General features: G+C 50.7%; 41 protein-coding genes and 5 tRNA genes (2 of these 46 only partly in view). 29 read left to right on the top strand and 17 right to left on the bottom strand.

Translation table 11 applies throughout. The features are described from left to right. The 5 genes from B153_RS0115110 to denD all read right to left on the bottom strand — a co-directional run. Nucleotides 1–285 carry the 5' portion of a GNAT family N-acetyltransferase gene (locus tag B153_RS0115110; protein ID WP_020597568.1) on the bottom strand. Its footprint begins 222 nt before the window's first position, so 285 of the gene's 507 nt are visible here — the first part of the coding sequence; its start codon is at nucleotides 283–285; its stop codon lies beyond the left edge, outside the window. Continuing rightward, on the bottom strand, nucleotides 278–670 hold the full coding sequence (locus tag B153_RS0115105; protein WP_020597567.1) for a hypothetical protein: 393 nt from the start codon (nucleotides 668–670) through the stop codon (nucleotides 278–280). The genes B153_RS0115110 and B153_RS0115105 overlap by 8 nt, the downstream gene beginning before the upstream one ends. Continuing rightward, nucleotides 667–1,062 carry a hypothetical protein gene (locus tag B153_RS0115100; protein WP_020597566.1) on the bottom strand — a complete coding sequence of 132 codons (396 nt, stop codon included), beginning with the start codon at nucleotides 1,060–1,062 and terminating at the stop codon, nucleotides 667–669. The genes B153_RS0115105 and B153_RS0115100 overlap by 4 nt, the downstream gene beginning before the upstream one ends. Further along, complete coding sequence (locus tag B153_RS0115095) at nucleotides 1,059–1,841, bottom strand: SDR family NAD(P)-dependent oxidoreductase (RefSeq protein ID WP_020597565.1); 783 nt, start codon at nucleotides 1,839–1,841, stop codon at nucleotides 1,059–1,061. The genes B153_RS0115100 and B153_RS0115095 overlap by 4 nt, the downstream gene beginning before the upstream one ends. A gap of 111 nt (nucleotides 1,842–1,952) precedes the next feature. Next, nucleotides 1,953–2,900 carry a D-erythronate dehydrogenase gene (gene denD, locus B153_RS0115090; RefSeq protein WP_020597564.1) on the bottom strand — a complete coding sequence of 316 codons (948 nt, stop codon included), beginning with the start codon at nucleotides 2,898–2,900 and terminating at the stop codon, nucleotides 1,953–1,955. Between the two features lie 108 nt (nucleotides 2,901–3,008). Between denD and B153_RS0115085 the strand changes: the two genes are divergently transcribed. The 3 genes from B153_RS0115085 (at nucleotide 3,009) to B153_RS0115070 (ending at nucleotide 6,589) form a co-directional block, all read left to right on the top strand. Beyond that, complete coding sequence (locus B153_RS0115085; RefSeq protein ID WP_020597563.1) at nucleotides 3,009–4,424, top strand: four-carbon acid sugar kinase family protein; 1,416 nt, start codon at nucleotides 3,009–3,011, stop codon at nucleotides 4,422–4,424. A 164-nt stretch (nucleotides 4,425–4,588) separates the two neighbouring features. Then, complete coding sequence (locus B153_RS0115080; protein WP_157634709.1) at nucleotides 4,589–4,846, top strand: hypothetical protein; 258 nt, start codon at nucleotides 4,589–4,591, stop codon at nucleotides 4,844–4,846. A gap of 354 nt (nucleotides 4,847–5,200) precedes the next feature. After that, nucleotides 5,201–6,589, top strand: coding sequence for an FAD-binding oxidoreductase (locus tag B153_RS0115070; protein ID WP_020597560.1), 1,389 nt, complete (start codon nucleotides 5,201–5,203; stop codon nucleotides 6,587–6,589). Nucleotides 6,590–6,603: 14 nt separating this feature from the next. On the opposite strand, the gene B153_RS0115065 is transcribed toward B153_RS0115070, so the two are convergent. From B153_RS0115065 to B153_RS0115055, 3 genes are read right to left on the bottom strand one after another with little or no spacing between them, the layout of a single operon-like run. Beyond that, nucleotides 6,604–7,797 (bottom strand): n-acyl-d-glucosamine 2-epimerase, encoded by a 1,194-nt coding sequence (locus B153_RS0115065; RefSeq protein WP_020597559.1) that lies wholly within the window; start codon nucleotides 7,795–7,797, stop codon nucleotides 6,604–6,606. 17 nt (nucleotides 7,798–7,814) lie between these two features. Beyond that, the gene (locus tag B153_RS0115060) at nucleotides 7,815–9,014 is read right to left on the bottom strand and encodes a sialidase family protein (protein ID WP_020597558.1); all 1,200 of its coding nucleotides are present in this window, start codon (nucleotides 9,012–9,014) and stop codon (nucleotides 7,815–7,817) included. Between the two features lie 11 nt (nucleotides 9,015–9,025). Then, nucleotides 9,026–9,730 (bottom strand): FadR/GntR family transcriptional regulator, encoded by a 705-nt coding sequence (locus B153_RS0115055; protein ID WP_020597557.1) that lies wholly within the window; start codon nucleotides 9,728–9,730, stop codon nucleotides 9,026–9,028. A gap of 165 nt (nucleotides 9,731–9,895) precedes the next feature. Between B153_RS0115055 and B153_RS0115050 the strand changes: the two genes are divergently transcribed. From B153_RS0115050 to B153_RS0115025, 6 genes are all read left to right on the top strand, one after another. After that, nucleotides 9,896–13,240 (top strand): SusC/RagA family TonB-linked outer membrane protein, encoded by a 3,345-nt coding sequence (locus tag B153_RS0115050; RefSeq protein ID WP_020597556.1) that lies wholly within the window; start codon nucleotides 9,896–9,898, stop codon nucleotides 13,238–13,240. A 36-nt stretch (nucleotides 13,241–13,276) separates the two neighbouring features. Then, a complete protein-coding gene (locus B153_RS0115045) occupies nucleotides 13,277–14,800 on the top strand; it encodes a RagB/SusD family nutrient uptake outer membrane protein (protein WP_020597555.1) in 1,524 nt (507 codons plus the stop codon). A 90-nt stretch (nucleotides 14,801–14,890) separates the two neighbouring features. Next, nucleotides 14,891–15,823, top strand: a complete 933-nt coding sequence (locus tag B153_RS0115040; RefSeq protein WP_020597554.1) for a dihydrodipicolinate synthase family protein — start codon at nucleotides 14,891–14,893, stop codon at nucleotides 15,821–15,823. Nucleotides 15,824–15,857: 34 nt separating this feature from the next. Beyond that, nucleotides 15,858–16,973, top strand: a complete 1,116-nt coding sequence (locus B153_RS0115035) for a Kelch repeat-containing protein (protein WP_157634708.1) — start codon at nucleotides 15,858–15,860, stop codon at nucleotides 16,971–16,973. Nucleotides 16,974–16,977: 4 nt separating this feature from the next. Next, nucleotides 16,978–18,261, top strand: coding sequence for an MFS transporter (locus tag B153_RS0115030; protein ID WP_020597552.1), 1,284 nt, complete (start codon nucleotides 16,978–16,980; stop codon nucleotides 18,259–18,261). A gap of 24 nt (nucleotides 18,262–18,285) precedes the next feature. Further along, entirely contained in the window at nucleotides 18,286–20,307 is a 2,022-nt protein-coding gene (locus B153_RS0115025; protein ID WP_040761470.1) for a family 20 glycosylhydrolase, read from the top strand. Nucleotides 20,308–20,411: 104 nt separating this feature from the next. On the opposite strand, the gene B153_RS0115020 is transcribed toward B153_RS0115025, so the two are convergent. Further along, complete coding sequence (locus B153_RS0115020) at nucleotides 20,412–22,058, bottom strand: glycoside hydrolase family 32 protein (RefSeq protein ID WP_020597550.1); 1,647 nt, start codon at nucleotides 22,056–22,058, stop codon at nucleotides 20,412–20,414. A gap of 96 nt (nucleotides 22,059–22,154) precedes the next feature. On the opposite strand from B153_RS0115020, the gene B153_RS0115015 reads away from it, so the two are divergent. The 7 genes from B153_RS0115015 to B153_RS0114985 all read left to right on the top strand — a co-directional run bounded on the left by B153_RS0115015 (nucleotide 22,155) and on the right by B153_RS0114985 (nucleotide 30,021). Beyond that, nucleotides 22,155–22,721, top strand: a complete 567-nt coding sequence (locus B153_RS0115015; protein WP_020597549.1) for a DJ-1/PfpI family protein — start codon at nucleotides 22,155–22,157, stop codon at nucleotides 22,719–22,721. A 148-nt stretch (nucleotides 22,722–22,869) separates the two neighbouring features. Beyond that, nucleotides 22,870–24,066: a sensor histidine kinase gene (locus tag B153_RS0115010; RefSeq protein ID WP_020597548.1), complete on the top strand. Its 1,197-nt coding sequence runs from the start codon at nucleotides 22,870–22,872 to the stop codon at nucleotides 24,064–24,066. Beyond that, nucleotides 24,066–24,770, top strand: a complete 705-nt coding sequence (locus B153_RS0115005) for a LytR/AlgR family response regulator transcription factor (RefSeq protein WP_020597547.1) — start codon at nucleotides 24,066–24,068, stop codon at nucleotides 24,768–24,770. Before B153_RS0115010 ends, B153_RS0115005 begins: the two co-directional genes overlap by 1 nt. 24 nt (nucleotides 24,771–24,794) lie before the next feature. Continuing rightward, complete coding sequence (locus tag B153_RS37670) at nucleotides 24,795–25,106, top strand: hypothetical protein (protein WP_157634707.1); 312 nt, start codon at nucleotides 24,795–24,797, stop codon at nucleotides 25,104–25,106. Between the two features lie 52 nt (nucleotides 25,107–25,158). Continuing rightward, nucleotides 25,159–26,316 (top strand): DUF3500 domain-containing protein, encoded by a 1,158-nt coding sequence (locus B153_RS0114995; protein ID WP_020597545.1) that lies wholly within the window; start codon nucleotides 25,159–25,161, stop codon nucleotides 26,314–26,316. Nucleotides 26,317–26,520: 204 nt separating this feature from the next. Then, nucleotides 26,521–27,738 carry a HupE/UreJ family protein gene (locus tag B153_RS0114990; protein ID WP_020597544.1) on the top strand — a complete coding sequence of 406 codons (1,218 nt, stop codon included), beginning with the start codon at nucleotides 26,521–26,523 and terminating at the stop codon, nucleotides 27,736–27,738. A 15-nt stretch (nucleotides 27,739–27,753) separates the two neighbouring features. Then, on the top strand, nucleotides 27,754–30,021 hold the full coding sequence (locus B153_RS0114985) for a TonB-dependent receptor (protein WP_020597543.1): 2,268 nt from the start codon (nucleotides 27,754–27,756) through the stop codon (nucleotides 30,019–30,021). Between the two features lie 102 nt (nucleotides 30,022–30,123). Here B153_RS0114985 and B153_RS0114980 read toward each other — a convergent pair whose 3' ends face one another. Continuing rightward, the gene (locus tag B153_RS0114980; RefSeq protein WP_157634706.1) at nucleotides 30,124–30,603 is read right to left on the bottom strand and encodes a hypothetical protein; all 480 of its coding nucleotides are present in this window, start codon (nucleotides 30,601–30,603) and stop codon (nucleotides 30,124–30,126) included. Nucleotides 30,604–30,865: 262 nt separating this feature from the next. Between B153_RS0114980 and B153_RS0114975 the strand changes: the two genes are divergently transcribed. The 11 genes from B153_RS0114975 to B153_RS0114925 all read left to right on the top strand — a co-directional run bounded on the left by B153_RS0114975 (nucleotide 30,866) and on the right by B153_RS0114925 (nucleotide 49,854). Beyond that, the gene (locus B153_RS0114975; protein WP_020597541.1) at nucleotides 30,866–31,288 is read left to right on the top strand and encodes a hypothetical protein; all 423 of its coding nucleotides are present in this window, start codon (nucleotides 30,866–30,868) and stop codon (nucleotides 31,286–31,288) included. 517 nt (nucleotides 31,289–31,805) lie between these two features. After that, a complete protein-coding gene (locus tag B153_RS0114970) occupies nucleotides 31,806–32,399 on the top strand; it encodes an RNA polymerase sigma factor (protein WP_020597540.1) in 594 nt (197 codons plus the stop codon). Between the two features lie 239 nt (nucleotides 32,400–32,638). Next, nucleotides 32,639–33,763, top strand: coding sequence for a FecR family protein (locus B153_RS0114965; protein WP_020597539.1), 1,125 nt, complete (start codon nucleotides 32,639–32,641; stop codon nucleotides 33,761–33,763). Nucleotides 33,764–33,998: 235 nt separating this feature from the next. Beyond that, nucleotides 33,999–37,589, top strand: coding sequence for a TonB-dependent receptor (locus B153_RS0114960; protein ID WP_083928208.1), 3,591 nt, complete (start codon nucleotides 33,999–34,001; stop codon nucleotides 37,587–37,589). A gap of 73 nt (nucleotides 37,590–37,662) precedes the next feature. After that, the gene (locus B153_RS0114955; RefSeq protein ID WP_020597537.1) at nucleotides 37,663–39,414 is read left to right on the top strand and encodes a RagB/SusD family nutrient uptake outer membrane protein; all 1,752 of its coding nucleotides are present in this window, start codon (nucleotides 37,663–37,665) and stop codon (nucleotides 39,412–39,414) included. Nucleotides 39,415–39,819: 405 nt separating this feature from the next. Then, a complete protein-coding gene (locus B153_RS38245) occupies nucleotides 39,820–40,149 on the top strand; it encodes a hypothetical protein (RefSeq protein WP_211221684.1) in 330 nt (109 codons plus the stop codon). Between the two features lie 281 nt (nucleotides 40,150–40,430). Further along, nucleotides 40,431–42,350: a glycoside hydrolase family 97 protein gene (locus tag B153_RS0114945; protein ID WP_020597535.1), complete on the top strand. Its 1,920-nt coding sequence runs from the start codon at nucleotides 40,431–40,433 to the stop codon at nucleotides 42,348–42,350. Between the two features lie 306 nt (nucleotides 42,351–42,656). Beyond that, entirely contained in the window at nucleotides 42,657–44,288 is a 1,632-nt protein-coding gene (locus B153_RS0114940) for an alpha/beta hydrolase family protein (protein ID WP_040761466.1), read from the top strand. Beyond that, nucleotides 44,285–46,654 (top strand): heparinase II/III domain-containing protein, encoded by a 2,370-nt coding sequence (locus B153_RS0114935; RefSeq protein ID WP_020597533.1) that lies wholly within the window; start codon nucleotides 44,285–44,287, stop codon nucleotides 46,652–46,654. The genes B153_RS0114940 and B153_RS0114935 overlap by 4 nt, the downstream gene beginning before the upstream one ends. Before the next feature lie 97 nt (nucleotides 46,655–46,751). Continuing rightward, on the top strand, nucleotides 46,752–48,650 hold the full coding sequence (locus B153_RS35250) for a glycoside hydrolase family 97 protein (protein ID WP_020597532.1): 1,899 nt from the start codon (nucleotides 46,752–46,754) through the stop codon (nucleotides 48,648–48,650). 10 nt (nucleotides 48,651–48,660) lie between these two features. Continuing rightward, entirely contained in the window at nucleotides 48,661–49,854 is a 1,194-nt protein-coding gene (locus B153_RS0114925) for a glycoside hydrolase family 88 protein (RefSeq protein ID WP_020597531.1), read from the top strand. Between the two features lie 252 nt (nucleotides 49,855–50,106). On the opposite strand, the gene B153_RS0114920 is transcribed toward B153_RS0114925, so the two are convergent. From B153_RS0114920 to B153_RS0114905, 5 genes are all read right to left on the bottom strand, one after another. Continuing rightward, nucleotides 50,107–50,177 (bottom strand) — tRNA-Gln (locus B153_RS0114920). A gap of 6 nt (nucleotides 50,178–50,183) precedes the next feature. After that, a tRNA-Trp gene (locus B153_RS0114915) sits at nucleotides 50,184–50,257 on the bottom strand. A gap of 5 nt (nucleotides 50,258–50,262) precedes the next feature. Further along, nucleotides 50,263–50,333: transfer RNA gene (locus B153_RS0114910), tRNA-Cys, on the bottom strand. 13 nt (nucleotides 50,334–50,346) lie between these two features. Further along, nucleotides 50,347–50,428: transfer RNA gene (locus B153_RS37665), tRNA-Tyr, on the bottom strand. Between the two features lie 35 nt (nucleotides 50,429–50,463). After that, nucleotides 50,464–50,535, bottom strand: a tRNA-Pro gene (locus tag B153_RS0114905). A gap of 302 nt (nucleotides 50,536–50,837) precedes the next feature. Between B153_RS0114905 and B153_RS36680 the strand changes: the two genes are divergently transcribed. Continuing rightward, the gene (locus B153_RS36680; RefSeq protein ID WP_020597530.1) at nucleotides 50,838–51,068 is read left to right on the top strand and encodes a hypothetical protein; all 231 of its coding nucleotides are present in this window, start codon (nucleotides 50,838–50,840) and stop codon (nucleotides 51,066–51,068) included. 875 nt (nucleotides 51,069–51,943) lie between these two features. Continuing rightward, nucleotides 51,944–55,300, top strand: a complete 3,357-nt coding sequence (locus B153_RS0114895; RefSeq protein WP_169518482.1) for a tetratricopeptide repeat protein — start codon at nucleotides 51,944–51,946, stop codon at nucleotides 55,298–55,300. A 261-nt stretch (nucleotides 55,301–55,561) separates the two neighbouring features. Here the strand turns inward: B153_RS0114895 and B153_RS0114890 are convergent, their stop codons facing one another. Next, nucleotides 55,562–57,394 carry a helicase HerA domain-containing protein gene (locus tag B153_RS0114890; RefSeq protein ID WP_020597528.1) on the bottom strand — a complete coding sequence of 611 codons (1,833 nt, stop codon included), beginning with the start codon at nucleotides 57,392–57,394 and terminating at the stop codon, nucleotides 55,562–55,564. A 12-nt stretch (nucleotides 57,395–57,406) separates the two neighbouring features. Further along, nucleotides 57,407–57,671, bottom strand: the 3' portion of a protein-coding gene (locus tag B153_RS0114885; protein WP_020597527.1) for a glycosyl hydrolase 108 family protein. It continues 869 nt past the right edge of the window; the window shows 265 of its 1,134 coding nt (coding positions 870–1,134); its start codon lies beyond the right edge, outside the window; the stop codon is at nucleotides 57,407–57,409.

Here is a 57,671-nt window from a genome sequence, read left to right as displayed (position 1 = left end):
AATGGCACCCGTCTCGTCGGGCTCCCCTTTAAATTTGGCTTCGGCCACAAATTGCTGTTTTTCGCGGTCGATGGCCATCCAGAGTGTGTGGTAAAGCGGATCGTTGGTGGGATCTTTCAACCGGGGAATAGTAAAGTGAATGACGATGCTCAGTACGGGTTCAACCAGTTCCCGATAGCCCGTTCGGAGTCCCATAGCTTCTTCCAACTGGTGGGTATCGACTATGTACAGATAGAGTTGCTTAAGCGTAAGCGGAACAATAGTCAGGCGCTGGGTTTCAACCATTTACCTTGTATTTTTCTAAATTAAAGCCAACCAGAGGTCCAACAAAAATATATGCCTTCTGAACTAATCTTCCGTAGAACTCTACATTGTTTTCCTCCCAGCCAGTTTCACTATCGACAGATACACCATATTCGGCTAATTTATCGGTATCGAATAGTAAAATACCCGATAAATTTAAAAGCTCCTGCTTTGTTAAAACGCTTTGTACCTGTTTAACCAAATACTTTAAAGCACTTGGTTGGTCTTTATCAATCCACGTTGACGCCACTAACATATCCCAGGCAATAGCATCCTCGGGTAATACTAAAGCATATAAAGTAAATGGCCCTTTCTCCTCTTCTATAACTTTGCGCAACTGACCTATTTTATTAGCAAGTGCTTTCATAAAATGCTAAGTAACGTTTTCGCGGCACTAATCATTCTGGCGGCAGACAAGATCGTTTCAGTACCTGTTATCGCATAACGCAACTCCGGCTTCCACAGTTTCAAGTCAGACCATTCAGCTAAATAGAGCGTTTTAACTGTATCTTCAACTCCCGATAATCGAAGCAGAATATCAAAATCATGTGTTTTAAAACTGCTTAGTCCCTGAAATTCACCGTTTGTCTCAGGAAAGCCACGCCACTTCAATGTTTTACAGATACGCAGTTTTAAACCAATCTCAACCGCATAGCCACTTAGATAACTAGCTCCATCAAAGCGTTTAGCCTTTAATAAAAGCTCAGCATCTGCTAAACGAGCCGTTGCAATTTTCTTTAGTTCAGCTCTAGGAATCATAATTGCCCTTCACTAACACTCCAGCCACCATCGACAGTCAGAACCTGCCCAGTAGTAAAGACCGAATAATCGGACATAAAATAAACAGCGGCCCCGTCCAGATCGTCGGGCTGGCCGATACGCCCTCCATCCAGAGGTTGCTTTGTTCTGGTGAAAGCCAGTATTGTATCGTCCTGAACGGCGCGTTGCGCCATGGGGGTTTCGACTAGTGCCGGGGCCAGTACATTGACGCGGATATTGTCGTTGGCGTAGTAAGCGGCTACCGATTTCGTAAAGCCAATTACGGCCGATTTCATAGCTGCATACGCATGGGTAGCAAAATAGGTCGGGGAAGGGCTTGACCCCAATACCGAGCCCATGTTCAGAATAGTACCGCCACTACCTTGTGCCCGAAACGCCCGCACAGCCGCCTGATTGGACAGCATGAGCGAGGTTAGGTTCAGGTTGACCGTGTAGTTCCAGCCATCGAGGGTCAGATCATGCAGAGGGCCATCGCCAAACCGCCGACCGCTGCCCCCGGCCACGTGATACAGTCCATCGAAACCGCCGAAAATCTGTTGACAAAGCGCAATGGCTTTGGGTGCGGTTTGCGGATCAGAAGCATCGCCCGACATCGCCAGACCATTTCCATCCAATTGTCTTTCAGCAGCGGTGCAACTTTCGGGATTACGTCCAACCACCACAACCTGTGCGCCTTCGCGTATAAAAGCCAATGAAGCTGATAGCCCCATGCCTGTGGTGCCACCAATGACCACAATCTTTTTAGAATCTAACCACATTCGGATATACTGATGAATTAGACATGCAAGAAACAAAATTGACCGACTATCGCCAATAAGTCCTTAAGATTGTTACTTACCTGCCCGTCATCGGCTGGAGCCCACCTGATTTCATAAGCGATCATTGGCTATAAACTGCCTGATGAAGTCATCGAAATGGGCATCGGCCTGAAATCCCAGCCGCAAGGCCCTTGTGTTATCGACCCGGCCCGGCCAGCTACTGACAATGGCATTGATAGCCGGGTCGGGTTTGAACTGCACTCGGGCAAGTGCGGCTTTACCCGCTATCCGTTCGAGCGAATCCAGCATGTGTTGAACGGTTACGCTAATTCCCGGCAAGTTGACGGTGCGCCAGTCGCCAAACGTTGCCCCATCCAGCATCGCTCCTTTCAGTATATTTTGAATTACCGTATCCGGGCTCGACAACCATAGGGCCAATTCGGCCGATACCGGACAAATAGCCTCTTCACCCTGAATAGGCTCCCGAATGATACTACTGACAAACGAAGAAGCCGCCTGATTGGGCCGACCGGGCCGAACACAGATGGTGGGCAATCGGAGTATCCGGCCATCGACAAAGCCTTTTCGGGTATAATCGTTCACCAGCAATTCGCCGATCGCTTTTTGGGCTCCGTAGGATGATTGTGGTTTTACGGCCACTGCTTCATCCACAATGGCCGGAAGCTGGCCCCCATACACCGCCAGCGAACTGGAAAAAACAAACCGGATAGCCGGGTTTTGACGTCGACAGGCTTCCAGCAGATGCCGGGTAATATCCAGATTGACTTTCCAGCCCAGATCAAAATCTTTCTCAGCATGACTGCTTACGATAGCCGCCAGATGAAATACGATTCCCGTTCTGGCCTGTATGATGTTTTCGGCTGCACCTTCATCGGCCAGGTCTAGCTGCTGGCAAACAATTCGTGCATCGTCAACCGGCTTCGGTGGCAGCACTACATCGATCAGACAGAGTTCGTCAAACGCAATCGAACTGCTCAGAAGAGCTTTTGCCAGACGCTGTCCCAGAAATCCCGCTCCACCTGTTATAATTAGTTGCATAGTGCTATATCCTTTTGATCTATGTAAAGCCGCAATCGAGTTGAAACTCCTGATGAGCCAGTAAACTATCGGCTTCATACGGGTCTTCGAGAACCAATCAGACGACATATGTATCCATCTGTGAATCAGAAACTAGCGCAACTACCCCCCGACTATCCGACCGATATGTTACCAGCCATTCGGGACGCATTCGAAAAACGGCAGCAAACGATTGTTGTGCTCGACGACGACCCTACCGGCACCCAGACCTGCTATGATGTTATTGTCCTGACCTCCTGGCGTGCGGAGCTTATTGCCGAAGAATTGCGAAAGAAACCTGCCATTCTGTATATCCTCACCAATTCCCGCAGTTTACCTGAAAGCGGAGCCGTTGCAATGGCTCAGGAAATTGGGCAAAACCTAAAACAAGCCGTTCGTGAAAGCGGTCGCGACATTGTGGTTATCAGCCGAAGCGATTCTACCCTACGAGGTCATTTTCCGGCCGAAGTAGATGCCGTTGCGCAGTCGTTGGGTATGACTAACGCCATTACGGTGCTGATTCCCGCGTTTATTGAAGGCGGCCGCTATACCATCGATGATGTCCATTATCTGGTCGAAAACCAACAGCTGGTGCCCGTTTCGAATACCCAGTTTGCTCAGGATGTGGTATTTGGCTATACCCATTCGAATCTGAAGCAGTGGGTTGAGGAGAAAACAAATGGCCGAATACAGGCATCGGATGTTCACGCAATCAGTCTTGACGAAATTCGCACAGGTGGCCCAGAGGCTGTCAGCGAAGCACTCATACACTGTGCCGACGGCAACGTTTGCATTGTCAATGCGGCCAGCTATCGTGATCTGGAAGTGGTGGTAATGGGGTTACTACTGGCCGAAACAACAGGCAAACAGTTTCTGTACCGAACGTCGGCTACGTTTGTTCCGATTCGCGCTGGATTAGCATCGAGCAAACCATTCATTCCTGCCAAAGCAACACATCCATCAGCCAATGGCTATCTGGTTATCGTAGGCTCGCACGTTCCCAAAACCACCCAACAGCTAAGCCGGCTCCTGGAGCGGGAAACGTATAAGACCATCGAAGTTGACGTTGCTGCCCTGCTGACCCGTAGCGATTCGTCGTTGCAGGTCAATGAGATAAGCCAGCAAACAGACCAATGGCTCGTAGCCGGAGAAAATGTTGTCCTGTATACCAGTCGTCAGCAACGTGTAGGTGCCAACTCATTAGAGAGTCTGACAATACATTCAGTAGTCTCTGACTTTCTGGTCGATATCCTGCAAAATCTCTCCATCCGCCCGAAGTTCATGGTAGCCAAAGGGGGCATTACATCCAGTGATATGGCATCGAAAGGACTAGCGGCCGAAAAAGCTCTGGTGCTGGGCCCCATCATTCCCGGCGTACCCGTCTGGCAAATGGCCGAAGGCAGTAAATTTCCCGGTATTCGCTATGTTGTTTTCCCAGGCAATGTGGGCGATGAGGCTGCCCTCGAAACCGTTTGCCAGTTGATGGATGCGTCTTATTCTGGCTAATGTATATACTTGTCCTGTTCCTCTCCTGGCAAGCTTTTTTCAGGATTTATTCCCAACAATCGAACGAGTCAATTATTTGAAAAAATGAAAGTGACAATTGCGAAAAATCGCAGTCAAATACAGTACAGAAGTTAAGGTTCTTTATGGCAACAAGTTTTATTGATATGAATTCTCAGGAAACTTTTCTGGCGGTTTTTCAACTCCAGGAAATGCCCGGCGTTGTTGCATTCGACTCAACAGACGATGCTATAGAGTTTCTGGAAACAAGTGTAGCCCTGGGCGACTTATCACCGTTGGGCGTCGTCGAATGGGATGAGAACAAGCACAGCGCTAAAGAAGTGTACTGGCAATATAATACCTCCATTTCACCCGGCATGATCATGGCAACCGCTTTTCAGGGTTACGTGGGCTGCCGAAATTAACCTACCTACCTAACAGATTACCAACCTATAGAAAGCCCTGCGACTCGTTTGCAGGGCTTTTCTGTTTGGTTTATGAGTGTTCTACCCCACCCCAATCCCTCCCCTGAAATTAGGAGAGGGGGCATACGGGAGCCTTGATTGAGTTGCTATCCTACTTTTTACTGACATCGTCAGCCACGTTAACCGTCACATTCGTTACACTTCCCGAATTGGCCGTGGTTCGACCTATCGAATACCCCAGCACTGCGGTCATAGTATGAGTTAAGCAAATCCAGGAATAGTAGTAATGAATCGTCTGTGTGGCCTTTAGGTAAGCAAGCCATTTCCTGATTTTTCACTACAGTCTACCCAATCATGTCCGATATTGTCGAGCTACTGGTTAATACGTTTGGTAAAAGCGGTGTGCTGACCCGTGAAGAAGCCAGTACGCGCGTAGCCAGCCACTGGAAGCAGGCCGGAAGTCTTAACTGCCGGGCGTTACTGTTACCCCAAACAACCCAGGAGGTTTCCCGGATGCTGCAAATCTGCCATGAATTTCACCAACCTATTGTACCACACGGTGGATTGACCAATGTGGTTGGCGGCACCGATACGCATGCCCACGAGATTGCCTTGAGTCTGGAGCGAATGAATCAGGTCGAACAAATCGATGTGGTCAACAAAACCGTAACCGTACAGGCGGGGGTTGTGCTGCAACAGCTACGCGAGCAGGTAGCCATGCAGGGGCAGCTGTTCCCGCTCGATCTGGGGGCTAAAGGCAGTTGTATGATTGGCGGAAATATCGCTTCCAACGCCGGTGGGCTGCAAGCCCTGCGTTATGGGGTCATGCGCAATCTGGTGCTGGGTCTGGAGGTTGTTCTGGCCGATGGCACCATCGTTTCGTCGATGAACAAAATGATGAAAAACAATGCCGGGTACGACCTGAAACAACTTTTCATCGGCTCCGAGGGAACGCTGGGAATTATTACCAGGGCTGTGCTGAAACTGGACGATCTGCCCCGAAGCCGCAACACCGCTTTTATCGCCGTAGACAGTTTTGACAAAGCCAATGCCCTGTTGCTGGCGGCCAAAACCTACCTCAGGAATGAGCTTACCAGTTTCGAATTGCTGTGGCAGGACTATTACCAGTTGATGACGTCGAAGCCTGCCCTGTTCGCACCGCCTTTGCCTCAGGGTTATCCCTTTTATGTGTTGCTGGAATCGCTCGGGCAGGATGCCGACAAAGACAGACACCAGTTCGAAGCCTTTTTAGAACACGCTCTAACGACCGATCTGATCGTTGATGCGGTGATGGCGCAATCGCAAAAAGAGCTGGACTGGTTCTGGGGCATTCGCGAAAACGTAGAGTTTATTTTCACCATTCATCGACCCGTTTTTCTGTTCGACATCAGTCTCGCCATTTCCGAGATGGATGCCTATATCAAAACGATACGATTGGCCCTTCAACGCCTGTGGCCCGACGTATACCTGTACGCATTCGGGCACATGGGCGATGGTAATCTTCACCTATTCATCAGTTGTGGTCAGGACGACCCACCTACCAAACACGCGATAGAAGAGATTCTGTATACCCGGCTCCAGCCGATTGGCGGCTCCATAACCGGCGAACATGGCATTGGCCTGGAGAAGAAATCGTGGCTCTATCTAAGTCGTACGCCCGAAGAAATAGCCTTGATGCGAACGCTCAAAAAAGCGCTGGACCCACGAGGTATTCTCAACCCTGGAAAACTATTACCCGACTAATTCCAACAGGCATTTTATAGATTCTGGAGGTTTTCCAGCACCTGCCAGCACTGATATAAGCCACGGGGAACGTGGTAACAGCCTTTCCATTTGCCGCCTTTCAAAGGAAGCAGTACTTCGCCCCGGCGGTTCAGGTAGCCAAACCACTCGCCATTGATCGGGTCCGGAAAATGCGACCAGGTGTAGGCATGGACCCGTTCGAACCATTCCCAGCAAGCCTGATTGCCCGTTAGCTGATACCCTTTCAACAGACTGATCAGCGTTTCGACATGCACCCACCAGAGCTTCTGATCCCACTCCAGTTGCTGGGGCGGATGGCCACTGGCGTCCATGAAGTATAAAATCCCACCGAAATCCGTATCCCAGGCATAGGTCAGCGTATCGAGCGTAATCTGCACCGCTTTATCCACTAGTGCGCGATCGCCCCGCCGAACGGCCAGATCCATACTAAACCACATGGCTTCAATAGCATGGCCCGGATTGAGCAATCGGCCTTCAAACGAATCGGACATACGTCCGTCGGGCGTAACATTCTCCCGAATCAGTCCTAAGTCTGGATCGAAAAAGACCGTCATTACTTCGTGAATACATTCGTCGATGGTTTGTTCCACCAAAGGCTTATCCAGCAGGGGTTCGATTTCGAGCGCCAGATTGCAAAGGATCATCGGCAGGGCAAAATTCTTCAGCGGACGCGTACCGGATACGGCTTTGTTCCAGGCCCCTTTGGGGTTATCGCGCCGGGCCAGAATCTGCCGGAAGGTCGACTCCGCCAGATGGGCGTATTCATCCCTGCCCGTAGCCAGCGAGAGTTGCCCGAAGGCCATAGTGGCAAAGCAATCGGAAAAAATATTGTACGGCTGTACCAGCGGTTTACCGTCGCGAGTGGTCGAAAAATACCAGCTTCCGTCTTCGGCCCGCCCATGCTTTTGCAAAAAATCGGCTCCAAGTTGAGCCATGCCGAGCCAATCGGCCTTCTGGTCTGGAAATAGGCTACCCACCCGGTTATAGAGCATGGAAAATGTCCAGACTTGCCGGGCTTGCAGCCAGATAAACTTATCGGTATCGTATACCTCCCCGGTGCGATCCAGACAGGTGAAAAAACCGCCGTGTTCCCGGTCGGGCGAAAAACGCTGCCAGAACGGAAGAACATCATTCAGCAGATTGTCGCGGTATAGCGCCGTGTATTGCGCAACGGTTGAGGATGTCATGAACGGAAATCGTGTAGTTACTGGGTCAGCCAATCGTAGGCAAAGTGGGCGTAGATGATCGTTGTGTAATTGTCGCGCTCGTAAAGGACCCCAATCTGACCATCCTGCTGGACAACCAGATCCGAATAGGCCGCTGATCCGGCATAAATCTCCCGACCTGCCGACCAGCTTTTTCCATCGTTCTGGCTGATGCGAACGGTCAGTTTCTCCCGTTTGGTCTGGCTATTCGGATTGGCGAAAATGAGTATGTTTTGGCCACCGTTCCGGTAATTGATCATGCTTCCTTCACAAACCGGGTCGGGCAGATCATTGGCTACGGTTACCTGGCTCCAGGTTTCACCCGCATTCGTTGAGGTCACCAGCAACCGATTCTTCACGTCGCCCGATTGATTCCGGCTATTCATCAGTAGGCTCCCCGTTGAGGTTTCGGCGGCTGTGCTCTCATTGCCACCCGGATAGGTCACCGTGGCCGATAGCTTCCAGGTCTTTCCGTGATCGTCGGAGTAAAAGCCATGTGCCCGATAATCACGAAACTGGGGTTGCGGGGCCCCTTCCGAATGATTGGCCGCTACAAACAACCGCCCTTTATACCGCCCATTCTGAATCTGAAGCGCATGACCCGGTGTGTTGGCATACGAGCGCCAATCTTCCGAAAAGGTATAAGTGGGGTTAACATCGGGTTTGTTCGGGCGATTGACCGATGTTGTAATGTTGACGGGTTCCGACCAGGTTTGTCCGCCATCGGTGCTGGTTTTATACCACACTTCCCGAATGGCCTTCCCGTTTCGCACCTCTTTTTCCGAGGCTGTTCCGGTATTATAGAGCAAAAACAAGCGCCCGTTCCGAAACCGGGAATCGGTCTGGTCGAAAACGGGAGCCGGGTTACCGGCCTGTGCCTGCCCGAAATCGACCACCACGCGCAACGGGCTCCACGTCTGCCCATTATCCCGGCTGGTTCGCAATACAATGTCCACATCGCCATAGTCACCACAGTCGGTTTTGCGCCCTTCTGCAAAAGCAAGCAACTCGCCGGAAGGTGCTTTCACGACAGCCGGAATCCGATAGCAGGTATAGCCATCTTCGCCATTGCGAAAGACAGTGGTTTCATCGACACTCGGTTTACCAGTCGCAGCAGAAACCGATTGAGCGTCGGCCGGTCTGGGCGCGACTGATCCACAGGCCGCAAGGCCCAGGCATACCAGGAAAGGGTAAAGCATAGAAAGATTCGTTAAAACAATCTCTGGAAATGATTCTCGAAATGATTGCGCATGGCATTACGGAAGGTTTCGGGATTGCCGTGTTGAAGTACATCGACCAGCCCCCGATGCGACACAAATTTTTTATGCTGAATGGGCTTTTTCAATAGGCCACTTTCGTGAACGTATTTAAAAATGGGCAGCAGCATCCGCTGAAATCGGCGAAGGGTCTCATTGCCCGTAATGTCGTACAGCTTGCCGTGAAACCGAACTTCCTGGTCGGCATCAAAGACCATTTCCTGTGTATTAATCGGCTCATCGGCTACAATGGCATATAGTTCGTCAATATCGGCCTGGGTAATCCGTTCGAACAGCAGATCGCCCATGCCAATTTCCAGTACCATCCGCAGTTCAAAAATATCGCGGAGCGTCTCGTCATTCAAAATCCCCGGATACATACTTTTTTCAAGCAGGGCCAGTGGGTCAGGGTACGTAATAATAGTCCCGCGTTTCTTTTTGGACTCGATCAAGCCCCGCGTGCGCAGCCGGAGCATAGCCTCCCGAATCACCGTCCGACTGACGCCCAACTGCGTCGCCAGCTCTACTTCTTTCGGAATCGCATCACCCGCTTTCAGACGATGGGTATTGAAATAGTCCAGCAAATCGGCTTCAATCTTATCGACCAGTGTATTGGGTTCATTCGATTTCGACTCGGATTGCATACCCGTGTAATCCATATATTATGTATGATTTATAAAAAGTCAGCCTGTGTAATAAGTCCGACAATATTCGACAAAAAGAATAAGAAATAAAAAATATTCCTGTTTTTTTGATTATTAAGTATAACATAATAATTTTGACCCATCGATTTATTCCTAGTTTCACCCAAAAAGAGTTAATCAATGCGAACTTATCCTATTACAATCAGGCGATATGTAATACTTATTATCGGCCTACTCTTTTGTCTGACTGGCTGGGCACAGACCGTTACCCGAACAGGAACCGTTCGGGACAAACGTACTGGCGAAGGATTGCCCGGTGTCAACCTAACCATCAAAGGCACCAGCCGGGGTACGGTGTCGGACAGCGATGGGCGTTTTTCCCTACCCGCTCAGTCGGGCGATGTATTGGTTGTTTCACAGATTGGGATGGCAACGCAGGAAATCGCCCTGGGTAGCCAGACGACCCTCACTATCGACATGGCCGAAAGCGCCCGTAGTCTCGATGAGGTAGTCGTGGTTGGATACGGTCAGCAGAGCAGACGGACGCTGACGGGCTCAGTGGCCAGTATTGATAATACGGTACTGAAATCGGTTCCGCGCACCAATGCGGCTACGGCCTTGCAGGGTACGGCCCCCGGCTTACGGGTACAGCAAACCTCTGGTCAGCCCGGAGCAACGCCTACCATCGTGCTGCGTGGGGGTACGGATTTCAGCGGTTCCGGTACGCCTTTGTACGTAGTGGATGGGGTAATTGTACCTTCATTATACGGCATCAATGCGCAGGACATCGAAAAAATGGACGTACTGAAAGATGCCGCGTCAACGGCTATTTATGGGGCACGGGCCGCCAACGGGGTTATTCTGGTAACGACGAAGAAAGGCAAAAAGGGCCGCACTTCGGTGACCTATACGTTTAAACATGCCGCCAACTACATCCGCCGGAACCCGCTTCAGTACATGAGCGCCGAAGATTACATAAAATGGAACCGACGGGGTCTTGCCAGCCGCTACGCAGCCGCTCAGGCCGACAACAATACGGCCGAGATGAACAATACCCGCAACCAACTGACGGGCGCCTGGGGCTGGGGACTGAACTCAGGCTGGACGGCTCCCGACGGGAAATATTCGACCCAGCAACTAACCAACACCAACCGGGGCCTACTCAACGATCCGCAATACCACCTGCTGGTCGATCAGAATCCCTTTAACCCGGCGCAGATGGACAGTATTCTGTATCGATCGACTACCCAGCGCCAACTGGAAGACCTGATTTTACAAACCGGCGTCCTAAACGAACACTACCTCAACGCGTCGGGCGGAAACGATATGGGCAATTTCTCCCTGGGCGTAGGTAGCCTGAGCGATCAGGGAATCATCATCGGTTCGGGACTGAAACGGCTGAATCTGAATTTTAACGGTGGGCTGAATGTCGGCAAAAATCTGACCATCGGACTAAACCTGGCGGCTTATAGCGCGAGTAGTACCCCTTCGTACCTCACCGCCGACGCCAGTGGCAGTTTGTCTGGTGGCATTGTGCAACGGTTTACGGGCATTGCCCCTACGGTTCGACTCACCCGTGACGGCACTGGCGAACAGCTACCGGGCGTAGATGGCAGCACACTTGGCAATCCGGCTTACTTCAGCGACAAGTTTATCAATACAACCAACGAGCAGCGGTATTCGGGCGGTCTGAATGTAGAATATCGGCTGACACCCTTCCTGAAAGTATTGGGCAGTGCTTCCGGCTATTACCGCTACACCACCAACGATCAGTTCACCAAAGCGTACATTAATGGTACGGGTGGGGCGCTCGTTTCGACCCGCAACGCATCGTTCTCCAATGTGCGCACCAGCCAATACACCTACAACGGGTTTCTGCAATACGACAAGGATTTCGGCCTGCACACAGTGTCGGTACTGGGGGGCGGTGAATTTTACGAATATCGCCAGTATTCCTACGGGGCTTCAGCCAATCTGGCGGCTACTGATTTTATTCCCTGGCTATCGGCATCAACGGCAGCGGTGGGCATTCCAACATCGGCCTTCAATAGCTGGCAACGGCTGGCATCGGGCATTGGCCGGGTCAATTACAATTATGCCGATAAGTACCTGCTAACCCTGAACATGCGTTACGATGGCACGTCCAAACTGACAACAAATCGCTACGGTTTCTTTCCGGGCGTATCGGCGGGCTGGAACATGAGCAACGAAACGTTTTTTGCCAACTCCCCCCTGAAACAGTTCGTATCGGTACTGAAGCCCCGTATCAGTTGGGGCGTAAACGGCAGCATTAATCCGCTGGATGCCAACGGCAACCCAATCATCGGCGACTACGCAACCACGCCCCAGTATGCCAACGTCGGTATCTACAATGGGCAACCTGGTTTTGCCGCCAGCGGCATTACCAACACCGATCTGCGCTGGGAGCGAGCCAGTACCCTCAACATCGGACTCGACCTGGGCTTGTTCAATAACCGAGTTACGTTCATTGCCGATTACTTCATCCGAAATGTATATGACAAAATCTCGACGCTCAACATTCCGGGCTGGACAGGCTATAGCAGCTACGTAACCAATCTGGGTCAGCTACAGAACCGGGGGATTGAACTGGACATCCGTACGCAGATTATCCGGCCCAAAACGGAGGGTGGATTATCGTGGTCGGTCAATGCGAACCTGTACAGCGTGAAGAACTTTGCCATCAAATTGCCCAACAACGGCCTCCCCCTGAATCGCCAGAGTGCGTCGCAGGTATTTGACCCGGCTACCAATCAACTGGTTTGGGTAGGGGGTTTGCAGGAAGGCAAACGCATTGGACTCGATCAGGTCTACGCGCCCATTTACGACGGTATTTACACCACGCAGGCGGAACTCGATGCCCGCGCCAACTTCTACAATTCGTACCTGCCCTATACCAATAAACGGATCAAACTCCTGGGCGATGCCCGCTGGCGCGACCTGGACCACAACGACTCGCTCGACTACCGCGATTTTGTGTACGTAGGCCGTACGACGCCAACCGTTCAGGGCGGGTTTTCATCGAACCTGAGCTGGAAAGGGTTTACGTTGTTTGGTCAGTTCGATTATTCGTTAGGGTTTGTGATTCTGAACCAATCCTATCTGCGGGGTATGTCGCAGGTGCAGGGGTCGCAGAATGGGCCGGTGGATATTACCAACACCTGGTCGCCGGATAATCCGACGGGTACGCTACCCCGCTATTACTGGGCCAACTACGCTCGTAACTACTTTACCGATGCGGGAGGCAGCACAACGGCTCCGGCCAACTTCTGGCAAAAAGGCAACTACGTAGCGCTGCGTGAACTGACGCTCAGCTACGATACCCCCGCTCAACTGCTGGAACGACTGAGCCGCAAACGGGTACAAGGCCTGCGGGTGTTCCTGACGGGTTCCAACCTGGTGTATTTCACCAAATACAACGGCACATTCCCCGAAGTAGGCGGCAACGATGTTGGCCGTTTTCCGCTACCCCGTACTATCACCTTAGGCGCTACGATCAGCTTATAGGCTGCTGTTTGAAGCTACAACACAAACCGAATCCTCATGAAAAAACATACACTTACCCTCGCTCTTACAAGCTGTTTGAGCCTATCGGCGGGGCTCTTTTCCTGTCAGCAGCAGTTGTCGGAAGTTGTCCCGCAAACGTCGCTCAATCAGTCGCTGGTCTTGTCGGATGCCAATGCCGCTCAGACGTTGTATACAGGAGTTTATGCTTCACTGCGTACGTATCAGGCTACGTTATTTCAACTGGGCGAAATGCGCTCCGACATTTGGGCCGACGGCCTCTATACCGAATCGGAAGATGGCACCCTCAAACAGCTCTGGTCGCAAAACATCAGCGCAACCAACGTTCCGTTTACCAACTGGGCAGGTCTGTATACGCTTATCGACCGCATCAACACGGTCATTAAGTTATTCCCCAGCTCTCCCCTGGCCGAAACTACCCGCAATCGGTATCTGGCCGAGATGTACGGGTTACGGGCCTATATGTATTACACCCTGCTGAAAACCTGGGGCAGCGTTCCTATTACTACCGAACCCGTTACGTCGGTCGACAATCTGAGCGATCTCTACCGTGAGCGATCAACCCCCGAAGCGGTTATGCAGCTTATTAAAAACGATCTGGAGCAATCGCTGACCCGGTTTGCGGGCGACAATTCGTTTACGGCCAAACGCGTTTACTGGAATCGGGCTGCTACCCTGACTCTCAAAGGCGACGTATTTATCTGGTCAGGGACACACATGGGGGGCGGTGCCGCTGATTTTACGACTGCCCGAACGGCACTGGACGAAGTAAAAGGGCTATCGACGCTGGGGCTGCAAACCAGCTATGCCGACATCTTCGACCCTACCAAAGAAACCAACAACAAGGAAATCATCTTCGCGCTGAGTTTCGAGAAAAACGAGTCGACCATGAATGCTTACGGGAGTTTTCAGGTCAACACCACGCAGGCCGGAACGCTCGTGCTCGACCCCGTACCTGGCCCAGCCGTAACCGTTAGTTCGGCGTATCCGTATGTGGCCGGAGCTAGTCGGGTGGGGATGTCGCAAGCTATGATCAATCGATTGAGCGATCCGAAAGATAGTCGGATACGGTCTTCGTTCCGGGTCATGTATCGCAACACAGCGGGCAATCCAACAGCGGGTGTACTACTGACGAAATTCATTGGCCGGGTCGATGCCGGAACACAGTTGTACGACAACGACTTCCCGATTTACCGCTATGCCGATGTGCTGCTCTTACTGGCCGAAGCCAAAGCCAAATCGGGTGTTGATCCTTCGGCCGAAATAAACGCCATTCGGGCCCGGGCGTATGGATCAGGCTATACGCCGTACACCAATGGAAGCCTGGATGCGAATATGAATGCGATTCTGGACGAATACCTGCGCGAATTTATTGGGGAAGGCAAACGCTGGTGGGCACTCCGCCGGGCAGGCAACGCCTATGTGTTCAGCGCGATCAACCCGGTATACCTTCCCACCTCGCAACCGTATAAGCTCATCCTTCCGATTTCCATCACGATGCTGAACACCGATCCGAAGCTAACGCAAACGGCTGGGTATTAATCGAAATTTTTCATCATAGGTTGGTAATTCTGGCATTTCTCCGGGAGATTTCCCGGAGAAACCTAAACACTAACCGAATTCAAGATACGCATGACTAGTCTATCAAAAATTACGGGCCTGGTAGCCGCTCCGTTCACCCCAATGTATCCTAATGGCGAGCTTAACCTCGACCTTATTCCTCAATACGCCCGATTGCTGGTGCAGAATGGGGTAAAAGGGGCTTTCATCGGCGGCTCCACGGGCGAAGGCGTTTCGCTGTCTTATCCCGAAAAACAGCAGTTGATTCAGGCATGGGGCGCGGTTGATGAGCCAGACTTGCAGAAAATCATGCTGGTTGGGGGTACCTCGCAGTCAGAAAGTATATTATTGGCCCAGCAGGCAGCCCAGCAGGGGTTCGATGCCGTCGCGGTACTGGCTCCCTACTATTTCAAACCCGCCACCGTCGAGTTGCTGGCACAGTTCTGCATCGGGATTGGTGAAGCAGCTCCTGAAATTGGCCTCTATTTCTACCATATCCCTGCCCTGACGGGAGCAAATCTGTCGATGATTGATTTTCTGGCCTGTATCGATGGCCGATTGCCCAACTTTCGGGGCATCAAATACACCCACAACGACCTGATGGATTACCGCCAGTGCCTGCTGTATGGTCATGGGAAATATGACATTCTGTGGGGTTGGGACGAAATTTTCCTGGCCGCTATGGCCATGGGGGCACGAGGAGCCGTCGGAAGTACCTTCAATTATGCAGCCCCGGTCTATCATGAACTTATGGCCGCTTTCGAGGCCGGGGACGTGACGAGAGCGCAGCAAATGCAGGATCGATCCATCCAGATTGTGCGGCTGCTGGGTAAGTATGGCGGCATTGCTACCGGGAAAGCCTATATGCGGGCCATTGGCCTGGATTGCGGACAGTTCCGACTGCCTGTCAGGAACATGACAGATGAGCAGTACCAGGCGTTTCTGGACGACTTACAAACGATTGATTTTCATGCGTATGCGTCGCAGATGCCAGTAATGGCCTGAGCTCATGAACCGGCTGTTTATACCCCTACTTCTCATGCTAACCTTACCGAATCCTCTTCCGGCGGACGCGCAATCCTCACTGCGGTATGCTACACTGCCGGAATTGCCCGGCATCGACGGGAAACCCAATCCTGGTGTGGCGGGGGCTTTTGCAGGAATCAGCCATGGGGCCTTGCTAGTGGCTGGCGGTGCCAATTTCCCCAATGGCTACCCCTGGCAAAACGGTCGTAAAGCGTGGCAGTCGACCATCTATGCACTTTCGGAGCCGGGCAGGTCGACCCATTGGCAATCAGTCGGTACGTTACCAAGACCGCTGGCCTATGGCGCGTCGGTAGTCTGGAACGAACGACTCATCTGTATAGGCGGTACAGACGCTGAGCAACCGTATGCAGCCGTCTTTTCATTGACCTGGCAGCCAGACACCCGGCAAGTGCATACCGAAACCTTACCCGATTTACCGCTGGCATTAGCGAATCTGTCGGCGGCTGTGTTGGGGCATGAACTGTACGTATTCGGTGGTGAGTCGAGCCGGGGTTCTGTCAGAAGCCTGTTCGCGTTGAATCTGCAACATCCCGAATCGGGCTGGCAAACCCGCGCCGATCTACCCGGGCAAGCGCGGAGTTTTACGGCTCTGGTGGCCCTGCCACAGGCCGATGGCGGCAGCCTCTTTGTGCTGGGTGGTCGGCAAACGGTGGCCGGACAGACCACCATTTTTGGAGATGCCTATCAATACCAACCCAGCCAGAACAGTTGGCAGCGGTTAGCGGATCTGCCCGTGGCCGTGGCCGCCCATGAAGCCGCTGGTCTGGGCGCCAATCAGGTATGGCTTTTCGGAGGGGACGACGGGGTTCGGCTTCGGCAAATCGAAGCGCTCAACAACCGGATCGCAAACCAGCCGAATCATCCTGACCTGTCGACATGGATGACGCAGCGAAACGATCTGCAGATGAACCATCCGGGTTTCCGACGCGAAATCTGGCAATATCGGACTGATACCAAGCGTTGGTCGGTAGTCGGGCGTATGCCTTTTCCGGCTCCAGTTACCACAACAGCGGTTCGGCTGGAAAAATCGTTTCTTTTACCTTCCGGCGAAGTATCGCCCGGCATTCGTACCCCTGCTATCCGGCTCATCACCCCTGCCAGCCCCTAACCGTATGAATAAGAACGACTTTACACGACAGTATGCCTGGGTAGTTGTGGGGCTGCTCTGGCTGGTGGCTATGCTGAACTACATGGATCGGCAGATGCTGGCTACGATGCGTCCATCCATGCAGGTCGATATTCAGGCGCTCCAATCGGCCACCAACTTCGGACGGCTAATGGCTATTTTTCTCTGGATATACGGGCTTATGAGTCCGGTGTCGGGCCTGATTGCTGATCGGTTAAACCGAAAGTGGCTGATTGTCGGGAGTCTGGCGGTATGGTCAGGGGTTACCTTTTCGATGGGCTATGCCACTACGTTCACCCAGCTTTATAGCTTACGGGCCATTATGGGCATCAGCGAAGCCCTGTACATCCCGTCGGGTCTGGCCATGATTGCCGATTACCACACCTCCCGCACCCGGTCACTGGCCGTCGGTATCCACATGACGGGGTTGTATGCGGGTCAGGCACTGGGTGGATTTGGAGCAACGGTGGCCGGAACCTACTCCTGGCAACTGGCTTTTCAGGTATTTGGGCTGGTTGGGTTGGTCTACGCCCTTGTCCTGAGTCTTTTTCTCCGGGAAATCCGTCGGGAGGTCCACTCAGCTCAGTTGGAGTCATCGCGGCTTAGAACCACTCGTTCGCCCTGGGGAAGCTTGGCGATACTGCTAAAAAATCCATCGTTCTGGGTGATCCTTCTGGTCTATGCCATCCCCAGCCTGCCGGGTTGGGCAACGAAAAACTGGTTACCAACCCTGTTTGCCACGAATCTTTCCATCGACATGGCCAGTGCAGGCCCACTTTCCACCATCAGCATTGCCGTTTCTTCCTTTATTGGCGTCATTCTGGGCGGTATCCTGTCGGATCGATGGGTGCAAACCAATGTGCGGGGACGAATTTATACCAGTGCCATTGGGCTGTCGCTGACCATTCCCGCTCTGATGTTACTAGGCTTTGGAAGTTCACTGATCCATGTGGTGGGTGCCGCACTTTGCTTCGGAATAGGCTTTGGGATGTTCGATGCCAACAACATGCCCATTCTCTGTCAGTTTGTTCCGGCTGAACGACGGGCAACGGCTTATGGACTAATGAATATGACGGGCGTGTTTGCCGGGGCAGTGGTGACAGACTGGTTAGGCAAATCGACCGATGCCGGAAGTCTGGGAACTGGGTTTGCCTGGCTCGCCCTCATCGTTGTGGGCGCATTGATTATGCAACTGGTATGGCTCAAACCCAAAGCCATCGACTACCTCTCAACCGACAAGGCAACCAACCCGCCGTTGCTTCGCCTATAGCGATTTCCCACATTCTTGTATTCCATGACATGTACTCGTATTGCCTTGATGCTGTTGAGCTTCATTCAGCAGGTAGCGACTGCCGGACACCCTCCTCTATTACCCGCACCTCAACAGATTAGCTGGACAGACCAACGCTTCTCAATAAACGGCACAATAACTATTACCACAACTACCCCCAATTGCCAACCTATTACCGATTCGCTGAAAAACTGGCTCGAACGTTTCCCAAAAACGTCTGTTCGGGCGGTGGCTGACTCTACACATCAACGGACAACGAAGCAGATTGGCCTACGACTTGAGCCAAACGGATTATTTCGCAATCAACCCGAAGGCTATTCGCTTACCGTTTCCGGCTCGACCATTCACCTGAGTGCCGCCACCGGGCAGGGGCTATTCTGGGCCTATCGAACGCTCCAGCAACTGGTTCAGCACCAACCTCAGCCCTATCTGGCAGGCTGCCGGATTACTGACTTTCCGGCCTTTCCGATCCGTGGCTTCATGCACGATGTGGGGCGCAGTTTTATTCCGATTGAACGACTGAAAGAGCACATCGCGATCCTGTCCCGCTATAAAATCAATACCTTTCACTGGCATCTGACGGAAGACCTGGCCTGGCGGCTGGAAAGCGACGTTATTCCTTCGCTGACGGATTCTGCGGTGACTCAACGCTTTCCCGGCCTTTTTTATACAAAACAACAAGCCCGTGAGTTGGTCGATTTCTGCAAGGCCCTACATGTTCTGTTGATCCCGGAAATTGATATGCCGGGGCATAGCGGGGCTTTTCGGCGGGCAACCGGGTACGATATGCAGAGCGACTCCGGTAAAGTACTGGTAAAGAAACTCCTCCGGGAAGTCTGTGCATTGTTCGACGTACCGTATATCCATATTGGCACCGATGAAGTTGCGTTTAAGGATGCGCGGTTTGTACCCGAAATGGCAGCGGCTGTACGGGCCTGTGGCAAGGAAGTCATTGGCTGGTATCCGGGGGCGGCCCTGGATACCAGCGCCATCCGGCAACTCTGGATTCGCAACAACCGACCGCTGCCCCCTATGAAATTCATCGAATCCCGAAATCTGTACTTTAATCATTTTGCCACCCAGGCCGATCTGATCGGATTGTTCCAGCGGAATTTGTGCGATGTGCCGAACGCTACGCCAACCAGGCTCGGGGCTATTGGCTGTATCTGGAACGACCGGAAACTGACCGATGTGGATCAGATCGAACGGCTGAACGGGTTTTACCCCCTGATGCTTACCCTGGCCGAACGGTCCTGGCGGGGCGGTGGGCAGGCAGAAACGGCTGCTGGCGTTGTTCTAACGGACAAGGGCGCTTTTGCGGAGTTCGAAAACCGACTGCTGATGCACAAACGACTGCATTTCAGCCGGCTTAATTTCCCCTATGTGGCTCAGTCAGCACTGCATTGGCGACTAAGCCAACCTTATCCAAACGGTGGCGACCCGCATGCTTCATTTCCGCCTGAAACCGAACCTACCGATTTTGCGGGAAATCCAGCAACCGGGGCCACTATCTACCTTAGGCATACGTGGGGGCCAGAAATAGTTCGCGGGTATATCGACAAGCCCAGACCGAATCATACCGTTTATGCCTACACGTATGTATACTCGCCCCGCCACCAACGCGTGGGTGCCTGGATTGATTTTCATACGTATGGGCGTTCCGAAAAAGATGCATCGCCCCCGGCTGGCCAGTGGGATTACAAGGGTAGTCGCATCTGGATCAATGGGAAGGCAATCGATCCGCCCGTATGGTCTACGCCCGGTTTGCACCCGGTCGATCTGGAAACGCCATACACCAATGAGCCCTACGAAAACCGCCCTCCTGTAGTTGTTCCCTTACGTAAAGGGTGGAATAAAGTACTGCTTAAACTTCCCGTCGGTGCTTTTCAGACAGCCGATTATCGTCTGGTCAAATGGATGTTTACCTGCGTTTTTGTCCGTCCGGCTGGTATGAACTACGAAATAGCGGAGGAGTTGATCTTCTTACCCGACCGACATCTTTCTACTCAAAAAGCAAACGACTAAGCCCCGTTCATGGTCGATCCAAGGGTATACTGGCCATATGAGGTTATCCAGAAAGACCTGCCGTATAAAAGCGTTTTGGCTTGAAGGTTAGTAGTGCGCTCTGCTTATTTCCAGATCGATTTGGCCGTGTATAGGTTAAAACGCTTCACATCAATGCGATTCCCCCAAAACTGAATACCCTCTTTGGCGGTCGAAACAGGCTTTCGTTCCAGTGAGTACGAATAAGCCCCTCCATCAATGAACACTTCGATGCTGGTTCGATCCACATAAATATCGGCCGTAACTTCCATACTGGTCATATCCTCCGGGGAGTAGAAGACGCCATTAACCCGATTCGCATTCAGGTCATAATCGAGGATGCGCTGACCGAAAAGCGACACCCCCGCACTGGTTGCATGCGAGAGTTTAAGGGTTGTTGTCAATCGAAATCGGTCTAGTTCTTTAAACGATTTCAACCTTTCGTTGGCTTCTTCCGCATTCAGATCGCCCGCTTGTTGAACCAGACTAAACAACGACTCCGTCTCTTTGACGGGTACACTAACCAGACGAGGGCCATTTTTGGTGGTTCGAAGCTTTAGCTCGGTAGGCAGGAGCATCTGGTTGTTGAAGGGCATACCCGGCTGCGAAATGCGTCCCCAGCCAATCTGAATGCGTCGAGGATCGCTGTCGGGCATATTGGCAAAAGTCTGTGCGGCATAGATGCTGCCCGTGGTATAATAATGCTTGCCCGATTCAGGCGTAAAGGTTTTTCCATCAAACGCGCCAATCATATACGTAGCCGACGCCCCGTACATGACCCATTTTGTCTTACGTTTATCCCCGTCAACTGGTAATTCGAATAAATCCGGGCACTCCCAAAAACCCGTTACATGGCTCTGATACGTCCACTCTTTCAGGTTTTTCGAAGTATAGATCGAATGACCGTCCCGCTCGTTAAGAACCATCACCCAGTGGTTACCCGGCTTGTACCAAAATACCCGTGGGTCGCGCGTATCCTTGCTGTTCCATTTCGCTTTGGAGTCGATGAGTGGATTCTTGGCATACTTTGTCCAGGTGCGGCCTTTGTCCAGGCTATAGGCCATACACTGAATCTGTTTGTCTGGATTATCGACGGTAAAAATGGCGATCATGGCAGGGGTGTTGCCTCGGTTGAAGCCTGCCGTATTCGCATAATCAATGACGGTTGAACCCGAAAACATCGTTCCCAGGCTATCGGGCGAGAGGGCCGTCGGCAATTCCTCCCAATGAATCATATCCCGGCTGACCGCGTGACCCCACGACATGTTTTCCCAGTCTCGTTCGTAGGGGTTATGCTGATAAAACAGATGATATTCACCCTCATAAAAGATCATGCCGTTAGGGTCGTTGATCCAGCCCCGACGGGAAGAGAAGTGATATTGTGGCCGATTTTTCTCGGTATACAGCGAATCCTGCCCGGCAATTTTATCATCCTGGTAGATTTTGGCTAATCCCTCCGAATTGCCATCATAGCTAATGGTAAGGGTTTTCCCCTGATGAGCAGTCATGTCGCAAAACACCCAGTAATCGGGCTTATCGGTCGCCAACCGTATCTTAAACGACCGCTCCGGCTTACCCTGAATCGTAAACTGCATGGTTTTCCGGCTCTGCGCCTGCGAAACGGGCAGGTTCAGGTAGCGTTTGGTAATCGTTATGGACAGGTTCTGGGCCTGAAGTGAGCCACGGATCCATACGAACAGGAACAGCAAGACGAGTTTACCGACTGATTTCATTCACGTTAGGGGGTTTATCCGATTGAAGTATAAACAGCGGGGTTTATACTTTATGGTACAGAGATCGAAGAAACCGTGTTCTAAATCCTTATCTACATGAATCGCAGAATTTTGGTCGTTACGGGCGATGGAGGAGAAAGTTATGAAACCCTGTATGCTGTACATCGTTTTCAGGAAGAAGGCGACACCACTGTGATTGCTGCACCCAGCAAACGCCGACTCAATCTGGTAATGCACGATTTTGAACCGGGCTGGGATACCTATATGGAGCGCCCCGGTTATTGCCTGGCTTCCGACCTGACCTTTGCCGACGTGGTCGTTGAGGATTACGACGCCATTCTGCTGCTGGGAGGCCGTGCTCCCGAATACCTCCGCAACCATGCCCCCCTGCTGGATATAGTCCGGGAGTTCGACCGCCAGGGCAAATGGGTCTTTGCGATCTGCCACGGCATTCAGATTCTGGTCACGGCAGGGTTAGCGAACAACCGTACCCTCACGGCCTATGAGCATGTACGCGCCGAAATTGAAATGGGTGGGGGAACCTACGCGACCGAACAGGCCGTTCGCGACCGGAATATGGTTACGGCCCAGACCTGGCAATCGCACCCCGAATTTTACCGGGAGGTATTTGCCTGCCTCAAGGAATCAGAACTAGTAGGGTAATACCAGGCCAGGACCTATCCACGTCCTGGCCTGTGTTTTTATCAGCTACCCGACCTCTTCCTTCACCCCTGCTTTCACGCTATTAGCCACAATTATCGCCAGACGCCCATTGGGTTCGTGTACTTTTGTATGTTGCAGTACGTAGCCAATGGGAACCTGGTTTAGAGCACATAAAACCCATGTATTGATCGGGATTGTTCTGGCAATTCTGCCGATTGTCTATTATGGGTTCAACGGGGCAAGCGTTTCGCCCTTACGTCCACACGAACATCTTGTTCAGAATAGTCTGGCCTATCTTTTTCTGGTCACCTTCTCGTACGTAAACCATACGGTATTTGTCCCTCGCTTATTTCTGAACAAACAGTACCGACGGTACATACTTATCGCCATTAGCTGCATCCTGAGTGCCGTTTATCTGCCGTATCGGATTGAGCAGTGGTTTTTCTTTAAACTGCCGCCAGAAAACACTCCACAAGGCTGGTTTCGACAAATCTTTGTGGAAGAAATGATGCTGGGCCCTCACGATTTGCCTCCCTTCGAATCCCACTCTGACAATCACAAGCCTCGTTTTAAACCATTTGACGAGTCACACCATCCGGACAATCACCGCCCGTTACCTAATGGCGAAAGGCACGATGGTCGTCATGGCACCTCATTCACGCTATTACTTCCGGTGAAGCTGGCTATCTTTTTCTTACTGGGCAGTGTGAGTACGCTCATCTCGATTTCGGTGCAGACGGCCAGTCGGCTCCATCAGGTGGAGAACGACCAGCTACAGGCCGAACTTCGTCAGCTCAAAGCGCAGATTCAGCCGCATTTTCTGTTCAACACCCTCAACAGTATTTATGCACTGGCCATACGGCAGGATGAGCAAACCGCCGACACGATTGTAAAACTTTCGGAGTTTATGCGGTATATTATTCGGGATGCCCACCGGGATAAGGTAGCTCTCGAGCGGGAGATCAACTACATTGCCAATTACATCGATCTTCAGAAGGCACGCTTACGGGATGCCGTGCAGATCACGTATCAACTGGAAGGCAACGAGAATCACCTGGAAATTGCGCCCTTACTGCTCTTTTCGTTCATTGAAAATGCCTTTAAGTATGGTGTTAGCCCGGATGAAGACGCACACATAGCCATTCATATCCGGATTGAGGCAAACCATCTGAACCTGTATGTGGCCAATAAGAAAGTAGCCATCAGTTCGTTCGACAATTCAACGGGGATAGGTCTGCAAAACACCCGTGAACGACTTCGGCTCCTCTACCCCAATGCCCATCAGTTAACCATTGACAACGGCCCCACCGATTTTCGTGTTCAACTACGTCTTACTTTATCCTGATGAAAGCCATTGCCCTCGACGACGAACGTCCTGCGCTGGATGTTATTGAAGCCTTCTGTAGCCGAATCGAAGCTGTGGATCTGGTCAAGACGTTCATCCGTACTGGAGAGGCCCGCCTGTATCTGGAAACAAATCCGGTCGATCTGATCTTTCTGGATATCAATATGCCTAAAGAATCGGGCCTCGATTTTTTCAAATCCATTACACAGCAGACCCTGGTCATCTTTACAACGGCATATAGTGAATACGCACTGGACAGTTACGAAGTGGAAGCCGTCGATTATCTCCTGAAACCCTATACCTTCGACCGATTTACAAAAGCCATCCAGCGCGCACAAACCCGGTGGCGGGCGCTCCGACAATTCTCCGGCGAAAACACGGGCAGCCCCGAGCGGACACACCTTTTCTTTCGGGCCGACTATGGTCTGGTAAAGGTGACTATTGCCGATATTCTTTTCATCGAAGGTCTGGATAATTACCTCAAAATCCACTTGCAGGATGGGAAACCCATCGTCTTACGGCTTACGTTAAAAGCCATTCTGGACGAGCTGCCGACCGGAAAGTTCATTCGCGTTCACCGTTCGTTTATTGTTGCCCTCGATAAGATTGAGGCCATTCGCAGCAAGATGATCCTGATCGACGATGAAGAAATTCCCATTGGCAGCAGCTACGAGAAGGAGTTTTTCAGTCTCTTCATGAAATAGACAGATTATAACGCCGAGGGCACGATGGGCACGAAGAATTGGGGGTATATTCCATTCTTTGCGTCCATCGCGCCCTCGCGGTGTATCAGAAACCCGGCAATTAACCCCGGAAAATTCCTCATTCGCCACAAAGTCAGCACCATCACCCCCAAACGAATCGGGTTAACCACTCTTTTCCCGCTCCCCTTCTTTTGCCCACGACCTTTGCTCCGTGACGATTCGGCTATAGGCCAATCAGCCCAGGGGCCAGAATCACAAAAGAGCCTGTTCGCCACAACTTTCCAGCTCTTTACCCCAACAAGCCCCTGGCGGTGCAACAGCGACTCGTCGTTATAAGTATCCGGCAATAAACACGTAGGCACCGAGCAACCGCTGCTCAATTTCCATTATGAAACGCAAAAACATATCGATCCTCCTGCTCTTCCTGCTGGGCTTCAGCAACTTCTTCGAAGGCTGCAAATCATCTGATGTGGATGCCACCAGCTCAACAAGTACATCCACTGGAACCTCCACCGGCACGACCACGGGTTCTACAACAAGTAACTCCAGCTCGATCACGACTGCCCTCTCAGCAACCGCTACCACAACAACCTGTAATTCGACGGGCGTGGCTCAGATCGTTTGCCTGGCCGAAGCATTCAAAGCTACGCTGAGTAGTACCCAACTGGCAGCAACCCAACTGACGTATTCCAAAACCAATGCCCAGAAATGGTCAAACCTACCTGCCGGCATGTCGGCCCGGATTGGCATCAACCTGGGTTCACTCAGCGACACGCAACTGGCCGCTTTCCGGAATCTGATGGTGGCAGTACTGGCTTTGGGCACTACCGACGAAGGCTACGACGAGATGATTGGCAATCTGGTGGCCGATGATTACCTCAACTCCATCGGTGGCGGTTCTACGTATGGGGCTGGTAATTACTACATCTCGTTTCTGGGTACGCCCAGCACCAGCAGCTTATGGGCCATATTGTTTACGGGTCACCACTACACCCAGCCAATCACGTTCAATGCAGGAGCCGTTACCGGACTTACGCCCGCTTTCCGGGGCACTGAGCCCCAGGCCGCCGTTACTGCCGCCAGCCGTACCTACCAGGCTTTTGAACAGGAGCGCGTCGCTTTTGCAGCCATGCTGACCGGGCTGAGTACAACCGAACAAACAACCGCCAAGCTATCAGGCTCTTACAACGATCTGGTGCTGGGACCAGGGCAGGATGGTAAATTTCCGGCTACCAAGTCAGGGTTGCAGGTGGGTACGTTAAGCAGCGACAAGCAGGCCTTGGTGCTCAAGGCTATCAAGCTATACGTCAATGACCTGGATGCCACAACCTCGGCCGCTGTATTGACCAAATACACTTCCGAACTGGCCAATACCTACATTTCCTATTCAGGCACGACCGCCATGAGTTCGCAGGGCGACTATGTCCGGATTGATGGGCCGAGTGTCTGGATCGAGTTTTCGTATCAGGGTGGAGTCATCATCAAAAACACGCCCCACTCCCACTCCGTATGGCGCGATCATTCGGGCGACTACGGTGGCAACTAGACCAGACTTACATTCCAACGAGTGTTCTGAATGCATGTATTCAGAACACTCGTTGGGCACCGAACAAATCTAGACCACAACAACATGAGTATAAAGCTTTTGCCAATACACAAATCAGGCCGTCTCAACAGCCGTTTATTCAGATGGCTGTTGGTATGCACCCTGCTTGCAGTAAGCATACCCCGCTTAGCTACTGCCCATCCCATGCCCAACTCGGTGGTGCTGCTCAATGTCCATGCAAACCGCATCGACGCCGAGCTACAGATTCCACTGGTTGAGCTGCAATCGGCCTGGGGTCATGCCGTCAACGATTCGTCGGCCGGGCTGGTGGAACGGCTGGGGCCTCAACTGCGGGCGTATCTCAAAACACATATTCGTCCGCAAAGTCCCGATGGGCAGTTCTGGACGGTAGCGGTCGGGGCATTAACCACACACGAAAGCCAGAACCCCATCCAGGGTGTATATCGCGAACTGACGGCGCAGGTGCAGATGATCCCTCCTGCCGGTAACGATGTTCGACGATTTATGTTCCATTACGACGTAGTACTGCATCAGGTGATGACCCATAAAATTCTGGTGTCGGTACGTCAGGACTGGGAACGTGGGCAACTGGCCGAAAGTGAACCCGTTCAGGTAGGTGAAATCAGTCTGGACATCGTAAACAACCGCATTCTGCCCCTACCCATAAATAGGGCATCGGGCAGTGCCTGGACGGGCTTCATGGCTATGACACAACTTGGCATGCAGCACATTGCCGAAGGCACCGACCATTTACTGTTTTTACTCGTGCTGCTGTTGCCCGCACCACTTCTTACTACCGGGCAGCGCTGGGGTAGATTTGGCGGAGTTCGCTATAGTTTGAAACGGCTCCTGCTCATTGTGACGGCTTTCACCCTGGGGCATTCCATCACCTTGCTGTTAGGGTCGATTGGCTGGGTCAGGCTCCCATCGCAACCTGTTGAAATTCTGATTGCCGTATCGATTCTGGCATCGGCCCTTCATGCGATGCGGCCTATTTTCCCCGGTCGCGAAACCTGGGTAGCGGCTGGGTTTGGTCTGGTCCATGGGCTGGCGTTTGCCGGTACGCTGGCTACCCTGCAACTCGATGCGGGTCCGATGGCACTGAGTATTCTGGGCTTCAATCTGGGTATCGAACTGATGCAGCTGGCCGTCATTGTCGCCGTGATTCCCTGGCTGATGCTGCTGAGTCGTACCCCTGCCTATACCAGAGTCCGCCTACTGGGCGCTTGTCTGGCAGGCCTTGCGGCCTTTGCCTGGATTGCCGAGCGTGTATATGGCCAGAGCAATTCCTTGACATATTGTATTGAAGTCGTCGCCAATTATGCCCCCTATGGACTTCTCGTATTAGCTTTGCTATCGGTTTATCTGACCTGGCGTGCGAAGCCATTGCCACTCGCGTGATGAGTTCCCCTAGAGATGACTTGTAAAAAGCTACTTTCGACACTAGTATTCGGTTTACTGACGTTACAGGTTGCCTATGCCCATCTGGGTACGCTCACGGGTGTTGTGGTTGATGGAAGTACCCATTTGCCACTGCGGGAGGTTACGGTTCAACTGGTAGGATTGGGTAAAGCCACGCTGACCGATGAACTGGGCCGTTATCGCTTCGATGGGCTGGTCGCAGCCCCTTACAAAGTGGAGATGTCGCACGTTGGGTACGGAACAATCACTCAGGAAATAACCATTACGGACGACCAGACGACGCATGTTCAGACCGCATTGACCGTAGCACCCATAAACCTGAGTTCGGTAACGGTGTCGGCCCTGAAAGCCAATACCCAGCAACTCATCAGCGGTCTGGACATTCGTCTGCGGCCCATCACCAACTCTCAGGAGATCCTGCGGCTGGTGCCGGGGCTGTTTATTGGGCAGCACGCGGGTGGTGGTAAGGCCGAGCAAATCTTTCTGCGGGGTTTTGATCTGGATCATGGTACCGATATTCGCCTGACAGTCGATGGAATGCCTGTCAACATGGTGTCGCATGCGCACGGACAAGGTTATGCTGACCTGCACTTTGTGATTCCCGAGCTGGTAGAAGGCGTCGACTTCAAAAAAGGCCCTTACACGACCGATAAAGGCAATCTGGCCACGGCAGGCTGGGCCGATTTCCGAACCCGTACCACACTCGACCGTTCGTTTGCCAAGCTTGAAGTGGGCCAATATGATACCTATCGGGCTGTGGCGGGTATTGATCTGTTAGGGCAGAAAGGCAAAGCCAACGATCAGTCGGCCTATCTGGCATCTGAATACTCCTATTCCAATTCCTACTTCGACAATCCGCAGCATTTCAAGCGGGTAAATGTAGTAGGCAAATACCATAGCCACATTGCGCCCAATACCAACCTGACCCTGACAGCCTCTACCTTCTGGAGTAAGTGGAATCACTCAGGTCAGATACCCGACCGGGCCGTTGACTCGGGCTTTATTGGCTGGTTTGGCTCCATCGACCCGACCGAAGGCGGAGAAACCAGCCGTACCAATCTGAACGCTCAACTGGTCACCATAACTCCCAAAAACCATACGATCAAAAACCAGTTTTACTACAGCAATTATAATTTCGAGCTATATTCCAATTTCACCTTCTTCCTCAACGACAGCCTTAATGGCGATCAGATTCGGCAGAAAGAAAACCGGAATCTGTTCGGCTACAACGGCAGTTACACCACCCAAACATCCGTTGGCCAAACCAACTGGACCACCACCTTCGGCGCTCAGTATCGACAGGACATCGCCCACGGAACGGAGCTGTCGCACACGAAAAACCGCGTAGAGACGCTGAACCAACTTCAGTATGGGAATGTCAATGAAATCAATGCCGCTCTGTATGCCGACGAAGTTGTTCAGGTGTCGAGCCGATTCAGTATCAATGCGGGCCTTCGGGTCGATTATTTCCGCTCTCAATACACGGATTTAATAATTAGTCCGGCATCGACCCGGCATGTATCGCAGGCGATTGTATCTCCAAAACTAAATTTTTATTACACGGCCAATCCGCATTTTCAGCTTTACCTGAATACTGGCAAGGGGTTTCACTCCAACGATGCCCGCGTGGTTACGGCTCAGAATGGGCGCGAAATTTTACCCGGCGCCTACGGTGCTGACCTGGGGATCATTATCAAACCAACTCCTCAATTGCTCATCAACGCAGCCGCCTGGTATTTATACATGAAGCAGGAGTTTGTTTACGTAGGTGATGAGGGCGTAGTCGAGCCTAGCGGTCGTTCCCGTCGCCAGGGAATCGATCTATCAGCTCGGTATCAGCTTACCAAAAGCCTGTTTGTCGATCTGGACCTAAACACCGCTACCCCTCGCTCACTGGATGCAGAATCGGGGCAGAACTATCTCCCACTGGCACCGGTATTTACTTCAACGGGAGGCTTATCGGTACAAACTCGATATGGACTCAGCGGCTCATTGCGGTATCGGTACATGGCCGATCGGCCCGCCAACGAAGATAACTCAATCGTTGCCAAGGGCTATTTTGTGACCGATATGCAACTGAACTACGCACGCCGTATGTACACGCTGGGCTTATCGGTACAAAATCTATTGAATACGCGCTGGAAAGAAACTCAGTTTGCGACCGAAAGTAGACTCCAGGGCGAAGCCTCTCCCGTCGACGAAATACATTTTACCCCCGGCACACCGTTTTTTGCCCGGCTGAGCTTAACCTACTTTTGGTAAATTTCCGGCTACATGTCTGCAACGACTACCGCTGGATATTTTCAATACCGGCTTCAAACGCCCTTCCTTCGGCGCTTTACTGACACCCGCTTTACCAGATACCTAACAGGCAGCCACGTAGGTTTCCGTGATGGCGTTACCCTTTGAGTCGGTGTAGGTGAGTAGAAACGACGTAGGACTCAGAAAATACAGCGTTTGCGGAAGAGGCCCAGCCAGATACCCACCAATCGAGCCAACGGTCTTCAAAAGAATAATCTCTCCGTTGTTACACGAAAAAATGCCCCCGCTGGTACCGCCCGTAGCACAGAATTCAGGGTCACGTTCGGCACTGAAGCGAAACCGATTCGTTGGGCCTATTCCACCAGCACCTGCATTTCCAATAAACACCAGGGTAAAGGGTAACGAACAAGCCTGAACCGCTTCGACCGCATTGACGGTGCGGCTCGTCATCTGCCAATTGGGACAACTTTTGATTCGGCTGCTAAACTCATCGCAGGATACCCCTGGCGGAAGGCGGTGGTCAGTACAGGAACAGACGGCCATCAAACAGAGATAGACCAAAAAATTGGATGCGTTTTTCATGAGGTAAACGACTTAACCGACAGTCTCTTTTCAGGGCTGATAAACCTTAGCAAAGGTGATGACCCGTACCTTCTTAAAGGCTGACTAGGATCATCAGCCGCCCTGATTAGTAGCAGCTTACCTACTAAACCTATTCATCCCCATCCACACTTACCTGCCCCTGCTTTCCTACTTGCCCCTGACGATTTTGCTCTGACTGAATAGGTTTCGTGCTGAGTGATGGCTTTAGATGCTCTATATTTAGCACTACATCCAGAGCGCTATGAAAGTCTTCTCGTTCGTACTGATTTTAACGGTTTATACGTCTGGCAGCCTTTCGGCGCAGCTATCAGGCCCAATGGCCCGACTCGATACGATGCATACCCAGGCCATGATCGGGCCACTGTCAGAAGCCAATCGCCCTACCATCAGCCACTACGCGGATTCTGTCTGGACCGACACGACAAAACTAAGCCGTAACTTTTGTGACATTCAAAAGGCTTATATCCGGGAGAATGAACTGAAAAGCATTCAGGCCAATGCGCACGACCGAGCCAGACGCAACGCCGGGATTGCTAATCTGGAGCGACTATTAGACGCACTTTTTGACTACTGCCTCACTGAGGTAGCCGCTGGAAAAACCATCTTACAATACTGCGACGCCAACGATTTCCCCTGCCCGCCACCCAGTCTTTATAAAAAATAAGCCGCTACCCTACATACGCTATAGCAACGGATAACCCCAACCAATACGGGTAGATAAAGGCGGGCTCACAGGCAAATACGTTCGCCGTTATCGCAATAACAATTTAGGACTTATCTAATACTGGCACCCGACAAAAACAAAAAACAGGAGCAGAGCTAATGGAGGCATTCCTAAAAAATTACACCGAAAAATTTAATCTTTTTAGACTATAATCCAGAATACAAACGTTTCCGCAAGCGTTTGCATAAAAATATAAACGCTCATAGCCTTTTTATTGGCCGGAATCTGCTTGACATCTTGTACTTATACAGTATTTTAGTAGAACATATCCAGAAAATACAATAGAGAGCTATTGGGCCAACCGATCATTTACGCTCGCAAGACCAATCAGTAAATTGTATTTTAACAATACGCTCATTTTAAGCAATCAGTCAAAGCAAGGTATTTTTCGCTTCATCACTTGCTTAAAATGCGCCAGGAGTACACAACGTTTTGTTAACCTGTTTACCCAACTACTATGGCCAACTCCGTATCAATTCCGGCAGACGAACAGCTCATGGCGCAGCTCTGGACTCGGTTTCGGGCAGATGACGAGAAAGCCTTCGATCAATTGGTTGAGGCCAGGTATCGGGTATTGTTTAACTATGCTACCCGGTTCACGAAAGACCGAGATCTGATTAAGGATTGCGTTCAGGATTTATTTCTTGAACTATGGAATCGGCGAAAAGCCATTGTCGATACGCCTTATGTGACCATTTACCTGATAAAGGCGTTACGCAACAATCTGCTGCGGAAACTCCGCCGGGAACGAAACTGGGCCATTGCCGTAGAGGAAGATTCTGACCTGGATAGGCACAGCATCGATGAACTAACCATTGAGGCCACCTGGGTTGCCGAAGAAATCCAGGTCAGTACAGAGCAAAATCTGCGTCAGGCTGTTGCTCAGTTGCCCAAACGACAGCAGGAAGTTGTATTCCTGAAATTTTATGAAGGCCTTTCCAACGACGATATTGCCCAGGTAATGGAAGTGGAGAAACAGACCGTTGCCAATTTTCTCTATCGGGCGATGACCCAACTACGCAACTCGCTCCCCATTCGTATTTTTTCGTAGCCTTCCTCCAAACAACTAAACAAGCATCCCGGTCCGAACCCCTAAATCGTTCAGACCGGGATGCTTGTTTAGGCCGATACGTTTCTTGCTCACGCTTAAAATGGTGATGGCGAAACGTGTGAGTTGTTAAACTACATCGGTCCTATCGAAAATTTTTTCAGGAAAAATGTATATAAAAAGAGTATAGCCAGAAACAGGCGGTCTACTTCCTTGCAAACGGGGAATTGCCAGCCGCACCTATGCCTGATTATACAAATTTTACGTTCGACGACTTTGTGCTGGATAGTCGATTTCGCCAGTGGGTACTCACGAACTCTCCGGCCGAACAGACTTTCTGGAACGCGTGGTTACAGAACAACCCCGACAAGGTTGACCTGATCCTGGCCGCCCGGCAGTTTGTGATTCAGATGCAACAGGCACAGGACGAGTTGACAGACGAGGAGTTTACCACCGAAGTAGCCCGTATTCGGACCAATCGGCAGAAGGCTCAGGACTTGAGTGAGCCGGAACTGACACCCGAAGAACAGCCCGAGCCCCGTCGGTTCGGGGTTTGGATACGTATAGCGGCTGTTATAGCTCTGGTTGGGTTAGGGGCGGTTGTTTTTTGGTACGGGCGCAGGCCAACTACACCGCTGGCCCTCTACCAGCACACGGTTGAGCAGCAGGCGGGTGCAGTGCAGAACGTTCAGAATACGACCAATGCCAGCCAGTTGATCCGGTTGCCGGATGGCAGCAAGGTAACCCTGTATCGGGGAAGTCAGATCAGCTTTCCCCGCTCGTTTACGGCGAATCAACGGGAGGTTTTTCTGGTTGGCGAAGCCTTCTTTGAGATCGTCCGTCGGCCCAAGCAACCCTTTATGGTCTATACCGACCAGCTAACGACGAAAGTATTGGGCACCAGTTTCACGGTACGCGCCTATCCGGACGATAAAGAAGCCAAAGTGATCGTTCGGACGGGCAAGGTTTCGGTTTTTAAGACCCCTACAACGGGAAAGCTGAGCGATGTAAACGAAAGCGAACCCGCCCTTATTCTGACCCCCAATCAGCAGGTAACCTTCCAGGAGAAGGATCGTAGACTGGAGCGTTCGCTGGTTGCCCTGCCGGAACCCATTGCGACCACAACGGGGCAACCGCAGACCCTGGTATTCGACCATACGCCCGTTGTAACGGTATTTAAGAAGCTGGAAGCAGCCTATGGCATTGTGATCAATTACGATGCTGATCTATTGGCGGGTTGTGAACTAACCGCTGAGTTTGGCCCGGAATCGCTGTTCGAGAAGCTGGACCTGATTTGCCGGGCTACCGAATCCCGTTACGAAGTTATTGATGCCCAGGTGGTTGTCTACAGCAAAGGCTGCCGATAAGCGAAGACCGTTCTACAGCATACATTTTACCAGTCTAAACCTACTTGATACACATGAATCTACTTTCCCGCGTACTACCACTAATGTAGCCAGCCCTCCAAACCCGTAAGGTCATCGACACCCGAACGGGATTACACCCTGTTTCCTACTGCCAATACGATGATGTTGATCCAGCGCCATACTGGGTAAGGGGATTTTTTGTGCCAAACGTAAACGAGTATCTTTCCATATATCTATGCGTACCAATACAAAACCACGAGTGATTTTTTCCAGAATCATGCGAATAGCCTTCTATCAGGTCTTTATCCTGGTCTGGTGTTCCAGCCTGGTACTGGCCCTCGATGGAAAAGGACAGGAAGTGCTGAACCGTCCAATTTCCATCACCATCGAAAACCAGCGAGTCGAACAGGCCATCAAACAGATTGGCAAACAAGCTTCCGTACGGTTTATCTACAGTCCGCAGGTAATCCGCTCCGACCGAAAAGTGAACCTTTCGGTGCAGAGCCAACCCCTTTCAGACGTGTTGAACGCCCTGCTCACCCCATTGCATGTTACGTATGAAGTGGTTGGTTCGCAGATCATTCTAAAGAATACAAGTCGCAACAGCAGCCAGGCCGAAACCGTAGTACCCGATAAAGAAACCAGAGTGGCTGTTGCTCCTGCCGACCAAACCGTTTCGGGAACGGTATCGGACGAAAAGAATAGTCCATTACCGGGCGTAACCGTCGCTATTAAAAACACGACGCGCGGTACAACCACCGACGCCAACGGAAAATATACCCTTGCGGTACCGAACGAATCGGCCGTTCTGGTCTTCTCCTTTGTTGGGTACGAACGGCAGGAAATCGGGGTCGGCAAACTAACCGCTCTGAATGTTCAGCTAAAAGGGGAAGCCCGTGGTCTGGACGAAGTGGTGGTGGTCGGCTATGGCTCGCAGAAACGAGCTACCCTGAGCGGGTCGATTGCCACGATTGATAACAAAGTATTTCAGGACAGGGGTGTTGTCGATAACCCACTGTCGGCGTTGCAGGGCCAGGTACCGGGCGTGATCGTAACCCGATCATCGGCCGCTCCGGGCCGGGCCAGCTGGAATTTTCAGATTCGGGGGGCCACTTCGACCAACAGCACTGAGCCGCTCATCCTGATCGATGGCGTGGCCGTAAGCAGTCAGTCGGCACTAAACTCGATCAACCCCAACGATATCGAGAATATGTCGTTTCTAAAAGATGCATCGGCCGCTATTTATGGGGCACGGGCTGCGGGGGGCGTTGTACTGGTAACCACCAAACGGGCAAAATCGGGCAAAACGACCATTCAGTACGACGGGTCCGTTTCGCAAAAAGTGCCGGGCTTACAACCACACCTGATCAATGTGCAACAGTTCGGACAAGGGCTGGTCGATGGAACAACCAACGATTATTATGGCGTAGCCCCTACGTCGTTTCTCTGGTATAAATTCGGCCAACTGATGCTTAACCCGCCAGCATCGGGCTATATCGACTATACAAACGGGGGAACCGTATCGCCAGCCAATAACCCCCTGAACCCCGGATTTGGCGACGTAAAAGACCAGACATTCTTTAACACCAACTGGGTGGATGTGCTGTGGGGCAATGCTACGTCGACGCAGCATAATTTAAGCATTTCGGGCCGGAGCGATCGGGCTGGCTACCGGGTTTCACTGGGCTATTTGAACGACGGGAGCTTGCTTCAGTGGGGTAAGAATTCCAATAGTCGGTACAACATCCGCCTGACGCACGACTACCAGTTTACCAATAAGCTGAAACTCGAATCAAATATTTCGCTGGAAAAGAACGACATCATTCAGCCGACACTGATTGGCAATGTGATGGGGCAGTACCAGCAACCGGGCCTTCCGATATCGACCATTGATGGTAAACCGTATGCCTGGGGCACGCAATACAGCCCAAACTGGCAGGCCGAGCTGGGTGGTGAAAACAAAGAATACAACAATCGCATATTTACCAACTTCCGACTGAGCTACCAGTTAAGCAAAAACCTGAGTCTGGTAGGGCAGGCTGGTTATAACTGGACGGCTACCGATACCAAAGAGCAGCAAAAAGTCATTTCCTGGTATAACTATCTGGGCACTATTCAGGCGGCCGATAATCCAACCCGGCAAAACTCGTACTATCGGCGACGGCTGGATAAAGATGCTTACACGACACTTAATGCGTATCTAAATTATGCCAAAACGTTTGGTCAGGATCATGATATCAGCCTCACGGTTGGTACCAACTACGAACGTGATGAATCAAACTGGTATCAGGCTCGCACCAACTACATAGCGAACGACAATGTGCCCTCGCTGAATCTGGGCATCGGCGATGCAACAACAAAAAGCGTTGATGAGCGGCAAAGCCACTATGCCATCGGGTCTTATTTCGGACGTTTCAATTATGCCTATCAGCAGAAATACCTGCTCGAAGTAAATGCCCGGTACGATGGCTCATCGAAGTTCGATGCCTCCAACCGCTGGCAGCTCTTCTATGGTGTGTCGGGTGGCTGGCGTATTTCGCAGGAGGGTTTCATGAAGGACCTTACCTTTCTGAACGATCTGAAACTACGGGCCTCCTACGGAACAGTGGGTAACCAGAGTGGTATTGGCCTGTACGATTATGTTCAGTTACTGAATGTGTCGGCTACCGCAGGGGCAACCAGCGCCGGGTTTCCGATCATTGGTTCAAGTCCAGTTGTCACGGTGGCACCTACCTCCAGTCTGGTTAGCCTGAACCGAACCTGGGAGCGGGTCGAAACCACCAATTTTGGCCTCGACTTTTCCGTCTTGAACCGCCGTTTATCGGGCAGTTTCGATTATTTCGTCAAGCACAACCGAAACATGCTGCTGCCGCAGACCTTCCCTGCCGTACTGGGAGCCAGTGCCCCGACAGCCAACATTGGGCACCTGAAAACCTGGGGCTGGGAAGCATCGCTGCAATGGAATGACCGGATTGGGGAGTTCGGCTACCGCATCGGTGGCAGCCTGACCGACAACCAGAACATTTTGCTTAACTACGGCGGAGCTAACGTCATCAACCAGGGGTATAATGCGAACGTTGAAGGCTACGCACTTGGCTCTTACTTCGGGCTTGAATACGCTGGGCGTATCCAGACAGCCGAACAACTGGCGGCTGCCCGTGCGCTGGCACCTGGCAACAACATTAATATGCCTCTTACCACCTCCACCCTGCCAGGTGTTCGCATCGGTGACAATAGTTTCAAAGACCTGAACGGCGATGGGAAACTGACCGTACCCGGCGATTTGAAATACCTGGGCCGGGATGACCCACGCTACAGCTTCGCCCTGAATTTAGGGGCCAACTGGAAGGGATTTGATTTTCAGGCGGTCTTTCAGGGCGTCGGGAAGCGGACAATCTTCCGGGAAGGGAACTGGCGCGTACCGTTCGGTTCAATTTTTCAGGGACAAACCGATTTCTGGATAGGCAAAACCTGGACACCAACCAATACCGACGCCTACTACCCAATTCTGTCGACAGGCACGAACGCTACGTCGTATAACAACTATAACTACCAGATTTCAGACTGGTCAGTAGAAAACGGAGCGTATGTGCGGCTGAAAAATCTGGTTGTTGGTTACACGCTACCGGTAAGTATCACCAAGAAGATCAAGGTTGATCGTCTACGGGTGTATTATTCGGGCAATGATCTTTGGGAAATCTCCCACATCCGCGACGGCTGGGACCCCGAAGCTACACGTAATGTGGGGCGTGCCAATAGTGAAGCAACGTTCACGCGTTATCCCTTCTTCCGGCTACATACCCTGGGTGTAAACCTGACCTTTTAATGAACTTGTTTTTGGCCAACCGCGATCCTAAAGCGTTTGATTCTGGTTGGCCAAACGCTTAAAAACCTCATTGATGATGAAATCCTTTCGAAAACTATATCTCTATTTGCTGGCGGGCACCTTAACCCTGACTCAGAATGGCTGTAACAAAGCGCTGGATCTGGACCCACTCGACCAGCTTTCGGATGCGGCTTATTGGCAAACTCCCAATGACTTTATGCTGGCGGCCAACCAGTTTTATACCTACGAGCGCTCGTTCATCGATGTGCTTTACGATGCCAACGGCTCGACCCAAAACTACCATTCTGACCTGAAAAGCGACTTTGCAGCAGGTCAGAATGCCTACAGCCGGGGACTGAACACCGTACCGACAACGGATGCCAACTACAACAATAACTACAGCAAGATCCGCACCATCAACTATCTGCTCGATAAAGCCGCAACGTATGGCAACCAGGCCGAAATAGCCAAGTACGTAGCCGAAGCCAAGTTTTTCCGGGCGTACGTCTATTTTGATCTGTTGCAGATTTTCGGCGGTGTTCCCATTGTCAGTAAGGCGCTGGGAACTACCTCTCCCGAGCTACAGGCTCCGCGAAACTCACGGGACGACGTGGTTGACTTTATTATCAAGGATTTGAACGAGGCCCTTACGGCTTTACCGGCCAAAACAGCCCAGAATGCCTCCACGGAGCAGGGCCGAATTAACAAAGAGTCAGCACAATCGTTTCTGGGACGGGTAACGCTGTATGAAGGCACCTGGCAAAAATTCCGTAACAATACAGCCCGTGCCAACACCTTACTGGATGCCTCCATTGCCGCTAGTGGGGCCGTGATCACGGGCGGTCAATACCAACTGTTTGCCCCGGCTGCCTTAGGCGATTCGGCCCAGAAATACCTGTTTATTCTGGAAAATCAGAAATCGAATCCAGCCAACCTTACCAAAAGCGCGAATAACGAGTATATCCTGGCGAATCGCTACGACTGGACGCTGCGCCAAATCCGTCAGAACGTATCCCGGCAGGCACAGGTGCTAGGGCCGACCAAAAACTTTGTCAATCAGTTTCTGTGTCAGGATGGGTTGCCAATTGAGAAATCACCGCTATTCAAAGGATATGCAACCATGAACTCGGAGTACCAGAATCGGGAAAACCGAATGAAATATACCCTGAAAGTCCCCAATGGCTACTACTGGTTTGGGATCAACAACCCCCGGGTCGACTGGACTAGTGGAGCTGCCGACCGAGCCACGGCGTATGCATCGCCATTCAAACCGTATAACAACACCACCGGAGGGTATGCTCATCAGAAATGGATTTCGGAACGAGCCGTGGCTGATAACGAAGAAGGCTACGACTACCCGGTGATTCGCTACGCCGAAGTGCTGCTGAATTATGCTGAAGCCGTATTTGAACGGAACGGAACAATTACGGACGCTGATCTGGATAAATCGCTGAACCTGGTTCGGCTACGCGTCAACAAGTCAATGCCTAAATTGAGCAATGCCTTCGTACAGGCAAACGGACTGGATATGCGCACCGAGATTCGCCGGGAACGCAACGTAGAATTATTTTACGAAGGCTTCCGGGTCGACGACGTCAAACGCTGGGCTGCCGCCGACATAATGAAGCAGCCTCTGGTTGGCATCAAATGGACGGGCACCGAATACCAGACCTTATGGCCTTCACAAGCCTCAACCGCCAAAGATGCCGACGGGAACCTGATTGTGGACGGGAGCCGCTCATTCAGCGATAAGAACTACCTCCTCCCAATCCCGACGCAGCAAATACAATTAAACCCGCAGCTTAGCCAGAATCCGGGCTGGTAGTTACCACTGGCATCTATTGAATTTGATACTCCCAGGCTATCCAACCTGAAAAATGGATAGTCTGGGCTTCTTGTTGCCCTACAATGCTTACTCAATCCTATTCCAATGCCCATTCTTTCGGAAACTTTTATCGTTTGCAGGCTGCCATGCTAGTGGCTAGAGCCTAGCCAGATTTTGTGATCAAAAGCTCAATGAGGATGACTAGAATAAAACCTGACAAATTATGGCAGTATAGAATTTTTATATATTTTTACCGTTAAATTGGCTACTATTGATAGCCAATAGTTAATCCAATTGATGCCCTTTCGTAACTCTTTAAACAATACCTAAATGTTATTAAATTACATCAAAGTGCTTCTCGTCGGGAGTCAATATTCTACAACGAAACGACTAATTGACACAAATATGCGGTCGTGGATTTTTCAGTATGAAACATCTTTTTCAAAGGCTTCAGAATGGATAATAGATAACAAGGTTGACCTGGTAGTGTTTTGTGTAGACTCTTTGCTCGTAAGAAGCCATGAGGTAGATGAAGTCGTTAGTGCAGTTGAGGTATGTACTAGCAAGGCTCCAGTTATACTAATTGCCGATGTAAATACCGGAAAAGCCACAAATAATGAATTACTAACACAAATAGTGCAAAGTGCTAGAGAGTCTGGTGTTGCTGGAGTTATAGACTGTAAAGATTCAAGCTTAGATCTTTCGGCACTCAAAGACTTAGTAACGTCAATATAGTACACTGTAATAAAAGTTTTTAAGCCTTTTTCTATCATTCCTACCGCACCGACGGACCGGTCGGAATGACAAAAAATACCAGAAGACTTAAATTACGCTGTAATAGTTTTTGCACTAAAAGAACTATAGACAACTGAGTCATCCCGCATTGCCTTTACTCTCTAATAGGCTCACGATATGGGATGGCTCAGTTGTTTTATTGGAAAAAAGGGTATGCATAGTGGTCTTTCGACTATTTTAGGGAAAGTAGTATCTTGAAAGATAGGCTGACCTAAAAACGGATGACTCAACTTCTTATTAATCAATTTTTTAAAGGATATTACGGCCTCATTTTGGTGTGTGTCACTGGCCAGGTACTTGGAATCCCAGTTCACCGTTCCATATCCAGATTCGATAAATCGATTACGTCCACAAAAGCCTCTCCGAAACCAAAGATCTATCAAACCAGTTCGCCGGATGGTAAAGTGCGTATAGAGGTTACCGTTAACGAACTAAAATCGCTGACATATCGGGTTTTGTTCGCTGGGGAGCCCATAATGAGCTGGTCGGCGCTTGGGTTTCAACTGAACAGCGAGCCGGTGGGGCAAAACGCGGTTATCAAAAAGCAGAGCCTTCGCCCGCATAAAGAGCAGTTTGCGTGGCCGCTCGGCGAAAACGATGTCATTCAGAACAACTACAACGAGTTAACCCTTGATTGCCAGTCGGGAGCCGTTTTGTTTCAGGTTGTTGCCCGCGTGTTCGACGGGAGTGTGGCGTTCCGGTACGTGTTGCCGAAACAGAAAGCTAGCGAAGCCGGGCTAATCCGGCAGGAACATACCACCTTTACCCTGACGGATAACTACACGATTTATCAGTACAACGAAGAGTCGGTCTTTACGCCAACGGCCATTGGTGAGTTGAAAAAAAACTGTGATTTCCCGGCTACACTGACCAATGGACGACTCTTTCTGTCGATTGGTGAGGCCGACAACCCGAACTACACAAAACCCGTTCTGGCGAAAGGGGCAGTTACTAATTCGCTGGCGGTTACTTTCGAAAAAGATTCCGTTAAAACAACGGCCGACTTCCAAACGCCCTGGCGTACAGTTAGTGTGGCAACCTCGGCCATTGGATTGCATCAGTTCAGCGACCTTCCTCTGCGGCTCTGCCCGCCACTGGCGCAAGGAATTCCGAACTGGATAAAACCGGGCAAGCTGATTCGTTCATCGCTCACCACGCAGGGTGGGCTAAACTGCATTGACTTTGCCGCCAAACACGGGTTTCAGTACATCATGTTCGATGCGGGCTGGTACGGAGCCGAATTTCGGAGCACCTCCGACCCGACACAGGTGATTCCGGCTATCGACATGCCTAAAGTGATTCAGCATGGAAAGGAAAAAGGCATAGGGGTCATCCTGTACGTGAATCGGGTAGGGCTACGGGCCAAACTTGATGAAATCTTACCCTTATACAAAAAATGGGGCGTTGCGGGACTCAAGTTCGGTTTTGTAGACGGGCTGACCCAGGAGGGCATTACGTGGCTGGCCGGAGCGATTAAAAAGGTGTATGAGTACGGATTCATTCTGGATATCCACGACAATTACAAACCGACTGGTTTGAGCCGAACGTTTCCTAATCTGCTGACGCAGGAAGGCATTCGGGGCAATGAAAACAACCCGGATGCATTTCATAATACCGTATTGCCCTTTACCCGCTTTCTGGCTGGTGCCGCCGACTACACCTTCTGCTATCCCAACACAAATCGCTACTTTACCGACAACCTCCTGAAGACCAAATTACAGGTCAGCAAGGGGCAGCAACTGGCGCTGTCGGTTGTGTATTTCAGTCCGTTGCAGGCCATTTTCTGGTACGGCAACCCGACGGATTATAACGACGAGGGCGAGATCGAGTTTTTTGCCAAAGTGCCGACCGTCTGGAACGAAAGCCATTACCTGACGAGCGAAATCGGTACGTATATCAGCGTAGCCCGTCGACAGGGGAAAACGTGGTATGTAGGCTCGGCGGCTGGTTTAGCGGATTGGACCGGATCATTGCCGCTGCATTTTCTGGCACCGGGCAAATCCTACCGGGCAACCCTTTACGAAGATGATGCCGCAGGGGGCATTCAGAAACGAGTCGTTGCGGTAAAGCAGGGCGATACGCTTCCGGTCAGTCTGAAGGCCAAAGGTGGCCAGGCAATCATCATCGACGAAATCAACTAATCTTAGAACCTGTTTGAATTTCCTAAAAGGAACCTGTAGTAAGCATATTTTTTTGTCATTGCGACGCAGGAGCAATCTTCGGGGACTCTTAAAAAGAGAATGCTCCGAAGATTGCTCCTGCGTCGCAATGACAAAAAAGCCTGTCCTACAAAAATTCAAACAGGCTCTTATTTTCGTCAATATCAGCCCTGACAAGGGTATCAGTCTATTCGACCTGTCTATTTCCTGGCAAGAAGCTTGCCGACGCAGAAAAGTCCAGCGTAAACTGTTGGGCCTGTCTGCGGAAAGGTCAGCCTATCGCGACGTATGCTTATCAGGAATATAACAACGGTTGTTTTGGGGTTAATGCTATGCCTGCACAGTTCGGCCTGGGCGCAGGTGTGGCAATGGTCGGTTCCGGTTCAGTCGGTAACGTCGCCCGAAACGAACGATCACCCACAGGCTTTTTTGTGGATTCCCGACAACTGTCGATACGTGCGGGGCGTCGTGGTCGGGCAGCACAATATGCTCGAAGAAGGCATTTTTGAACAGCCCGATTTTCGAAAAACGATGACCAAACTGGGCTTTGCTATCGTTTGGGTAACACCCATGTTCAACCAAACCTTCGACTGGAATCCGACTCGTTCATCAAAAAGAGCCGGGGTTGAATTTACCGATATGATGACCCGGCTGGCAGACGTATCGGGTTATACCGAACTAAAAATTGCCCCTGTAGTGCCGATTGGCCATTCGGCGCTGGCCAGTTACCCGTGGAATTTTGCCGCCTGGAATCCCGGCCGAACCCTGGCTGTGCTGTCCATACACGGGGATGCTCCGCAGACGAACCTGACGGGCAGTGGTCGCCCGAATCCCGACTGGGCTGGACGCACCATCGATGGCGTACCGGGCCTGATGGTGATGGGTGAATATGAGTGGTGGGAAGATCGGCTGAACCCGGCCTTTGCTTACATAGCCAAACATCCAGCTACACCCTTTAGCCTACTGGCCGATGCCGGTCGGGGCCACTTCGACCATTCTGACAACATGGTTCGGTTTCTGGCGCTGTATCTTGAGAAAGCGGCTCAGTATCGATTACCTGAAACGTCGGGCCAGCAGGATACTGTTGTGCTGAACCCGATTGACCCCAAAAAAGGCTGGCTGATGGATCGCTGGCGACGCGATAGCTTACCCACCGCAAAACCCGCTCCGTATGCCGCTTACAAAGGCGATAAGCGCGTAGCAGGCTGGTGTTTCGACAAGGAAATGGCCGAGGCTATCGAAGCCATTTACCGCAAAGCCCGAGGAAAGAAAACCCAACATCTGGGCTTCATGCAGCATGGACAAATCCTGAAACCAACGAAAGCACACGCCAACTACCAGCTTCCGTTTCTGCCCGATGCCGACGGAATCACATTCCACCTGAAAAGCACGTTCACGGATACCTCGCGCATACAACCCGCCATGGACCACGCCCGCACACCCATTGCCATCGACCGCATCTGTGGCCCCGTTCGAAAAGTAAACGATACGACTTTCCAGATCAGCTTTTACCGCATGGGTTTTGCGAACCCCAAACGCTCGAACGACATCTGGCTACTGGCTTCGAATGAGGGCGATCAAACCTACAAAAGCATCGTTCAGCAGGTCGACATGCGTTTCCCCATCGCCAACCGGGAAGGCCAGGCGCAAACCATTACGTTCCCGATCATCCCGAACCAGAAGGCCGGGATAAAATCGCTGCCCCTGAATGCTGTTTCGGATGCCCGGTTGCCGGTACACTATTACATCAAAGAAGGTCCGGCGGTGGTTGACGGCAATCGAATGGTGTTTACGGCCATTCCGCCCCGCAGCAAAATGCCCATGAAAGTCACCGTGGCTGCGTGGCAATACGGCACGAGCATAGGGCAGAAAGTACAGTCGGCTCCCCCCGTCGAACGGTCATTTTTTCTCGAATTATGAAAATCATTTCCTTTATTCTGATTGCCCTGATTGGTAGTGCACAGGCTGTGCTGGCTCAGAAAGGGCACCCGTATCTGTTCTATACCCCACAGCGAACCGAACGGTTGAAAGAGCGCATCAAAACCGATACGTTGCTGGCCAATAGCTGGAACGCCATCCGGCAGCGGTGCGACAAGTGGCTCACGGAGCCTAAAGGGGGCAACATGGAACAACTGGCGCTGGCTTACACCCTGACCGGCGACAAGCGCTATGCCGACCGGGCCAAATCCCTGCTCAACGAGTTGGTCGGTCGCCCGTTCTGGGATGGCATGGACGATCGTACACCCCGTTGGAATGCCGGACTGGGCACCAGCCACAACAACTGGACCGCTTCCGTAACGTTCGATGCCATTTACCATTCGCTGACCAAAGCCGAACGCAACGACATAGCCGGTAAAATTGTGAAACTGGGCATTGAGCCCTCTCTTGCCGATTGGGTTTCGAAGGATAAGCGGATTCAATCGCTCAACAACATGGGGCATAACTGGTGGGCCGCTATCGTTTTTGAAGCAGGTGTGGCGTCGCTGGCCGTCATGAGCGAGGTGCCGCAGGCTAAACAATGGGCTTCCGGCATCATGCAGGACAGCCGACAGTGGTTTGCCTTTGCGGGTAGTATCCTGGAAAATAAACCGTCGAATTTCGACCCGGCTGGGGGGTTCTACGAGAGCGTCAGTTATGCAAATTATGGTGTATCGGAATACCTGCTGTTTCGACTGGCGTACACAAACGCGGTCGGAGCGCTTAAAATGCCGTACGACCAACTGCTCCAAAAAACCGTCGACTGGTTCATCCATGCCTCCTACCCACGCGCAGACAGCAAGCCGATCATGTCGTTGAATTTTGGCGATAGTAATGATTTCGCCAACGGCGACCGACCCGCCAAACTGCTGATTGCCCTGGGGCTGGGTAAAGATGATTACTACTGGTACCTGAAGCATACGGTCCGCAACGCGTTTCGGGAAGACCTGGGCATCAACACGCCAATGGGCCTGTTGTATCATCCCGAAACGAAGCCCGTTCCGGCCACACCAACGCTACCCACATCAGCGCTGTATGAATCGATGGGCTGGGGCATGCTGCGCGATTCGTGGAAACCCGATGCAACGTTGCTGGGCGTGAAATGTGGCTTTACCTGGAACCATGCCCATGCCGATGCAGGCTCGTTTGTGCTCTACCATAAAGGCGAAAACCTGCTGATCGATGGGGGCGATGTGGGTTATGGCAATCCCGAATACAGCAGCTATTTCGTGACGAGTCGCGCGCACAACGTGCTCCTGTTCAATGGTGTTGCGCAGGATGCCCGCGACCAGTACAGTGCCGTTAAAAATCCGGGGCATCTCTACAGCCTCATCGACGGCGGTAGTCGTGGGACCGATACGCCGGAACGGGTCCGACTGAAATACCTACTGGCCGATGCTACTGGCCCAACCTCCCGGAATTTCCTGCGTAACTACCGTAATTTTCTCTGGATTGGCAATGTCATTCTGATCATCGACGATGTAAAAACCTACGACATCGGTAGTTTCGATTACCTGTTGCACTATGCCGACAAAGCCGTTAAGCGCGGCCCTGATTTTGAGATCACCAAAGACAGTGCAGCTATTCTGTTCCGGCCCCTCTATCCCGAAATGCTGCCGCTGGGCTATCCGCACGACCTTCCCGAAAAGATGAAGTTTCGGACGGAGTACGGCCTGAAAGATCGAACCACCAACGTCCAGATTCCCTATTACGTGTTGTCGCCCCCCGAAAAAACCGACCGGACCAAATTTGTCAACGCCATTCTGTTGCTGGACGAACGCAATCGGTCCATCCAGACCGCAACCGGGTCGTCGGGGGCCAGCGGAGCCGCCGGACGAAGCAATCTGCCTGTCATCGAAAAGTTTGAAGGCACCAACTACATCGGTGTGCGGATCACGCAAAATAGCCAGGTCACCGACGTATACATTAATCTGCTCGCCGATGGTCGGCTGATGCACCGCAACGCCAATACGATCATCGATGGCTGGGAGACCGACGCGTACATAACCGCCCTGTCGTTTCCCGTAGGTGCCGACCGTCAGGACCCCGCCAACCTATCGTCGGTTTTCGTCAGCAACGGGAGCTACCTGCGCCGAAACGGAAAACCCCTGCTCAGCTCGCTCTCGAAAGTGTTTCTGTATGCCGCAAAAACAGGTAATGAATTGGATGTACAGTTACAAGGGCAGCCACTGATCGAGGCCTCTTTGGGCTTTGAGAACGTGAGCAAACTAAAGGTCAATGACAAAACGATGGCTCCGCAATACGACTCCGATAAATTGCTGCGGATTGAGATCGATGAACCAAAGTAACCAACATAGAACACGGATTTTTATGATGGATAGGATGGACACAGATCATAACAAATCATAATGATCCTAAAAATCCGTATTCTATTTTTCTATACGTATGAAAAGTTTTTATCCGCTGATGTTCTGCCTTTTACTGGCTCAAACCGGGCGTAGCCAACCGACGGAACACAGCCTTCAATCGCCCGATGGCAAACTGGAAATTGTGTTTACGCAAAAGGAAGTGAGCCCCGGTAAACGGCAGATGACCTACCGCGTCGATTACCAGAAAAAGCCGGTCATTCTCGAATCGGGCCTGGGCGTTCAGATCGACAATCATGTGTTCGAACATGCGATGGCCCATAAGGTCACCACGCCACCGGGTACACTGGGCGTAAACTGGTGCGACAATCTGATTATCAAAAATGTAGTCCGGACGTCAAAAGACACCACCTGGAAACCCGTTTACGGCGAACGCAGCCAGATTCGGGATCACTACAACCAGCTCGATATTCAGCTTCAGAAAGAAGACAGTCCCGACTACGAACTGCACGTAAGTTTCCGGGCCTATGATTCGGGGATCGCCTTTCGGTATTTCTTCCCCGAACACCCCAAAGGGCTGTATTACCGGGTTATGGCCGAAAACAGCGAGTTTACGCTACCTGCCGAAACAAAAGCCTGGTATACCGCCTGGGCGCAGGGAGCGTATCAGAAACTACCGCTGGCCGACTGGTCCGAAACCTCAGAGCGCCCACTGACGCTTGCCTTACCGAACGGCCTCTACGCCAGTCTGGCCGAAGCCGGGCTGACCGACTATGCCCTGACGAAGTTTAAGCTTTCGCCCGGCAAACCGAATACCATGATCACGTCGATGTACGAGAGTGCCGATCTGATGTCGGATGTGGGAACGCCCTGGCGGGTGGTGATGGTAGCCGAACGACCCGGTAAACTGCTCGAAAACAACGACATCCTGTTGAATCTGAATCCACCCGCAACCGTCGTCAACACCGACTGGATTAAGCCGGGAAAGATGATGCGAGAGGTGACCCTGACCACCGAAGGGGCCATGGCGTGCATCGACTTTGCGGCCGCCCACAACCTGCAATACATCCTGTTCGACTGGAAATGGTACGGCCCTGCCTTTACGTTTCATTCCGATGCCCGGCAGGTTGTTGCCCCCATCGATATGCCGAAGGTCATTGCGTATGGCAGCACAAAAAACGTGGGCGTGATTCTGTACGTGAATTTGCAGGCGCTCTATAAACAGATGGACCAGCTTTTTCCGCTCTACAAAAAATGGGGCGTCAAAGGCGTCAAGTTTGGCTTTGTGGAGGTCGGTTCGCATCGCTGGATGACCTGGCTGACCGAAACCAAGCGCAAGGCACTGGAAAATAACCTGTTGGTCAATATCCACGACGAATACCGGCCAACCGGCACAAGTCGCACCTACCCGAACGTGATGACGCAGGAAGGCATTCGCGGCAACGAAGAGTTCCCGGATGCCACGCACAACACCATTCTCCCCTTTACGCGCTATCTGGCTGGGGCTGGCGATTACACCATCTGCTACTATGACAAACGCCTGAAAAATACCCACGCGCACCAACTGGCCATGAACGTCATTTCGTACAGCCCCCTGCAATCGGTGTTCTGGTACGACAAGCCCGCTCTTTACAACGGTGAACCTGAAATTGAGTTTTTTGAGAAGGTGCCCACCGTCTGGGACGATACCCGGGTGATTCATGATGCCCTTGGCGAATACGTGACCATTGCCCGCCGGAGTGGTGCCGATTGGTTTGTGGGTACGATTACCAACAACGACGGTCGCACGCTGAAACTACCACTGGATTTTTTGCCCAAAGGCAAAAGCTACACGGCGCACATCTATTCCGACGATCCAACTGTTATGACCAAAACGCAGGTACGGGTATCGACCAAAGCGGTTAAAGCCGGTCAGTCGCTGGATATGAGTCTATTACCACGGGGAGGTCAGGCCGTTTGGCTTACTCCTACCAACTAATGAAATGCTTATGAAGATCACCCGAGTGTATATACTGGTAATTCTCCTGCTGGCTTTTGTACCGCAACCAGCCCTAAATGTCACTGCGCAACTGGACTATTGCGTTGGGCAGGCCGCTCGCACGGTCGCTTCCATCCCTGCTACATTACCGAACCTCCCCCGTAACATACTGAATGGCAAAACGACCTGGAATTACATCGGCTACAAAGACTGGACAAGCGGGTTCTGGCCAGGCACCCTGTGGTATCTGTATGAATACACGAAAGATGCCCGATGGAAAGCCAAAGCCGATACGTTTACCCGCGAACTGACTCCATTGGCTTATCAGAAAGCCATCGACCACGACCTCGGCTTTCAAATGTATTGCAGTTTCGGCAATGGCTTACGGCTGACCCATAACCCGGCCTACAAAAAAATCCTGCTGGCTGCGGCCGACACATTAGCCACGCTGTTCAATCCTAAAGTCGGTACAATTCTGTCGTGGCCGCGCCCCGTTCCCAACATGGAATGGCCGCAGCACAACACCATCATGGACAACATGATCAACCTCGAGCTATTGTTCTGGGCGTCGAAGAATGGAGGAGGGAAACGACTTTACGATATGGCCGTTTCGCACGCAACAACAACCATGAACAACCATTTTCGCCCCGATCATACCGCCTATCATGTGGTGGTCTATGACCGCGAAACCGGCAAAAAGATCAAGGGTGTTACGCATCAGGGCTATGCCGACAATTCCATGTGGGCCAGGGGGCAAAGCTGGGCCATTTATGGCTACACAATGACCTACCGCGAAACCAGAGATCCGAAATTTCTGGATTTTGCCCAAAAAGTGTCGGATGTGTATCTGAAGCAGCTACCCGATGATCTGATTCCCTACTGGGATTTCAGCGCGCCAGATATACCCAACGCCCCCAAAGATGCCTCGGCAGCAGCCATAACGGCGTCGGCCCTGCTGGAACTATCGACCCTGGTGCCAGATAAGGCAAAAGCAGCGAAATACCGCACCAAAGCCGAACAAATGTTGGATGCACTGTCGTCGGCAGCGTATCAGAGCCGCACCTTTCTGTTACACAGCACAGGCCACAAACCCAACAACAGCGAGGTCGATGCCTCAATCAACTACGCTGATTATTACTACATCGAAGCCTTGTTACGACTGAAGAAGCTAAAAGCTGGGAAAAACATACTGGCCACATTGTAGGCTGAGGCCATACTTAACTTTACCCTTTCAGTAATCCCAATAAAGCAAACTTGAACAAAGATTAACCGTGTTGAAATGAAAACCCGCTTAAACAGAGCGTTTACGCGGGTTTTCATCATTTCGTGCTCCCGAAGGGAGATCCTCTCCGCCTAAGATGGCTTACTGAGCAGCGAATTGAGCCGTTAACCACTCCGGCAACTCGCTAAAATGATGCCCTGCCAGGGTTCGAACCTGAGACCTCCTGAGCCATTGTTGGGGTAGATGGAATCGAACCACCGCGATCTGAACCAAAATCAGACGTACTACCACTGTACTATACCCCAATGTTGCACACCGGGAAGGCCTCGAACCTCCAACCTGCGGTTTTGGAGACCGCTGCTCTACCTGCTTGAGCTACCGATGCGTATGAGGTCCGTCCCGGATTCGAACCGAGGGTGGAAGTTTTGCAGACTTCTGCCTTACCGCTTGGCCAACGGACCTTATAAAATATAGTTGGCGCTGAGGGATTCGAACCCACTCACCCGGAGGAACAGATTTACAGTCTGCTGCAACTCTCCCGCGTTGCCGAGCGCCAGTTTAAAACCCCCAAAATTGGGGGAATTAGAATTGTAGAGTAGGCCAGATTCGAACTGACGACCCCTTGGTCCCAAACCAAGTATGCTACCGCTGCACCACTACTCTGGAAATGAAAAAGCCCCTACCGGTATTAGATCGATAGGGGCTTTCTATAGAAAAAGTCGTTGAACTTACTCAATAGCCATACCCCTAGCGTGCCAATACTGACAGCTACTTGGTTGGGGTTGATATTGCGTCATTGCGTTCATGATGCAAAGGTAAGGCAAAAGCTTTCAAATAGGCAATACCATTAGGGCAATAAATTAATTAACGATTTCTCTTCGGGGCTGATCTATGATAGAATAATCTGTCTTGTCATTACCATTGAGCCTTTTTCAGAGTTGGCAAATCAACTACTCAACTCTCCTATGAACTACGCTGTTCGACTCCCAATTGATCTCTTCCTGCTGCTTTCGCTGACTCATTACAAAGAGCCGTCCGTTACACCCCCTAATAATACTACGCCAACCCGTGACGATAACATGGCACTGGGTAATCCCGATGAAGCCAAAGCATCCGAATCTAGCCCCAACGCTTATCTAATTACTCGCTCTACATATTCGCTTTCTTACAACAACTTTACAGGTATAACCAACTGATGTAGCTGGCATCTGTGAGCGGCCTGGAAAGGATCAGCCTTGCGCTATACTGGTAACTTCATTTCTGAACAAAGTTTACCTGCCACCTTCTTTCAGGCCATACACAGTGATTACACCAATACAGGCTTCAATAGTGATCGTCTCTCTTTAGGCTTAGTGGTTTGCCCAACCCCACTTATCGACGTAAAACCACTTGTAAGCAGCTCTCACCAATGCCTGCAAGACCAAAAGCAAATCGTTGCAGAACGGCAAAAAATAAAGTAGTTATTACTGTTTAAACGCTGGAAAAATTATATTTTTAAGCGAAGTACCTTTAAATTTTTCTTTTCGCTTTTCACACGCATCTGTCACTATCAGTTGACGACATATACACTGAACACCAATGGATTTATGAGCCTCAACATCAACGAATCGGTACGAAGCAAGTGAAAGCCCGAGAGCAACAGTGGATATAGGCGGGTGGATTCTGCTGATAAAGAGGTTATGATGAGTACCCAATAACGAAATGGCAGAATTTTCACTATTGATTTGCAGGAGGTTAATCTAAAATAGTCGATCCGAGAGGCTTGCACCTATGCCCAAAGCTAGGTTCGACTCGAGGACATCCAGAAGCCTCTCAAATAGGCTGTTTTTATGTTAGTAGAGTAATTTATTAAAATTAGTTTGAGCCCTTATTACGTTGGAAAACCCCAATGTAATAACATGAAAAAACTATAATCTACATCATGCTGAATCGCTACAATCTGGTTGTTCAAACCTTCATTCTTTTTCTCTTAACCATCCCTGTTTTCGCTCAGCCCCTCACCAACAATCGGGGTAAAGAGACTACAACTCCTCCCGATTTCGGGGGAAAGAGTACAGCCTATGGTGTCGTAGTGGGAATTTCAAAATACCAGTTCCAGCGTAATCTTGAGTTTGCATCTCGGGACGCCCTAATTTTTGCGGATTATCTTGTTCGTTACGGTGGCGTACCTGAGTCTCAGGTTGTGACGCTCACTAACGAACAAGCTACTCTTATCAACTTGGCCGACGAACTGACAAAAGTCAAAAAAAAGGTGAATCGAGGTGATCGAGTGTATGTCTATTTTGCTGGTCATGGCGATATCGAAACCCGGAATGATAGTACCGAAAATGCAATGCTGTTGCTCTACGGGGCTTCTCGTCAGGATTACAATGCCACCTTCGATAAGTGTTACTTGAGGGATATGAAACACTGGCTCGACTCGCTAAGACAAGCCGGGGCCCAAGTAGTGTTTATGGCCGATGCCTGTCGGTCAGGGGCGTTTACGCTAATTGGTGGACAAGAGGGCCGAAGTAAACTGATGAACGGACTAATTGAGCAATGGGAAGGGCAGATCAAAATACTCTCCTGTGAACCGGGTGAACTGTCCATTGAAGGAAAAGAATTTGGTAACGGACGGGGGCTGTTTTCCTACTGTCTGGTCGATGGACTGATAGGTATGGCCGATGGTATGGGTAATGCCAAAAAGGATAACGTGATCACCAAGTTAGAACTGGAATTATACTTAAAAACAGTTGTGCCCGAAAAAGCTAAACCACATATTCAAAACCCAGTAATTCTTGGTGGAAAAGGCAATGAGCCCATCGGAACGTTCAATCCTGACTCACTTAGGGTTTATCAACAGCACCAAACCCGCGACTATTCCCTGCTGACATCTACGCAAACCAAAGGCTTTGAAGCTGATCTGCTTCGTGGTCAGGATTCGACTAACCGGCGCCTATTTGGGCTTTTTGAACAGGCTATTAGCAACCAAAAACTACTTTATCCTACTGGCCGGTCAGCCCTGGATTACCTACGGCAAATACCTGATAATCTCAACAACGAAAACCTACGGGGTCTAATGAAGCGGAATCTCGTGGCAGCTTTGCAAGTTCGCACTGAAAGTTTGCTACGTCCGCTGTTGGAGAAGGTTAGAGAGGAATTTAAAACGTCAATACCAATCGCCCAACTCGACTCTGCCATCGCTGAAATGGACACGTCCATCGCTTTGCTAGGGGAAGGACACAATCTCATTCAGTACCTCACTGCTCGACGACTGTTTCTGGAAGGGAAACGGTTATTAACGACTAAGCGGGAACGTTACGAATTGAACGATACACTGAGTCGGATAGCCATGACCCGCTTCCGTGAGTCCATCCGATTAGAGCCAAACATGCCTTATACGTATTGGGAAATGGGTGTTGTCAATACAATACTGGGCCAGATGGATTCGTCGATGGTTTACTTCCAAAAATGCCTGGAGTTAATTCCTAATAGTAGTTCACTATGGAAATTGCTTGGCACTGATTATAAAAATCGGAAGCAACTACAAAAAGCCCTGACTTATTATGAGCGTGCTCATCAAATTTCCCCTGATGACTTAAGTATACAGGCTGATTTGGCCGAAATTTTTCATCTATTAGGTGACGAAAAGCAGGTAGCGTTTTATCGAAAAAAAGCGTTGACCGAATATCAACGGCAAAGTGGCGGAAAGGCCAAGCGAGAAACAATCCTGGATTTGATCGAACTACTCGAAAGTACCAAGCAGTATAGTAAAGCGATTAATCTATTACAAGCCCTGCTTAAAGCTGATTCGACCGATGCAGAAGTGTATTTTGGGCTTTTTTCCGTTTTTTATGCTCAAGAGAAATCAAATGAAAGTATAACCGCAATTGAGAAGTTCATTCATTTCTATCCAACATTTGGGCTAGCTCATTTATTTCGGAGTTTTTTATACTACCAGCGCTATCAACAATCAAATCAACCAGCCGATTTGCGTCAGGCGAATGAGAGTGCTGAAGAATGTCTTCGATTGAGTCCAGGAAATTATGTAGGCTCGCCTATACAGTACTTAAGCTTTGTTATACGATGTGTATTTGAGATGGAGCACCAAAACTTCCGGGCTGCTTTACCGTTTGCACAACGAGCCGTTCAGGCTAACCCATCATCTAGTGATCTACACCTCATATTGGGAAAAATAAGTTATAGATTAGGTGACACTACACAGGCATGGCTCAGTTTTACTCGGGCCGATTCGTTAGGTGCTGACAAAGCGACTACGTATGGCTGGTACGGACAACTCTACGAAGTTCGCAAAAACTATGAAGAAGCGGAGAAATATTACCGAAAGGCCGACGCAATACAGCCGAACAATCCAGTAATTTTGGGTGCGTTGATGCGAAGTTTATGGAATCAACAGAAAAACGTTGACGAAACGCTATCGCTCTGTCTACGTCTTCAAAAACTTAAGCATACTGATGAAGATGCTTGGTTTGTGGCCGGGCATCTCTATTATAGGCAGAAAAGATATGATGAAGCCCAATTTGCTTTTTCCGAAGCATTCTGGCTGAATCCTAAACGTACCGAAACGCTGAAAATGATTGATGAAATTGCCATTCTTACCGGACAATTTAAACCTGCCGCCGAAGCCTACCGCCGGGCATCCGACCTAGACAGTACCAATTCTATTTATCCGAACCAGGCTGGCTGGTTGTACTTACAAATCGGTCTGCCCGATATGGCTTTTAACATGTATAGCCGAGTGGTCGCTATTGATACCATTGCTTATCCAGTTGCGGCTCAGCGCACCGCCCAAGTGAATGATCGACTGGCTGTAGCCTATTCGATATTGGGAGACATTTCGATGCGCCGGAATGATTACCATCAAAGTATCCATTGGGCTGCCAAGGCAATCTCAACTATGCCTGATAGCAAGTTCAACGACGTTAACCTGTTTAAAATAGGGTGGGCCTACAACCAACTGAATCAACCAGCCAAAGCGATATCACCTCTCCAGGAGGCAATTCGGTTGAACCCAGAGAATATTGATCACCGTACTCTATTGGCGACATCTTTGACTAGATCTGGAAATGCTGTTGCCGGTGAAGCTGAAGCCAAAATAGTATTGCAGAAAGATTCGACTAATATATTCGCCACTCAGACATTAGCAGTTGCCGTCATGCGGCAGGGTCGATACGTCGAGGCATGGAAGCTGGGAGAACGATTGGAAAAAATATCTCCACCTAACTCCTCGGAAGCTTCCTATTTCTTTTCCAGATGGTTTGCCCGACAAGGCAAACCAAAAGAGGCACTGCTCCAATTGGAGAAATCGTTTAAATTAAGCCCTTGTACTGATACCATTGTCATACTGACCAATCCCGATTTTGACTCAATCAAACAGGACGCCGGATTTTTGAGCTTGATTCGAACTTACTGCCCAGACAAGAAATAAAGCCATGCCTCAAACCAATTTTACCAGTCGCCCTGTTACTTTATCATGATGCAACTCAACAGTGGTAATTGGGCATTGTAGCAATAAGAAAAACACATGGTTAGACAGATTAAAGAGCCTATTCAAAGATCATAAACGAAACTTCCCGAAAGATTTACCTTTCGGGAAGTGAGCTGACAAATCGCCTTCTTACTCGATTAATCTACACATTTATACTCCAAATTGTGCGTGTCGATTTGGGCAACATAGGATATACCTGCGTTAAGATTCAACAAGTCGTATACGAGTTTGAATAGGCGGTTGATCGTCGCCCAGTTTCACAAAACATTCTCCAATAGCAAGCAGACTAAAATTTGTCTCCGATGATAATCCCATCGCTTTGGCCATTAGCTCCCCATCTTTACCCAATAAATTATGGCAAACTTTGATCGATGTATTAGCCAGAACACTTGGTAAAAGTTTTGTACCAGGCATTTGATCCGTCAGAATAATACTACACCCTTTTGATCGAGCTTCAGCTAATGCTCGTTCAAGCGTCTGCCCAATTAGTGCGTCAATGGTTAGAATATCGTCGGAAAGGGCCGTTTGAGCAGCAACCAGGTGAGCTTCTTCAAAAACAAAAAGATGAGATAATTCTGCTTTTTCAGGTCCAGCCAGTAAACACTCAAGATTTAACAAGGCAAATATGACCAATAGTAATTGCAGATTACTTTTAGAAAGACCATTCAGGCCAATACACCATTTTTCGTTGAGCAACCGATCGATCGACGTCCCTGATGCAGTGTTGTCAAAATGTTGTAAAAAAGACGTATCAAATCCGTTAATTCTGGAAGCAATAGCGTCGGCTATTTCATTTCTTGACTGACTCAATCCACCATACTTACCAAAAATACGCCGGATAATGTCGGCCGAATTCTCTTCCCAGAAATTCAATAAATCCCGATTGATATAGGAAAAAACCCGACGATCACCCTCTAATAACTCCATTAATTCATGGCCTGTACAATTCAGAAGTCGTAAGCGTTGACCTCGTATATCAACCGGCCAGTCTGGAACATCCAGCCGATGCAGCAGCAAATAACAATAGTATTCCTCTAAAAATATCTTAATGTAACCAGGCAGTAGAATACCACTCCCCCCAAAACCTCCGATTGATAGTATAACTGCTAACGAATCCAGGTAGGCAGAAAGCCTGATATTAGCCGGGGGAATGAACAGATTGACATTTAACTCCTTTAAACAGAATGGATTTTGACCAGGTGAGAGGTAGCGAACTCGATTGTTGAGTGCCCAGTTTTTATACTCTCCTTTAACATCAGCAATCAGCACTGATTCTACCCTTACATTTTGTAAGGTTTGGCTTAAAATAGTCTTTAATGTCGTCGATTTCCCCGAACCTGGTAACCCGGCCAATAATAGCCCTCTTGTTAGCTTTGCCGGGTTATTCCTGAGGTAGTCTATAACGGACAATGGCTCTGGTTTCAGTTGCGGCATAAAGGTATCTGAATAGACAGGTACCCGCATAATAAAAGGCAGTTCTGAAAATCCAATTTCGCAAAAATAGGCAGCCGCATTTCTCGGATTATAGGGTACAGCCTTTGCATGTATCCACTGGCCAATACGCGAAATGATTGTTTCGTTATCAGACCATAAGCAAACATAGACGGCCGCATCTCTAAGCCCTGTTATGGGTTCAGCTTTGGCAAACAAACTTATTCTGACAGAAAAATCAGTAGGCACAAGTGCCATCAATGATTCAAGAGGAAAATCTAACAACTGGTGAATAGGGCGACCGAATTGCTCAGAGTCAAGCCCATTTCGTCGAAAGCGACCATGCAACGCCCACCCCGGCTGACTTGTATTGATCGGCCGAGAGGCATGTGATATGTGTTTTGTCAATACCGTCACTTTGGAAGGAAGTGAAGCCTGAACAGGCAAATGAATATGCCAGAACCAATTACCCGCACGTCGCCCCATAAGTAATGAGCTCCCAGGAACAATAAAATCCTTCAATAAATTGGCGGCAACCAGCATGGACTGCTTAGCCTGGCTTTCGTCGGTAATTTGAAAAAATCGATCAAATTGAAGTTCCATCGTTTTGTGCGTTTAAATACCTCCAGCTGAACTACTCCCACTATTTGCCTGACTGGCCGAACCAGCACTTCCTCCGCTGCTGCTCATGCTCCCATCACTGGCACCCGGTTCGTACCGGCCAGCCCCAATACTTGCTGAACTTTGGTTACTTGCGCTACTATCAATAAGGGTTGAAATTACTGAGGTCCCCGAACTGACCGATGGTACTGATGCCGATAAATCGGATGTGGCTATAGCATGCGTGGCAATACTTGGTGAAGCGGAAGCGGCTGGTTGA

This window comes from Spirosoma panaciterrae DSM 21099, assembly GCF_000374025.1.
GTDB lineage: Bacteria > Bacteroidota > Bacteroidia > Cytophagales > Spirosomataceae > Spirosoma > Spirosoma panaciterrae.
The sequence above is the reverse complement of the archived record's forward strand: the minus strand, read 5'-3'. Positions and strand labels throughout refer to the sequence as shown.

Coding starts and splice junctions, on each gene's coding strand:
- B153_RS0115105 (WP_020597567.1), bottom strand. CDS start 670: ATGAAAGCACTTGCTAATAAAATAGGTCAGTTGCGCAAAGTTATAGAA.
- B153_RS0115100 (WP_020597566.1), bottom strand. CDS start 1,062: ATGATTCCTAGAGCTGAACTAAAGAAAATTGCAACGGCTCGTTTAGCA.
- B153_RS0115095 (WP_020597565.1), bottom strand. CDS start 1,841: ATGTGGTTAGATTCTAAAAAGATTGTGGTCATTGGTGGCACCACAGGC.
- denD (WP_020597564.1), bottom strand. CDS start 2,900: ATGCAACTAATTATAACAGGTGGAGCGGGATTTCTGGGACAGCGTCTG.
- B153_RS0115085 (WP_020597563.1), top strand. CDS start 3,009: ATGTATCCATCTGTGAATCAGAAACTAGCGCAACTACCCCCCGACTAT.
- B153_RS0115080 (WP_157634709.1), top strand. CDS start 4,589: ATGAATTCTCAGGAAACTTTTCTGGCGGTTTTTCAACTCCAGGAAATG.
- B153_RS0115070 (WP_020597560.1), top strand. CDS start 5,201: ATGTCCGATATTGTCGAGCTACTGGTTAATACGTTTGGTAAAAGCGGT.
- B153_RS0115065 (WP_020597559.1), bottom strand. CDS start 7,797: ATGACATCCTCAACCGTTGCGCAATACACGGCGCTATACCGCGACAAT.
- B153_RS0115060 (WP_020597558.1), bottom strand. CDS start 9,014: ATGCTTTACCCTTTCCTGGTATGCCTGGGCCTTGCGGCCTGTGGATCA.
- B153_RS0115055 (WP_020597557.1), bottom strand. CDS start 9,730: ATGGATTACACGGGTATGCAATCCGAGTCGAAATCGAATGAACCCAAT.
- B153_RS0115050 (WP_020597556.1), top strand. CDS start 9,896: ATGCGAACTTATCCTATTACAATCAGGCGATATGTAATACTTATTATC.
- B153_RS0115045 (WP_020597555.1), top strand. CDS start 13,277: ATGAAAAAACATACACTTACCCTCGCTCTTACAAGCTGTTTGAGCCTA.
- B153_RS0115040 (WP_020597554.1), top strand. CDS start 14,891: ATGACTAGTCTATCAAAAATTACGGGCCTGGTAGCCGCTCCGTTCACC.
- B153_RS0115035 (WP_157634708.1), top strand. CDS start 15,858: ATGCTAACCTTACCGAATCCTCTTCCGGCGGACGCGCAATCCTCACTG.
- B153_RS0115030 (WP_020597552.1), top strand. CDS start 16,978: ATGAATAAGAACGACTTTACACGACAGTATGCCTGGGTAGTTGTGGGG.
- B153_RS0115025 (WP_040761470.1), top strand. CDS start 18,286: ATGACATGTACTCGTATTGCCTTGATGCTGTTGAGCTTCATTCAGCAG.
- B153_RS0115020 (WP_020597550.1), bottom strand. CDS start 22,058: ATGAAATCAGTCGGTAAACTCGTCTTGCTGTTCCTGTTCGTATGGATC.
- B153_RS0115015 (WP_020597549.1), top strand. CDS start 22,155: ATGAATCGCAGAATTTTGGTCGTTACGGGCGATGGAGGAGAAAGTTAT.
- B153_RS0115010 (WP_020597548.1), top strand. CDS start 22,870: ATGGGAACCTGGTTTAGAGCACATAAAACCCATGTATTGATCGGGATT.
- B153_RS0115005 (WP_020597547.1), top strand. CDS start 24,066: ATGAAAGCCATTGCCCTCGACGACGAACGTCCTGCGCTGGATGTTATT.
- B153_RS37670 (WP_157634707.1), top strand. CDS start 24,795: ATGGGCACGAAGAATTGGGGGTATATTCCATTCTTTGCGTCCATCGCG.
- B153_RS0114995 (WP_020597545.1), top strand. CDS start 25,159: ATGAAACGCAAAAACATATCGATCCTCCTGCTCTTCCTGCTGGGCTTC.
- B153_RS0114990 (WP_020597544.1), top strand. CDS start 26,521: ATGCCCAACTCGGTGGTGCTGCTCAATGTCCATGCAAACCGCATCGAC.
- B153_RS0114985 (WP_020597543.1), top strand. CDS start 27,754: ATGACTTGTAAAAAGCTACTTTCGACACTAGTATTCGGTTTACTGACG.
- B153_RS0114980 (WP_157634706.1), bottom strand. CDS start 30,603: ATGAAAAACGCATCCAATTTTTTGGTCTATCTCTGTTTGATGGCCGTC.
- B153_RS0114975 (WP_020597541.1), top strand. CDS start 30,866: ATGAAAGTCTTCTCGTTCGTACTGATTTTAACGGTTTATACGTCTGGC.
- B153_RS0114970 (WP_020597540.1), top strand. CDS start 31,806: ATGGCCAACTCCGTATCAATTCCGGCAGACGAACAGCTCATGGCGCAG.
- B153_RS0114965 (WP_020597539.1), top strand. CDS start 32,639: ATGCCTGATTATACAAATTTTACGTTCGACGACTTTGTGCTGGATAGT.
- B153_RS0114960 (WP_083928208.1), top strand. CDS start 33,999: ATGCGTACCAATACAAAACCACGAGTGATTTTTTCCAGAATCATGCGA.
- B153_RS0114955 (WP_020597537.1), top strand. CDS start 37,663: ATGATGAAATCCTTTCGAAAACTATATCTCTATTTGCTGGCGGGCACC.
- B153_RS38245 (WP_211221684.1), top strand. CDS start 39,820: ATGCGGTCGTGGATTTTTCAGTATGAAACATCTTTTTCAAAGGCTTCA.
- B153_RS0114945 (WP_020597535.1), top strand. CDS start 40,431: ATGACTCAACTTCTTATTAATCAATTTTTTAAAGGATATTACGGCCTC.
- B153_RS0114940 (WP_040761466.1), top strand. CDS start 42,657: ATGCTTATCAGGAATATAACAACGGTTGTTTTGGGGTTAATGCTATGC.
- B153_RS0114935 (WP_020597533.1), top strand. CDS start 44,285: ATGAAAATCATTTCCTTTATTCTGATTGCCCTGATTGGTAGTGCACAG.
- B153_RS35250 (WP_020597532.1), top strand. CDS start 46,752: ATGAAAAGTTTTTATCCGCTGATGTTCTGCCTTTTACTGGCTCAAACC.
- B153_RS0114925 (WP_020597531.1), top strand. CDS start 48,661: ATGAAGATCACCCGAGTGTATATACTGGTAATTCTCCTGCTGGCTTTT.
- B153_RS36680 (WP_020597530.1), top strand. CDS start 50,838: ATGAACTACGCTGTTCGACTCCCAATTGATCTCTTCCTGCTGCTTTCG.
- B153_RS0114890 (WP_020597528.1), bottom strand. CDS start 57,394: ATGGAACTTCAATTTGATCGATTTTTTCAAATTACCGACGAAAGCCAG.